The organism is Isoptericola sp. NPDC019571 (genome assembly GCF_044389385.1).
In the GTDB taxonomy this organism is placed as follows: Bacteria; Actinomycetota; Actinomycetes; order Actinomycetales; family Cellulomonadaceae; genus Isoptericola; species Isoptericola nanjingensis.
This window is the reverse complement of the sequence record NZ_JBIRXZ010000013.1, coordinates 1-54,987: the sequence shown is the minus strand read 5'-3', so window position 1 is coordinate 54,987 and position 54,987 is coordinate 1. Positions and strand designations below refer to the sequence as shown.

Below are 54,987 nucleotides of genomic sequence, written 5' to 3'. Positions count from 1 at the left end.
CACCCCCCCCCGCCCCCCCCCCCCCCCCCCGCCGGCCCCCCCCCCCCCCGGGGGCCCCCCCCCCCCCCGCTTCTCTATCTCGCGGCTCGGGGTTCTCTATCTCGCGGATCAGGTCGACAGGTGGAAGTGGTCGTCCTCCGGGGCGGAGTCCGGGCCGGCGCCCATGTCGACGATGTCGACGTCGCCCTCGCGGTCGGGCTCGCCCGGCGGCAGGCCGAGGAGGGCCTTCTCGTCCGGGCGGTGGCGCAGCACGTGCTCCACGTAGGACGCCGTGGCCTCGAGCATCGGGACGTCGCGCCCGGCCTGCTCGGAGATGAACCAGCGGTGGTCGAGGATCTCGTGGAACAGCTGCGCCGGCTCGAGCTTGCGGCGCAGCTCCCGCGGGACGGCGCGGATGGTCGGCTGGAAGACGTTCTGCGACCAGTCGTGCGCCACCATCTGCGGGTCGTCCTCCTGGCGGTCCGTGGCCGCCACGTAGGAGTCGAGGTCGTTGAGGAGCCGCCGGGCCTGGTTGTCCTGGACGTCCAGGCCGGTGAGGCGGAACAGGCGGCGTGAGTGGTGCCCGGCGTCGACCACCTGGGGCTGGATGCGGACGGTGGTGCCGTCGATGTCCGTGGTGATCGACAGCTCGCCGACGTCGAAGCCCAGGTCGTTGAGCCGGTCGATGCGCGCCGCGACCCGCCAGCGCTCGTCGGACCCGAACGACTCGACGCCCGTGAGCGCCTCCCACAGCTCCGTGTACCGGGAGACGAGGGCGTCGCCGATCGCGATGGCGTCGACCTCCTCGTCGAGCAGCTCGCCCGCCTCGAGGTCGAACAGCTCGCCGATGATGTTGGTGCGGGCGAGGTCGACGTCGTAGGAGCGCTGACCGGGGGTGAGCTCGCGGTGCAGGTCGCCGGTCTCGGCGTCGACGAGGTAGGCGGCGAACTGGTGCGCGTCGCGCCGGAACAGGGTGTTCGACAGGGACACGTCGCCCCAGTAGAAGCCGACCAGGTGGACCCGCACCAGCAGGACGGCCAGCGCGTCGATGAGGCGCGCCGCGGTGTCGGGGCGCAGCGCCTGGCTGAAGACGGCCCGGTAGGGGAGCGAGAACGCGAGGTGCTCCGTGACGAGCGCGGCCTCCAGCGGCTCGCCGTCGTCGTCCCGGCGGCCCGTCACCACGCCCACGGGGCGCACGGCCGGGATCTCGAGCTTGCGCAGCTGGCGCAGCAGGTCGTACTCGCGGAACGCGACCGCCTCGCTGATCTCCTTGATCGCGAGCACGCGTCCGTCGAGGCGGACGAACCGCACGACGTGCCGCGAGATACCGCGGGGGAGGGCGGCGAGCACGTCCGCGGGCCACTCGGCCAAAGGGGCGCGCCACGGCAGGTCGAGCAGCGCGGAGTCCGGCGTCGCCGAGGTGATCTGCAGCTGTTCCACGTCGCTCCAGGTGTCGTGCGGGAGGCCAGATGTCGCGCGGAGGGCGGATGGCCCGGCTCGTCAGGGTACGCGACGAGGGGCGGGCCCGGCATCGCCGGACCCGCCCCTCGGGCGGTGCACTGACTCAGTTGAGGCGGTTGCCCGTCGCGGCCGAGAAGAGGTGCGACTGGCCCGGCTTGATCGTCACGTGGATCGTGTCGCCCTTCATGGGGACGTTGCGCGGGTCGATGCGCACGATCACCTGGTTGTCGCCGGCACCCGAGCGGACCTCGGCCTCCTCGGCGGCGGGGCCGACGAGCGTGCCGTAGACGAAGGCGTCCGAGCCGAGCTCCTCGACGAGGTTGACGGCCACGGGCATCGCGTTGTCGGTGCCGTCCGAGACCACCTCGAGCGCCTCGGGGCGGAAGCCGATGGTGATCTTGCCGCCGTCGGCGTCGGTGAGCTGCTCCACGGTCGACCGCTCCAGCGGCACGCGGGCGGCGCCCACGTGGGCCACGCCGTTGTCGACCTTGAAGGTGGCGATGTTCATCGCCGGCGAGCCGATGAAGCCCGCGACGAAGACGTTGGCCGGGGTGTCGTACATCTCGCGCGGCGTGCCGACCTGCTGGAGGAGGCCGCCCTTGAGCACCGCGATGCGGTCGCCCATGGTGAGCGCCTCGGTCTGGTCGTGCGTCACGTAGACGGTCGTGACGCCGAGGCGGCGCTGCAGCGACGCGATCTGCGTACGGGTCTGGACGCGGAGCTTGGCGTCGAGGTTCGACAGCGGCTCGTCCATGAGGAACACCTGCGGCTGGCGCACGATCGCGCGGCCCATGGCGACGCGCTGGCGCTGACCACCGGAGAGCGCCTTCGGCTTGCGGTCGAGGTACTCGGTGAGGTCGAGGATCTTGGCGGCCTCCTCGACACGCTGGCGGATCTCGGCCTTGGGGGTGCCGGCGATCTTCAGCGCGAAGCCCATGTTGTCCGCCACCGACATGTGCGGGTACAGCGCGTAGTTCTGGAACACCATCGCGATGTCGCGGTCCTTCGGCTGGACGTCCGTGACGTCGCGGTCGCCGATGAGGATGCTGCCGCCGTTGACGTCCTCCAGGCCGGCGAGCATGCGCAGCGAGGTGGACTTGCCGCAGCCCGAGGGGCCGACCAGGACGAGGAACTCGCCGTCCTCGACGTGCAGGTTGAGCTGGTCGACGGCCGGGCGCTCCGTGCCCGGGTAGATGCGCGTCGCGTGGTCGAAGGTGACCGTAGCCATGGTTGCAATCCCTCCACCGGCAGGTACGTGCCGGACGATCCGTTGTGGGTGGGTGCCGTTGCTTTCACGCTGGCGTGTCGGCGGTGACACATTCTGTTGTCGTGCGCTCCGGGCCTCGGCCGGACGGCCTCGGATCGGTGCGCCGGGATGATCGTACATGCCCCGGGCGTGAGTTCTGACACAGCCCAGGTCAGGGCCTCGCGGCCGCTCGGAAAGAGTTGTCCGTCAGCCCTCGAGCGCGTCCGCGAGGCGCTCCAGGAGGGCGGCGAGGGCGTCCGCGTCCGCCACGCGCTCGGTCGCGAGCGTCGGCCCGGCACCCACCTTGACCCCCAGGTCGGCCGGCCCGAGCACCTCGAACGCCGCCTCGTCGGTGGTGTCGTCGCCGGCGTACAGCACGAGCCCGCGGAGCCGGTCGTCTCCCTCCTCCAGCTCCTCGCGCAGCCGCTCCACGGCGACCCCCTTGGACGTGGGGACGACGGCGATCTCGACCACGTCCTTGCCGTGCATCGCGTGCAGGCCGAGCCGGGCGGCCACCGCGTCGGCGTCGGCCGCGGCCGCGCGGGCGTCGTCCGGCCCGCTGAGCCGGGTGTGCAGGACGGCGGCGCTCGGCTTGTCCTGCACCCATGCGCCGCGCCGCCCGTCCACGGCGTCCTGCAGCCCCTCGCGCAACCGCTCCAGGGTGTCCGCCTGCGCCTCGGTGAGGCGCAGCGGCACGGCGTCGACCCCGTGGGCGGAGACCCGTCCGGTCTCCGCGCCGTGGCTTCCGACCAGGTACGTGCCCGCCGGTGCCGCCGACCGGGCGGCGAGGTCCGTGAGGTTGCGGCCCGAGACGAGGGCGAGGCGCAGCTCGTCGCCCCCGGGCGGCGCCGGCCGCGCCGCGAGCGCGGCGAGCCGGTCCACGGCCGCGCGGGCGGCCGGCGTCATCGTCGAGGCCGAGGGGTCGTCGACGAGGGGCGCGAGCGTCCCGTCGAAGTCGAGCGCGACGAGCCGCGCGACCCGCGGTGTCGCCTGGTCGGGCCGGCCGGCGAACGCGAGCACCGCGGCCACGGCCGCCTCGTCCCCGCCCGGCGCGGGCCCGCTCACCCGCCGTCCGGACTCCTGCTGCCCGGACTCCTGCTGCCCGGACTCCTGCTGCCCGGGCACCCGAGGCCCGTTCACCCGCGGCTCGACCGGGCCGGCACGGCGGTGAGCACGCCGAGGAACGTCTCGGACCACTTCGCGACGTCGTCGGCCATCACCTTGCGGCGCAGCCGGCGCATCCGCCGCCGCTGCTCGCGTGCGGGCATGTGCGCCGCCGCGACGATGGTGTCCTTCATCCCGTCGATGTCGTGCGGGTTGACCAGCAGCGGGCCGGGGGCCAGCTCGTCGGCGGCGCCGGTGAACTCGCTCAGCACCAGCACCCCCTGCTCGTCCGAGCGCGCCGCGATGTACTCCTTCGCCACGAGGTTCATGCCGTCGCGCAACGACGTGACGAGCATGACGTCGGCCGCGAGGTACAGGGCGGCCATCTCGTCGGGCGGGTAGGAGTGGTGGAGGTAGTGGATGGCGGAGTGTCCGAGCTCGCCGAACTCGCCGTTGATGCGGCCCACGAGCCCCTCGACGTGCTCGCGCAGGTCCTGGTAGGCCCCGACGTTCTCGCGGCTCGGGCTCGCGACCTGCACCAGCGTGCAGTGCTCGACGTCGAGCCGGCCGTCCTGCAGCAGCTCGCCGTACGCCTTGATGCGGTGCCGGATGCCCTTGGTGTAGTCCAGGCGGTCGACGCCCAGCATCATCACCTTCGGGTCGCCCAGGTCGGCGCGGATCTCCTTCGCGCGGGCCTGCACCTCGGGCTCGCGGGCGAGCGCGTCGAAGTGGTGGGAGTCGATCGAGATGGGGAACGCGGCGGCGCGCACGTGCCGGGCGGGGCGCCCGTCCTCCTCCGCGACCGTGATGATCGGCCCGCGCGTGGTGTGCTTCGTGAGCCGCCGGACCGAGCGCACGAAGTTCGAGGCGTCGCCGCCGCGCTGGAAGCCGATGAGGTCGGCGCCCAGCAGGCCCTCGACGATCTGCGTGCGCCACGGCAGCTGCTGGAACAGCTCCACCGCGGGGAACGGGATGTGGTCGAAGAACCCGATGCGCAGGTCGGGGCGCAGCTCGCGGAGCATCTTCGGCACCAGCTGGAGCTGGTAGTCGTGCACCCACACGACCGCGTTCTCCGCCGCCTGCGCGGCCGCGGCCTCGGCGAACCGGCGGTTGACGCGGCGGTAGGCGTCCCACCACTGCCGGTGGTAGGTCGGGGGCGAGATGACGTCGTGGTACAGCGGCCAGAGGGTGTCGTTGGAGAACCCCTCGTAGTACCGCTCGATCTCCGCCCTGCTGAGCGTGACGGGCACCAGCAGCATGTCGTCGGCCTCGAAGGGCTCGTGCTCGAGGTCGGGGGCGCCGGACCAGCCGACCCACGCGCCGTCCGCCTCCCGCATGACCGGCTCGAGGGCCGTGACGAGGCCGCCGGGGGAGCGGTGCCAGTCCACCTCGCCGTCGGCGTCGACGGTGAAGTCGACCGGGAGCCGGTTGGCGACGACGACGAGGTCGTACCCGTCGCCCTTCCGACGATGGCTGCTTGACGAACCTTTGCCTGTCAAGGGACCTCTCTCCACGGGTTCTGCCAGGAATCCATCAAGGACTCCGGAGGGCTGCGAAAGGACGACGTCCTCCCCGGACAGGGTACCGACGTGGCCACGCCCTCGCCCCGGCGCGGCGCGACGTCACCCGTTTCGTCCCGGCCGCAGCGGGACGCGCGAGCGCTCCCCGACCGGCCCGCGACCTGCGCACGACCCGGCGGTGACCTCTCGCGGACCCGCGCGGCACGGCGCGCCCCGGGAGGTCCGGCCCGATACGGTGTGCCCCATGGGTGAGGTCGACGCGATGCAGGTCCCGGGGCGCAACCCCGTGCCCGGCCCGCCGTCGGCCCCGCGCGGCGACGACGGCGGCGGCGGGCAGAACGGCAGCAGGCAGGACGGCACGGTGCGCGGCGGCACGTCGTCGGACCACCCGCCGCGCGTCTCCCGGACCCGGGACGGCGGCCTCGCCGAGGGCGCGGAGGTCGGCGGGTACACGGTCGTGCGGGCGCTCGGGAGCGGCGCGATGGGCGCCGTCTACGAGGCGGTCGACGGCGGCGGTGGCCGCGTGGCGCTCAAGGTGCTGCACGCGCACGTCGACGCCGACCCCGCCGGGCGCGAACGGCTCCGGCGCGAGGCCGCGGCGCTGCAGCGGCTGCGGCACCCCGCCGTCGCGCAGGTGCTCGACGCCGAGCTGGAGGGCCCGTACGCGTTCGTCGTGACGGAGCTGGTGGACGGCGTCACCCTTGAGGAGGAGGTGGACGAGCGCGGCCCGCTCGACGCCGCCGACGTCTTCTCCCTCGCCGACCAGCTCGCCGCCGCCCTCGAGGCCGTGCACGACGCGGGCGTGGTGCACCGCGACCTCAAGCCCTCGAACGTGATGATCACCGCGCAGGGCCCGGTGCTCATCGACTTCGGCATCGCGCAGGGGCCGGGCGACACCCGGACCACGTCCGCGGGGTTCGTCATGGGCACCCCCGGCTACATCGCGCCCGAGCTGCTCGACGGCGGCGCGCCCGTCGCGGAGACCGACTGGTGGAGCTGGGCCGCCCTGCTGTCGTTCGCCGCCACCGGCCGCTCGCCGTTCGGCGTCCGTCCCACCGAGCTGGTGCTGCGCCGCTCCCGGGAGGGGAGGCCGGACCTGCACGGCGTACCGCCCCGCACGGCGCGGGCGCTCGCGGGAGCGCTCCAGGCCGACCCGGCGCTCCGCTGGGGCCCCACCGAGGTGGCGCGCGCCCTGCGTCGGGACCTCGACGACGCCCTGGGCGGCGCGCCCGACCCCTGGGCCTCGCCGGACGCCACGCAGCGCATCGCGCAGTCCACCGAGTCGCAGGCGGCCGCGACCCAGCGGGTGGGGCTGCCGACGCAGGTCGTCGCGGCCGCCGCGGCCCCGGCGTCGTACCCCCCGACCGGTGCCGTCCCCGTCGCCCCTGGCGGTGGGCCGGGCACGCCGCCGCCCCCGCCGCCCGTCGCGCCGGACCGTCCCACCACGTCCGCCCCCGCCACGCCGGCCGACGCCGACGACCCCACGCAGACCATGACCGCCCTGGAGCGCGACCGGCTGCAGGCGCAGGACGGCGCCACGCGTGCCATCCCGGTCGGCGACGTCCGCTACAAGGGCTACGACCAGCTGGTCGAGGAGCTGCCGCCCGAGCCCCCCGGCCCGTACGTGCGTCCCGTGCACCGACGGCGCACCGGGACCGCCGTCGCCGTCGCGCTGCCGCTGGTCGCCCTCGCGGCCACCCGTCCGCTCATCGGGTTCGGCGCGCTCGTCGCGCTCGTCCTCGTGTGCCGCGCCGTCGCGACGTCGGGCGACCGGCTGCACTCGCGGCGCGAGCACAAGGGCGTCCGCCGCTCCGACGGCTTCGTCGGCACGCTGCTGTTCCCCTGGCACGCTCTCCTCGGCGTGCTCGGGTCGATCCCCGCGGTGCTGGTCGGCGCGTGCGCCGGGCTGCTGACGCTGCTGGCCGGTTGGTGGCTGTTCGGCGCGGGCCACCTCATCGTGCTGCCCCGCGACGACCTGGAGGCGCGCTCCCAGGGCGGGATGAACGAGGGCATCGTGTTCAACGGCGTCCTGGCGGGGGTGATGGTCGTCGCGCTCCTGGCCACGTGGTTCGGGCCGGCGGGCGGCACCGCGCGCGAGGGCGGCCGCATCATCCTCGGGAAGATCGCCCCGGGCCGCGTCGGCGCCGCCGTCGTCGTGACCGTCTGCCTGGTGCTGACGGTGATCCTCGTCGCACCCGTGCTCTCCGACCCGACGATCGAGTGGTGGCCCATCAGCGGGCCCCCCGATCTCCTCTGACTCCTCGCGCTCGCCGTCGGTCGGCCCGGCAGGACATTCCCGGCGAACGTCCAGGTGCCGCGGGTAGGCTTCGCCCCGTCCGGCGCTGCCGCGCCGCCCCGCCCTCCCGAGATCCTCGAGGACACGATGTCGACGAAGAACCCGAACATGACGAAGGCGCAGCGTCGTGACGCGGCGCGCGCCGAGGCGCTCGCCCTGCGCGAGAAGGAGCAGCAGCGCGACCGGCGCAACCGGATCATCACCCTGTCCGTGCTCGCCGTCGCGCTCGTCGCGCTCGGCGTCGTGGTCTGGATGATCCTGCAGCAGGGCGCGAAGAACAACGTCGAGGACGTCCCCCTGGCGGAGGTGACGATGCCCTCGACGGCGCAGGAGAACGGCGGCATCCCCGTCGGCGCCGACAACGCCGCGGGCACCGAGAACGCCGACGCGCCCGTCATCGACGTCTACCTCGACTACATGTGCCCCGTGTGCGGCCAGTTCGAGCAGACCAACGCCGGCGACATCGACGAGATGGTCGCGGCCGGCGACGCGACCGTCGTCTACCACCCCGTGTCGATCCTCGACCGGCTGTCCGCCGGCACCGACTACTCGACGCGCGCGGCCTCGGCCGCGGCCTACGTCGCCGACAAGGCCCCCGAGGCGTTCCCGGCGTTCCACGCGGCGCTGTTCACCAACCAGCCGGCCGAGAACACCGAGGGGCTGTCGGACGAGCAGCTCGCGTCGTACGCCGAGGAGGCGGGGGCGCCCGCCGACGTCGCGACCGCCATCGAGGACGGCACCGCCCGCCAGACGTTCGGCCAGTACGTCCACTCGGCGACGCAGGAGGCGACCTCCGACGAGGCGCTGCAGAACCCGCAGTCGGGCTCGTTCGGCACGCCGACCGTCCTCGTCGACGGCGAGGTCTTCGGCGACTGGGGCACCCAGGGCGCCCTGGGCCAGGCCGTCACCGCGGCCGCCGGCAGCTGACCGCCGCGCGGCACGGCCTACCCGCCCCGGTAGGCTGTGCCGCGCTCCCGCCGCCTTAGCTCAGCTGGTAGAGCTCCCGTCTTGTAAACGGAAGGTCGTCGGTTCGAATCCGACAGGCGGCTCCACTCCCGCGAGATAGAGAACCCCGAGCGCGAGATAGAGAAACCCTGGACGGGGCCGCAACCGGTTGCGGCCCCGTCCAGGGTTCTCTATCTCGCGCTCGGGGTTCTCTATCTCGCGGAGGGCGGGGGCCAGCCCGTGGGCTCGCCCCACTTCGGCGCGCGGCCGTCGCCGCTGGAGGTGTGCTTGATCCGGCGCTGCACCCAGGGGACGACGTGCGTGCGCGCCCACTGCGCGTTGGCGCGGGCCCGCTCGACGAACGCCTGCGGCGGCAGGGGGTCGAGCGCGACGGCGTAGTCGGGGTCGTCCGGCGCCTGGCCGAGGCCGACGAGCGCGGCGTCGGCGACGCGGCGGTGCCCCTCGGGGGTGAGGTGGATGCGGTCGTCGGCCCACATGCGCAGGTCGAACAGGGGGTCGAGTCCCCACAGGTCCAGCACGTGCGCGCCGTGCTTGCGCGCGATGGTCCAGATGTTCGCGTTGTACTGGCCCACGCGGCCGCGGGTCCAGCTCAGCCCGGCGCCCGCCTTGAAGCCCGTGCCGAGGAGGACGTCGGCGCCCGTCGCGCGGATCGTCGCCACGCCCTGCTCCAGGCGGGCCGAGAGCACGTCGATGTCGGCCTGCGGGCGCAGGATGTCGTTGCCGCCGCCGACGAACGACACCAGGTCGGGCTGCATCTCCAGCGCGACGTCGACCTGCTCGTCCAGGATGTGGCGCAGCAGCCGGCCGCGGATGGCGAGGTTCGCGTACTCCATCCCGGGCGCGCCGGCAGCGGTGCGGCGGGTGGACAGTGCGCCGGCGAGCCGGTCGGCCCAACCGCGCTGCTTCGCCGCCGACTCCGTGCCCGCCGGGGCCGGCGTGCCGTCGTCGTACGGGTACGGGTCCCACAGGCCCTCGCTGAACGAGTCGCCGATCGCGACGTAGCGCGTCCACGGGGGGACGGAGGAGGGGGCGGCGCGAGGGGTCGTGCCGTCAGGGGTCGGGGTGGAGTCCTGCGTGGTCACGTCCGCCATTGTGCTCCTCGCGCGGCGGTGGGCGCTCGGGGCGACGACGCCGGACCGGCCCCGGCGGTCCGAACGCCGTCAGGCGAGGCGCCAGTCCACCGGCGTCCCGCCCTGCTCCTCGAGCAGCGCGTTGACGCGGGAGAACGGGCGGGACCCGAAGAAGCCGCGGTACGCGGAGAGCGGGCTGGGGTGCGCGCTCTCGACGGTCGGGACGTCGCCCAGCCACGGCTTGAGCGACGCGGCGTCGCGGCCCCACAGGATCGCGACGAGCGGCCCTCCGCGGGCCACGAGCGCCTTGATCGCGGCCTCGGTGACCTGCTCCCACCCCTTGCCGCGGTGCGACGCCGGGGTGCCGGGCCGCACGGTGAGCACGCGGTTGAGCAGCATGACGCCCTGGTCGGCCCAGGGGCGCAGGTCGCCGTTCGACGGCGTCGGCACACCGACGTCCTCGGCGAGCTCGGAGTAGATGTTGACGAGCGACTTGGGCACGGGCCGCACCTGCGGCTGGACGGAGAACGACAGCCCCATGGGTGTCCGGGCGTGGGGTACGGGTCCTGCCCGACGACGAGCACGCGCACGTCGGCGAGGGGGCGTGAGAACGCGGCGAAGATGTGCGCACCGTCCGGCAGGTACGTGCGTCCCGCGGCGACCTCGGCGCGCAGGAAGTCGCCCATCGCGTGGATCTGCGGCTCGACGTCGGCCAGCGCGGCGGCCCAGTCGGGCGCCATGACCTGGTCGAGCGGCGGCCGCTCCTGCGTCGTCGTGCCGGGGCCGGTCGTCGTCGGGGTGTCCACGCCGCGACGCTAGCGCACCCCGCCCGCGAGTCGTCAGGGCCAAGGGCACGTTGCGATGGTCCTGGCCCGACAGGTCGCGGGATCGCGGCGCGCGGGGCGACGTCGTCGGGACCGGCGCGCGGACGCGCCATACTGGGACGCCATGAGCGAGATCCTGGTCCAGGAGGTCCAGCCGGACCCGGAGGCGTCGGGCACGACGGCGACCGAGTCGTCCGCGGCATCGGCCGCGACGTCGTCGGACGGCGACCTCTCCGACCGCGACCGCGAGATCCTCGCCTTCGAGCGGCAGTGGTGGAAGTACGCCGGGGCGAAGGAGCAGGCGGTGCGCGAGCTGTTCGGCCTGTCGGCGACGCGCTACTACCAGGTGCTGAACGCCCTCATCGACTCGCCGGCGGCGCTCGCCCACGACCCCATGCTCGTCAAGCGGCTGCGCCGGATGCGGTCCACGCGCCAGCGGGCTCGCTCCGCGCGGCGCCTCTCCGACGGTCAGGGCTGACGACGCGCCCGCGACCCGGGCGGACCGGCAGGCCAAGGGCTCGCTGAGAGCGGCCTGGACGGGCGGACGCCCGGAACGGCTACCCTGTCCGCCGTGAGCAAGAGCCATTACCCCTACCCGCCCGACGAGTTCGACGTCCGCGGGCCCGAGGGCACGCCGGTCGGTGTGCATCGTGAGCCGCGCAGCGGGTGGAGCTCGGTGTGGCCGTTCCTGCTGATCGTCGTCGTGTGCGGCGGGCTCGCGGTCGGCATCGTCTCCTTCCTGTCGGACGACGGCGACCCCGCGACGCCCCCTGCCGCCGAGCAGACCGCGGGCGCCGGCGCCGAGCCCGAGGCCTCCGCCTCCGCCGACGCCGAGGGTGAGGAGCCGCCGGCCGACGGCGAGGCGAGCGAGGACCCGGCCGACGAGGAGCCCGGCGACGACGCCTCCGACACGGCGACCGAGCTGCCCGGCGACCCGGCGGCCGCGAACCTCGAGGCGTCCGTCGTCGTCTACAACGACGGTGCGGGCCAGGGCCAGGCCGCGGCCGGTCAGGGCGTCCTCTCGAGCGACGGCGGGTTCGTCGACGTCGCGGCCACGGACGCGCCGGACACGCTGAAGGGCGTCTACGAGGAGACGACCGTCCTGTACGGCGCGGACCGCGCGGACACGGCCAGCGCCGTCGCCGAGGCGCTCGGCGTCGACCCGGCGAACGTGCAGGAGTCCGACGACGTCACGGCCAGCGAGCAGGCCGTCTGGGTGGTCCTCAAGTCGCCCGTGGGCTGACCGTCGTCGCACGTCAGGAATCTCGGATGCCGACATTCCGGACATCGGTGCTTCCCTTGCCGCGATCGCCGCTACTAGGCTCCCCCTCACCGTGGGGTGCCTGCCCTGCGGCCGAGTAGCACAAGGAGAGGTACATGGCCCAGGGCACCGTCAAGTGGTTCAACGCGGAGAAGGGGTTCGGGTTCATCACCCCGGCCGCAGGCGGGCAGGACCTGTTCGTCCACTACAGCGCCATCCAGACCGACGGGTACCGCACCCTGGACGAGGGCCAGGGCGTCGAGTTCGAGGTCGGCCAGGGGCAGAAGGGGCCGCAGGCCGAGCAGGTCCGCCCGCTCTGACCGCGCCGTAGGCCACGCCGTCGACCGTGACAGGCCGGCACCCAGGACGCAGGGACGCGTCCGGGGTGCCGGCCTTCGTCGTCCCCGGGTGGTGCACGCCCTCGGCGAACGTCTTGCACTCGCCACCCGAGAGTGCCAATAATGGCTTAGCACTCTCGGCCTGTGAGTGACAGCCGCCTCCCGGGGCGGCGTTCTCCTGGGCCGCGGGTGAAGCATTCGGGTCGTTCGGTGAGACCCTCCGCGTGCGCGTGACCTGAACGCCGCGGGGTGGGTCGTCCGTCGCGGGCGCCGGCCGGCCATCTCAGCCACCAGCGGAGGATCAGTCCCCATGGCCAAGATCATCGCGTTCGACGAGGAAGCTCGTCGGAGCATGGAGCGCGGGCTCAACCAGCTCGCCGACACCGTGAAGGTCACGCTCGGCCCCAAGGGCCGCAACGTCGTCCTGGACAAGAAGTGGGGCGCCCCCACGATCACCAACGACGGTGTCTCCATCGCCAAGGAGATCGACCTCGACGACCCGTACGAGAAGATCGGCGCGGAGCTCGTCAAGGAGGTCGCCAAGAAGACGGACGACGTCGCGGGTGACGGCACCACCACCGCCACCGTGCTCGCCCAGGCGCTCGTCAAGGAGGGCCTGCGGGTCGTCGCCGCCGGCGCCAACCCGATCGCCGTCAAGCGCGGCATCGAGAAGGCCGTCGAGGCCGTCACCGAGCAGCTGCTCAACGCCGCCGTCGACATCGAGACCAAGGAGCAGATCGCCGCCACCGCCGCGATCTCCGCCGGTGACCCCGCGATCGGCGAGCTCATCGCCGAGGCCCTCGACAAGGTGGGCAAGGAAGGCGTCATCACCGTCGAGGAGTCGAACACCTTCGGCCTCGAGCTCGAGCTCACCGAGGGCATGCGCTTCGACAAGGGCTTCCTCGCCCGCTACTTCGAGACGGACCCGGAGCGCCAGGAGGCCGTCCTCGAGGACCCGTACGTCCTGATCGTCGAGTCGAAGATCTCGAACGTCAAGGACATGCTGCCGGTGCTCGACCAGGTCATGAAGTCCGGCCGCTCGCTGCTGATCATCGCCGAGGACGTCGAGGGCGAGGCCCTGGCCACCCTCGTGCTGAACAAGATCCGCGGCACCTTCAAGTCCGTCGCCGTCAAGGCCCCGGGCTTCGGCGACCGCCGCAAGGCCATGCTGCAGGACATCGCGATCCTCACCGGCGGCCAGGTCATCACCGAGACGGTGGGCCTCAAGCTGGAGAACGCGACCCTCGACCTGCTGGGCCAGGCGCGCAAGGTCGTCGTGACCAAGGACGAGACCACGATCGTCGAGGGCTCGGGCGACGCCGAGCTCATCTCGGGCCGCGTCGCCCAGATCCGCTCCGAGATCGAGAAGTCGGACTCCGACTACGATCGCGAGAAGCTGCAGGAGCGCCTCGCCAAGCTGGCCGGCGGCGTCGCCGTCATCAAGGCCGGTGCGGCCACCGAGGTGGAGCTCAAGGAGCGCAAGCACCGCATCGAGGACGCCGTCCGCAACGCCAAGGCCGCGGTCGAGGAGGGCATCGTCGCCGGTGGTGGCGTGGCTCTCATCCAGGCGGGCGCCGCCGCGTTCCCGAAGCTGGAGCTCGAGGGTGACGAGGCGATCGGCGCGCAGATCGTCGCCGCGTCCGTCTCGGCCCCGCTGAAGCAGATCGCGATCAACGCCGGCCTCGAGGGCGGCGTCGTGGCGGAGAAGGTCAAGAACCTCCCCGCCGGCGAGGGCCTCAACGCCGCGACCGGCGTGTACGAGGACCTGCTGGCCGCGGGCGTCAACGACCCGGTCAAGGTCACGCGCTCCGCGCTGCAGAACGCCGCGTCGATCGCCGCGCTGTTCCTCACCACCGAGGCCGTCGTGGCCGACAAGCCGGAGCCGGCCTCGGCCGCGCCCGCCGGCGACGGTGGCATGGGCGGCATGGACTTCTGATCCGGAGTCCGGCCAGAGCCTGACGGTTCGACGACGGGCCCTCACCCTGCGGGGTGGGGGCCCGTCGTGCGTCCGGCGGTTGACACGGCGTCGTGGGTGCCCGGAGGATCCGGGTCGTGCACCGTGAACCTGGGGGCCGCTCATGATCGTCGCCCTGCACTCGGTCCTGCGGCCGGGCGCCGTCGACGACTACCGCGTCGAGCACGCCGCCATCCCCGCCGACCTCGACGCCGCGTTCGCCCGGGTGGGCATCCACGGGTGGACGATCTGGCGCTCGGGCGAGCGGCTCTTCCACGTCGTCGACTGCGACGACTTCGACGCCGCGATCGCCGCGCTCGACGACGACCCGGCCAACGTGGCCTGGCAGGCGTCGATCGGGCGCTGGGTCGAGGTGTTCCGCGATGCCGACGGCCAGGACGGGTTCGCGCCCCTGGCGCAGGTGTGGTCGCTCGCCGCCCAGCGCGCGGGGACCGCCGTGACGCCCGGACGCGGCTGAGGGCGCCCCGCACGACGCGGGACGCCCCCGTCCGGTTCAGCGGGCCGTGAAGAGCCGCGTGGCCTGGGCCTCGGCGTCCGCGTAGGTGCGCGACGCCGACGACAGGGCCGCCGTCACCGCGTCGAGCGCCGCCTCGACCTGGGTCTGCGTGGCCTGCCACTGACCCATGACTCCCGCGAACTGGGTGGCCGCGCCGCCGTGCCAGCTGGACTGCAGGTCCTGCAGGTGCCGCATCATCGCCCCCACCTCGGAGCGGATCGCCGCCACGGAACCGTTCACCGCCGCGCTCGCCTGCGCCACCCGCTCGCTGTCGACCTCGTACCGCACGTGTCCTCCTTCGTCGCCGTGCCCCCTGCGGGGTTGCCGACGACGACGTTACGGAGGGTGCGGCGCGCGCGGACGCCGTCGTCCACAGGCTGTGGAGAACCGGGCCGGGAGAGGGTCAGGAGGCCGGCTTCTCCTCGAGCAGGCGCCGCTCCTTGAGCAGCCGGTGCAGCTCGCCGTCGAGGTTCTGCCGGGCCGCCTCCTCCCACGCCGCACCCATCGGGCTGAAGTACAGCGACGGGCGCTGCAGCAGCTTGGTGAGCACGCGGACGCGGGCGTCGAGGTAGTCGGGCAGCGGGATGTGCGAGTACTCCGCCCGCACGTTCGCCATGTACGCCTTGTAGCGCTGCGGTTCGGCCGCCAGCATCGCGAGGTCGGCGTCGTTGAGCACCGCCGAGTCGACGTCGTCGGGCAGCGGCTTGTGCCGGTCGATCGAGTCGACGAGCCGCGCGGTGCGCTCCACCGCGGCGTCCGGCAGGCCCAGCTGGGTGAGCTGCGTGCGGGCGAGGTTGGCGCTCACCGTGGTCTGCTCGCCGCCCTGGTTCGCCTGGGCGACCTTGCGCGTCGCGTCGAACACCGCGCCGTGGTACCAGGCCGCGAGGCGCACCAGGTCGGGCTCGTGCGTCTCCTGGGACAGCTCGTCCACGCGGTGCAGGACGTCGGCCAGGTGGCGCAGGTTGTGGAAGTGCCGCTCCGGGGCGGACCACCGGTCGATGAGGTCCTCCCCGACGGAGCGGATCTCCGCGTCGTCGGCGGTCGCTCCCGCACCGTGACAGGTGCGGACGAACGCGGAGAGGAACCACTGGGGCGCGTCGGCGCTCATGACGCCCATCGCAATCAGACCTTCGGTCGTCGGACTCGGACTGTCCTCCTCCTCGTCAGACTACGACCGGGGGGCGACATCGCACCGCGGGCAGGGTGCCGGCCACGCCTGCTGGTCGGCATTCCGGTCAGGTGGAGGAGGACGACGCGCCATCGTAGCCGTCCGCCGACGGGAGAAGAACTCGCACCGTCATCCCGCCGCCGGGCGTCTCGCTCACCGACACGTGGCCCTGGTGCGCGCCGACGATCGCCGCGACGATCGCCATCCCCAGCCCGGAGCCGCCGGACTCCCGGTTCCGCGACGAGTCGGCGCGGTAGAAGCGCTCGAACACGCGGCTCGACTGCTCCGGCGTGATGCCCGGGCCGTGGTCGCGCACCTCGACGACGGCGCCGCCGTCTGGCGCCCGGCCCACCGCCAGCTCGGCCGGCGAGCCGGCCGGTGTGTGCCTCGCCACGTTCCCCACGAGGTTGGTCAGCACCTGGCGCAGGCGGTCACCGTCGCCGGTGACGACGACGCCGGACGGCGCGGGCGCGCCCGGGCCGAGCCCGGTCACCGTGACCTCGCGCGTCGGGTCGAGGGCGTGCAGGTCCTGGGCCGCGTCGCGGGCCATCGCCCCGAGGTCCACGGGCTCGTGGCGCATCGGCCGGCCCTCGTCGAGCCGGGCGAGCACCAGGAGGTCGTTGACCAGCGTGCTCATCCGGCGCGCCGAGTCCTCGATGCGCCCCATGGTGTCGTCCACCTTGGCGGGCGTGTCGAGCGCACCGAGCCGGTACAGCTCGCCGTAGCCCTTGACCGTCGCCAGCGGCGTGCGGAGCTCGTGGCTCGCGTCGGAGACGAACCGGCGCATGCGACGTTCCGACTCCTCCTGGGCGGAGAACGCGCGCTCGATCTGCGCCAGCATCGTGTTCAGCGACGCGGACAGCGAGCCCACCTCGGTCGACGTCGGGCGCTCGGGGACGCGCTGCGACAGGTCGCCCGCGGCGATCTCCGCCGCCGTCGCCTCGATCCGGCGCAGCGGTCGCAGCGACCGGTGCACCAGCAGGAAGGAGATCGCCCCGCCGAGGATGACGATGCCGAGCGCCGAGAACAGCAGCGAGCGCGTGAGGTAGGCGACCGTGTGCTGCACGTTCGCCAGGGGGTAGGCGACGTACGCGATCACCTGGTTCGTCGGGTCGGCGAGGGACGCGACCCGCCACTGCGTCGGCGTCGTGCCCCCCGACCCCTCGACGGTGAACGGCTCGCCGTGCCGGTCGTGGACCTCGCTGTACGTCTCGACCGGGATGTCCGGGGTGCCGTACTTCTCGATGTTGGGGGTCCAGCCGATCGGGTCGCTGCTGACCTCGCCGGTCGAGTCCCGGAAGATGACGACGTAGTCGGTGGGCGGGCCGGAGGTGGGGGACTCCGACTGCCGCAGGGTGAGGTTCGCGACCCCCTGGGCGGACTGCCGCAGCTGCTGGTCCACCTGGTCGACCAGGTACGTCGAGACGACGGTGCGCGTCACGACCGCCGCGAGGATGAGGCCGGCGGCCAGCACGAGCACCGTGATCACGACGAGGCGGGTGAGCAGCGGCAGCCGCTCCAGCCACGTCCAGCGCCCGGACCGGCCGGGCGGCGTCGCGGCGGGCGGGTCGGTCGTGGACCGCGGGTCGGCGGGAAGGGCCCGGCCGTCCGCCGTCGTGCCGGTCACCGGCGGGGTCGTCGCGTCCGCCGTCCCCGGCGCGCCCGGCGTGGGCGCGCTCATCGCGGCGCCTGGGGCGCCCGCAGCAGGTAGCCGACGCCGCGCTTGGTGTGGATGAGCGGCGGCAGCGTGAGGTCGTCGCCGTCGGGACCGGTGACGGTGAGGTTGTCGATCTTGCGGCGCAGGTACGAGATGTAGGACTCGACGATGTTCGCGTCGCCGCCCCAGTCGTACTGCCACACGTGGTCGAGGATCTGCGCCTTGGACAGCACGCGGCCGGCGTTGAGCATGAGGTAGCGCAGCAGCTTGAACTCGGTGGGGGACAGGTCGATCTCGACGCCGGCGCGGCGGACCTCGTGCGAGTCCTCGTCGAGCTCCAGGTCGCCGACGCGCAGGACGGCGTCGTCCTCGGGCTCGCCCGCGTGCGTCCGGCGGAGCACCGCGCGGATGCGCGCCACGACCTCCTCCAGGCTGAACGGCTTCGTGACGTAGTCGTCCCCGCCGACGGTGAGCCCCTGCACCTTGTCCTGCGTGTCGTCGCGGGCGGTGAGGAACAGCACGGGGGTGTGCCGGCCGGTGGAGCGCATGCGGCGGGTCACGGTGAAGCCGTCCATGTCGGGCAGCATCACGTCGAGCACGACGAGGTCGGGCTCGACGTCGCGGACGAGCTGCAGCGCCCCGTTCCCGTCACCGGCGGCGTGGACCTCGAACCCGGCGAAACGCAGGGACGTGGACAGCAGCTCGCGGATGTTGGGCTCGTCGTCCACGACGACGAGACGTGCCTCGGGTGCGCTCATGTCCTCAGTGTGCGACCGGGGTCTGAGCGTTGCCTGGGAAGGGGCTCGGACGGTGCTGGTGCCGTCAGGTCCAGCGCCAGACCTTCGCCGGGCGCCCGCGGCCACCGTGCGCCAGGCCGGCCTCCACGAGGCCGGGGAGCCGCGCCAGGTCGCGGTTCAGGTTGCCGCGGTGCACGCGACCCGTGAGCTGCTCCGTGATCGCGACGGCGTCGGTGGCGGTGAGCTCGGGCCCCGTCAGCGCGCGCGTGAGGCCCAGGTCGCGCCAGAGCATCCCGGCGACGAGCTCGCGGCTCGCCGCCAGGATCTGGTCGTGGTCGAACGCGAGGTGCGGGGCGTCGTCGACCGGGAACCACGGCCCGCCGGGCGCGGGCGCGCCGAAGGGGGACCACGCCGCCCACATGGCGACGGACAGGGACGGCCCGCGGGGGTCGCGGGTCGGCTCGTCGAACGTGCGCAGCTGGCCGAGCGCCCCCGGCGCCGTCGGCACGGCCACCTTGTCGAGGGCCCGGGCCGCGGCGTCCACGAGGCGCTCCCCGCTGTGCACGACGACCCCCGGGAGGGCGATCTCGCCGCGGTACGGGTCCTGCGGGCGCTCGGGGGCGGCGAAGAGGACGCGTCGCGCGGCCCGGTCGTAGGTCAGGGCGACCACGTCGACGGAGACGACGCTGAAGATGTCGGGCGGGGTCATGCTGATCATGCTGCCCTGCTCGCGGGCCCGTCCCCGACACGCGGCGAGCGGTCGGTGCGGCGCGGGCCGTCCGCCGTCAGGACGACGGGGGCCCCGACGGCGTCCTCGACGAGCCGGAGGACCGCGGCGGGGTCGTCGGGCAGCGGGGCGAGGTCGGGGAGGGCGCTCGCCGCCGCCGCGGTGAGCCGCTCGGCGCGGGCGAGGTCCGGGTGCGCGGCGAACGTGAGGGGCTGCCTGTCCCCGCCCCAGGAGCCGGCGACCTGGAGCGGGGTCCCCGCGGCCGCGGCGGCGGCGATCGCGTCGAGATGGCTGACGGCGACCCCGTCGACGCGCCCCGCGACCCGCGAGGCGTAGCGCAGGGCGGGCAGGTCGAGGTGCCCCGTGCGCCACCCGCCCTGGTAGCGGCCCTCCCGGTTGTCCGGCTCGGGCAGGACCAGGCCGGCGTCCTCGGTCGGCATGGGGCCCGCGCCGTGCCGCGTCGAGTAGGTCCGGGTCAGCCCGAGCACGAACGGGCGGTGGCCGGCGGCCTCGAGCTCGCGGACCAGGTGGCGGGGCGTCACCGTCGACCAGGTGGTGTGCGGGTGGAAGCCGTGCCACTCGTCGAGGAGCAGGCCCTGGCTGCCCTCGAAGAGCACCGTGCCGGCGCCGAGCGCGTCCCCGAGCCGGCGGTCGATGTCGTCGGTGATCTCGACGTCGCCGGCGATCGCGCACAGCAGCGACGCCATCTCCGACACGGACGGGTGCGCCACGTCCCCGTCGTCGACCGACTCGAGCAGGGGGGCGGCGTACCGGGCGAGCGCGTCGAGCGCGGCGACCGTGCGACGCCGGTCGCGCAGGGTCGCGAGCGTCGGGGCGGGCCCGGGCGGTGCGGCGGCCGGAGCGGTGAAGTTCCCGACGGCGTCGCCGGCCCGCGCGCGGGCGCGCACGGCGAGGTCGTAGGCCACGGTCTCGCCGATGCCGAGGCCCGTCGAGCCGTGCCGGCCCGCGCCGCGCGCGAGCTCCCGCGCCCGGTTCATGGCCGCGTGGACCGGCGTCGTGACGAGGCACCGGGCGTCGGCGACGACCAGGCCGAGGGGGTCGTGGACGCCCTGACCCTCGAGCGCGTGCGCCTCGGCCGCGAGCAGCACCGGGTCGACGAGCATCGGCGCGCGCAGCACGGTGCGCACGTCCAGGAAGGTGCCCGACCCGAACTGCCGGAACGTGTGGTGCCGGGCGCCGTGCCGGACGTTGTGGGCGGCCTGGCCGCCGCCGGACCACCGCACCACGGCCACGGCGTCGGGCGTGCCGGCCGCGAGGTGGTCGACCGTGGCTCCCTTCGACTCGTCGCCGTACCCGAGTCCCACGACGACGATCGCCTGCCGTGGTGCCGTGGTCAGCATCATGGGGTCCTCCCTAGAGGTCGGCGGGCAGGAGGCCGCCGGTGGCGGCGTCGCGGCCGGTCGTGGCGAGGCCGGCCAGGGCCTTGCCGACCGCGGCGGCCCCGGTCGACCCGATCGTGCCCAGGTCGGCCAGGCCCTCGTCGAGCGTGATGGCGTCCTCCATCATGCCGACCGTCAGCGCGATGAGGTCGCACACCGCGTCGGGGTCGTCGAGCTTGAGGAACCGCTCGCCGAGGAGGTCGCGCCAGTGCTCCTCGAGCCACGGGGCGTCGTAGTAGGCGGTGAGGTTCGGGACCACGAAGTAGACGTGGAACTTCTCCTCCAGCCGGCGGTACACCTCGCGCACGTCGAGGTCGCGGAACGCCCGGTCGCCGACGAACTTCCGGATCGAGCTCGCGAAGAGCCGGTCCTTGTTGGCCTCGTCCCCGATGAGGAAGCAGTAGCCCTTGCGGCCGCGCCTCTCGAGCGAGTCCAGCCGGGCCCGCGTCGCGAGGAAGTGGGCGGCCAGGGCGTAGCCCTCCTTGCCGTCGCCGCCGCCCCCGCGCTCGAGGTAGATGTCCCGGAGCTGGGCGTCGATGCGGTTGTCCGACTCGAACTGCCCGACCTGGAGGGGCACGGCGTCGAACACGTCGTCCCCGATCGCGCCGACGAGGATCTGCGGGTCCTGTGCGTACCCGCCGCGCGTGAGGAGGCCGAGGAGGTCGGGCAGCCGCCGCTGGAGGGTCATGGGGACCTGCCCCATCGAGCCGGTGACGTCGAACAGGACCGCGATCGGGGTCGAGCGCGGGTGCTCGGCGCTGTCGCGGGCCTCGCGGGCCGTCGCGCCGAACGCGTCGAGGTCGGGGGCCGCGGTGCGCTGGTCGCGCGGCACGCCCCGCATCCTCGTGGTGTAGCCGAAGTCGTCCTGGCCGCGCGCCCTGCGCGCGGCCGCGGCGGCGGTGTAGGTGCTGGTGTCCCACTGTCCTGCGCCCATGAGGGGTTCCTTTCGTCGGGGCCGGTCGGCCCGTGGTCTACGCCGCGCCCGGGAGGGCGAACGGGCGGTATCGCCGCGCGCCGTACAGGTGGCGCAGCAGGAGGTCGTACTCGGTCCGACGGCGACCTGCGTGGAGCGACGCCGAGGCCCGGACCCAGGCGCGCTGGCGGGCCGCGTCGGGGCGGTCGTCGAGCAGCGCGTCGAACAGGGCGGCGAGCCCTGCGTCGGAGGTCGTCGCGCCCCAGCCCGTCAGGACGACGCCGTGCCGGGCCGGGTGCACGAGGACGGTGTCGACGTCCAGGGCCGCCGGCTCTCCCGCGAGGTCGAGGGCCAGGAGGACGCGGCGGGCCATCCACGCCCAGTCGCGGCCGTCGAGGCCGCCCGGGAAGGCCGTGCGGACCTCGCGCAGGGTGTGCAGCCCGTCGGGCAGCCGGGCCGCGACCCAGGCCCGGTCGGCCGTGGTGCCGCCGTCGACCGGGGTGGGGGCGAACGCGGCGGCGCCCGCCGTGGCGAGCGCCCGGGCCGCCGCCCGGAGCCGGTCGGTGCCCCGGTTCTCGGTGCGGCTGAGCATGACGCGGACCAGCGGGTCGTCGGTCGCGTACGTGCTGATCAGGTCGGCGCGGTGGAGGCGGTCGCGCAGCCGGTAGGTGTCGTGCCGGCCGACGACGTGCGGTGCCGCCGGGCCGGCCGTGCGCGCCGGGGCACCGAGCCGCCACTGCTCGTACAGGTCGTTGAGCCGCGCCGTCGCCCGCTGCGCGACGTCGGGGGCGACGCCGTGGCCGACCGCCACGTCGGGGTGGACGAGGGCGACGAGGCGGCGGTAGGTCCGGCGGGCCCGGCGCGCGGCGGTGGCCTCCGCCGGTGCGCCGGCGAACAGGTCCGCCGCCGTCCGCGCGGCGGTGATGTCGGCGACGGCCTGGGCCGGGGTTCCTGCGTCCATGTTTTTACTCTAGACGAGTAATAAGACTCGCTGCAAGGGGTGGCGCCGTTCTCCGCGTCGCGGTGTCGGCGGTGGGGCCCATGATGAGCGGGTGCGGATCACGGGGGAGCAGCGCCGGCGGCGCCTGGTCGGACGACAGCTGGCGCTGGGCGTGGGCCGGCCCGGGTCACCGGCGGTGACGACGCCGGAGGACGTCACGCGGAGGTTGGTCGCGCTGCACGCGACGGACGCGCCGAGCGTGCACCTCGCGGTCCTCGCGCGGGTGCCCGGGCTCGGACTCGACGACGTGCGCGACGCTCTCTTCGAGCGGCGCAGCCTCGTCAAGGTGCTGGGCATGCGGCGCACGATGTTCGTCGTGCCGCGCGACCTGGTGCCGGTGGTGCACGCGGCGGCGTCGGCCCCGGTCGCGTCGCGGCTGCGGGCGCGGCTGCTCAAGGAGCTCGCGACGCTGCCCACGGACCCGGCCGTCGACGACCCCGAGGCGCTGGTCGCGGCCGCCGAGGCGCAGGTGCACGCCGCCCTCGCCGCCGGTCCGCTCGACGGCGCCGAGCTCTCGAGGGCGGCGCCGCTCCTGCGCACCGCCTTCCTGCCCACCACGGACAAGGCGTGGGACGTGCGCCGCACCATGACGTCGCCGCTGCTGTCCCTGCTGTCGGCCGAGGGCTCCGTGGTGCGCGGCGAGCCGCGCGGGGCGTGGTCGTCGCCGCGGCACGTGTGGTCGCCGATGACCGACTGGTTCCCCGACGGGATCCCCGCGATGGACGAGGAGGCGGCCCGGGTGGAGCTCGCCCGGGCGTGGCTCGAGGTGTTCGGGCCCGCCACCGTGGCGGACCTCAAGTGGTGGACCGGCTGGAACCTCGGGCAGGCGCGCCGCGCCGTCGCCGCCCTCGACGTGCGCGAGGTCGAGGTGGAGGTCGGCCCGCCGGGAGAGGACGCCGTCGTCGCCGACGGCGTCATGCTGCGCGACACCGACCTGGACGCCGACCTCGACCCCGCGCTGGACGACGTCGTGGACGGTCACGCCGCGCTGCTGCCCACCCTCGACCCCACCACCATGGGCTGGACCGCCCGCGACTGGTACCTGGGCCCGCACCGCGAGCGGATCTTCGACAGCGCCGGCAACGCGGGCGCGACGGTGTGGTGGCAGGGGCGGATCGTCGGGCTGTGGATCGTGCGACCGGGCGGCGACGTCGCCTGGCGCCTGCTCGAGGACGTCGGGGCGGACGGCGAGGCCGCCGTCGCCGCCGAGGCGGAGCGGCTGCGCGCCGTCCTGGGCGGGAGCACGTTCACCCCCGGCTACACGACCCCGCTGTACCGGGAGCTGCTCGCCGCCGACTGAGCCGGCCCACGACGCGTCAGAGGTAGCGCAGCGGGTCGAACTCGTCGAGCGGGATGATCCGCACGCGCGGCAGCGGGGCGGTGAACGCGTCGGCGTCGCCCTCGAGGTCGAACATCTGCAGCCCGCGCTCGGAGAGCTGCGCGAACTGCCCGTTGACGAACTCGCGGAACGCCAGCAGCCCCACGCGACGGTCGTCGTCGAGCAGCGCCTCGATCTGCGGCAGGAAGTCGCCGTCGTGGCTCGCGAGCAGGACGTCGCCGTCCCGGTCCGCCAGCGCCTCCAGCGTGCGCTGGATACCGACGTCGACGACCTTCTCCGTGCCGGACGACGCCAGCGGGATCGGCTTGTAGCCCATCGCGAGCAGCGCCTGCACGAACGCCATCGGCATCTGCCCGCTGCTGGCGTTGAGGAAGAACAGCGGGACGACGTCCTGGTCCCACAGCTTCTGCGCGAACGTCGAGATGCGGTCCCAGCGGGGACGCTCCTCGGGGTTCGGCCTCCGGTTCAGCACGTTCATGCCCAGCGTGGCGTCGATGTTCTCGCCGTCCACCAGGAGATAGGTGCGGCGGCCCGCGGGCTCGGCGGGGGTGGACGCGCTCGCAGGGGCCGGCGCGGAGAAGGCGGGAGACATGCCTCTCAGAGTATCCGTGTCGGCCGCCGGGGCGGTGCGCGGCCCGGCGAGGCAGCCTGGGAACTACCTCGCCGGGACTCGTACCACCTGGCCGGACTCGTCCTCCCTCGCGGGTCAGGCCGGGTCGGACGGGGAGATCTGCGGCGCCGGCGCGTTGCCGGCCTTGAGGGCCGCGAGCCGGGCCTCGAGCTCGATGTCCGCGTCGGAGGCCTCCAGCTCCGCGAACTGGGAGTCGAGGGACGCCGCGGCGACCTCCGCCTGGCCCATCGCCATGGCCTCCTCGCGGCGCACGGTCTCCTCGTAGCGGGCCAGCTCGCTGGTCGGGTCGAGCACGTTGATGGAGCTGATCGCGCCCTGCACGGTCTGCTGCGCCTGGGCGGCCTTCTGACGGGCGACGAGCTGGTCGCGCTTGGACTTCAGCTCGCCCAGCTTGTCCTTCATCGCGGCGAGGCCCGTCTTGAGCTTCTCGACCGTGACGCGCTGCTGCTCGATCATCGGCTGCGCCGTCTTGACCTCGGACTCGGCGTCGAGCTGCTTGCGCAGCGCCACCTTGGCCAGGCTGTCGAACTTGTCGGCGTCGGCGGTGTTGCCGGCGGTCCGGTACTCGTCGGCCTTGCGCGACGCGGCGAGCGCCTTGGTGCCCCACTCGCTGGCGGCCTGGACGTCCTCGTTGTAGTCCTGCTCGGCGAGACGCAGGTTGCCGATGGTCTGGGCGATGGCCTGCTCAGCCTCGGCGATGTTGTTCGTGTAGTCGCGGACGAGCTGGTCCAGCATCTTCTGCGGGTCCTCGGCGCGGTCGAGCAGCGCGTTGATGTTCGCCTTCGCGAGCTGGCTGATGCGCCCGAGGATGCTCTGCTTCTGCGTCATGGTCGTGCTTCCTTCCGTCGCCCTGCTGAGATGGTGTGCCGTCGTCGTGTGCCTGCCAGAACGTGCGCCGTGCCGGACCGGTTCCGGCCCGGGCCACGGGGGTCAGAAGCGGCCGCCGCGCGACCTCCCGCCGCGCCCGCCGGCACTGCTGCGCCGGCCGCCGCCGAAGCCGCCGCCGCCCCGGCCGCCGCCGAACCCCCCGTTGCCGCCCCGGCGCCGGCCGCCGCCGTACCCTCCGCCGAACCCGCCGCTGATGCCGCCGCCGGACCCGCGCAGCACGGAGTCGAGCAGGATCCCGCCCAGCACCATGCCGCCGACGTTCGGCCCGCCCTGCCCGCCCTGGTTCGCGCCCCACGACGAGGTGTCCTGCTCCGCGAGCTGCGTCGCCTGCTGCGCGTACCGATCGGCCCGCTGGGCGCGCTCGAGGGCCGCCGTCGGGTCCTGCGACTGGAGCGCCTGGGCCTCGGCGACGAGCCGCGCCGCCTCGGCCAGACGGGTCCGGGCCTCGGGCCCGACGGCACCACGACGCGTCGCGACGTAGTCCTGCGTGGCACGCACCTGCGAGTCCACGCGACCGAGCGTGTCGCGCAGGAAGGCGCGGGCGCGCGCGTCCGCCTCCGCCTTCTCGCGGGCCGGGGCGAGGGCGGCGTCCAGCGCGGCCTCGGCCGCGGTGAGCCGGCGCAGCGCGGCGAGCGGGTCGCCGCCCGAGCGCGCGTCGCGCGCCTGGGTCATCGCGGCCTCGGCCTCGGCGAGCGCCGCGGCCACGGCCGCCCGGTCCGCCTGGCCGTCGGCCGCGCCGCCGGCGGGCGCGAGGCGGGCGGCGTCGGTCACGTCCTGGCCGATCGACGCGAGGCCCTTGTCCAGGTCGGCGCCGGCGGTGGCGAGCTGCGCACCCGCCTGGTCGACGGCGTCGAGCAGCGTCGCGGCCTGGCCGAGCGCGTTCTGCGCCGCCCGCAGGTGCGCGACGGCGGCGGAGCGGGTGCGGCCGGTGAGCGCGGCGCGGCCCGACGCGACGGCGTCGCGGGCGTGCGCCACGAGAGCGGTCGCCTGGTCCGGGTTGCCGCGGACCGACGCCAGCGCCGACGTCGGGTACGACGCCGCGAGCCCGTCGAGCGTCTCGCGCGCCACGGGCACGCGCGCCTCGATCTCGCCGGCGCGCTGCTCGGCCTCGTCCAGCAGCTCCGGGGCGCGCTGCTGGAGGGAGCGCAGCTCGTCGAAGGCGTCCGTCTGCGCGTCCAGCGACGCGCCCGCGTGCTCGGTCAGCTCGAGGATGCCGGCGAGCAGCTGGCGGCGGCGCGGCTCGCTGTCCGGCACGTCGTCGTCGAGCTCCTGGCGCAGATGGAAGGCCTGCGCGACGTCGGCCTTCGCGGCCTCCAGAGCCGCGGAGAAGTCCTGCGTGGCCTCGAGCCCGAACTCGGCCTGCGCGAAGCCGAGCTCCTGCTCGGACGTGCGGACCGCGTCGTCGATCTCGACGAGAGCAGCGCCCACCCGACGCTCGAGCTCCTCCGTCGGCACGGCCGACACGTCGCCCGGCCCCGCCGGGGCGGTGGCGACCTGGTTCTTGCGGCGCGACCGGACCCAGAGCCAGCCTCCGACCCCGCCGGCCACGACGAGGCCGCCCACCGCGGCCGCCACGCCCCAGCCGCCGCCGGACGACGTCGTGCCGCCGGTGCGGATCGTGTCCGCGGCGGCGATCGCGGCGCCGGCCCAGTCGTCGTCGCGCAGGTGGTCCTCGGCGACCTGCTCCACCTGGTCGAGCTGCGCGTCCGAGAGACCGTTGTTGGTGTCCACCGACAGCCCGTACGCGCGGCCCTCGGTGGCGACGGCGAGCAGCAGGTCGTTCACCCCGAGGCCCGCGTCCGTCGCGGTGCGGTTCGCCCAGTCGCGGCCGTCCGTGCCGTCGAACGACTCCACGTAGACGACGAACAGCTGGTACGGCGTCTCGTCCGCGAGCTGGTCGAGCGAGGTCTGCACCCGCGCCTCGTCGCCGTCGTCGAGCACCCCCGACTGGTCGGTGATCTCGCTGTCGAGCTGGGTCAGGGGAGGGACGGCGGAGGCGCTGGGCGCGAGGACGGCGGCGCCGGCGAGGGCCAGCAGCAGGGCCAGCACGCACGCACCGGCGGCCGCTGCGGCGCGGCGCGGCGCAGCGGGGACGACACGGGGATTCACGACCCGATCGTGTCGCGCGCGGGCATCCGACGCAATTGCGGCACCGACGGCGGGCGGACGCCCGCACGCCGAGTCGTCCCTGGCTACCTCGCGGCGTCGGGAGCCTCGAGGTCCTCCGCGTCGACGATGCGGTACGCGTACCCCTGCTCGGCGAGGAACCGCTGCCGGTGGGCGGCGAAGTCCTGGTCCACGGTGTCGCGGGCGACGACGGCGTAGAAGTGCGCCGTCCGGCCGTCGGCCTTGGGCCGCATGACACGCCCCAGCCGCTGCGCCTCCTCCTGGCGCGACCCGAACGACCCGGACACCTGGATCGCGACCGACGCCTCCGGCAGGTCGATGGAGAAGTTCGCGACCTTCGACACCACGAGCCGGCTGATCTCGCCCTCCCGGAAGGCGGCGAACAGCTTCTGCCGCTCGCGGACCGTCGTCGCGCCGGTGATGAGCGGCGCGTCGAGGTGCGCGCTGAGCTCCTCGAGCTGGTCCAGGTACTGGCCGATGACGAGCACCTGGTCGTCCGGGTGCTGCGCCACGATCCGCTCCACGACGCGGTTCTTGCCCGGCGCGCACGCGGCGAGGCGGTACTTGTCCTCCGGCTCGGCCGTCGCGTACACCATCCGCTCGTGCTCGGGCAGCGTGAGACGCACCTCGACGCAGTCGGCGGGCGCGATGTACCCCTGCGCCTCGATGTCCTTCCACGGGGCGTCGTAGCGCTTGGGCCCGATGAGGCTGAACACCTCGTCCTCACGGCCGTCCTCGCGCACCAGCGTGGCGGTGAGGCCGAGGCGGCGGCGCGCCTGCAGGTCCGCCGTCATGCGGAAGATCGGCGCGGGCAGCAGGTGCACCTCGTCGTAGAGGATGAGGCCCCAGTCGCGGGCGTCGAGCAGCTCGAGATGGCTGTACACGCCCTTCCGCTTGGTCGTGAGCACCTGGTAGGTCGCGATCGTGACGGGCTTGATCTCCTTGCGGGAGCCCGAGTACTCGCCGATCTCGTCCTCGGTGAGGGTGGTGCGGCGCACCAGCTCGTCGCGCCACTGCCGGGCGCTGACGGTGTTGGTCACGAGGATGAGCGTCGTGGTGCCGGACTTCGCCATCGCGCCCGCGCCGACGATCGTCTTGCCGGCGCCGCAGGGCAGCACGACGACGCCGGAGCCGCCGTGCCAGAAGCCGTCCACCGCCTGCGCCTGGTAGGGGCGCATCTCCCAGGCCTTCGGCTCCTCGTGCGGGGTGCGCGGGTGGGTGGGGGAGGCGAGCGCGATCTCGTGCTTCTCGCCGTCGACGTACCCGGCCAGGTCCTCCGCGGGCCAGCCCAGCTTCACCAGGACCTGCTTGAGGTGGCCGCGCTCGGAGGGGTGCACGACGACGGTCTCGTCGTCGATGCGGTCGCCCACCAGGCCGGCGGTGCGCCTGGACTTGAGCACCTCGGCGAGCACCGCGCGGTCGCTGGCCTCGAGGACCAGCCCGTGCGTGGGGTGGGTGGCGAGCGTCAGCCGCCCGTACCTCCCCATCGTCTCCGCGACGTCGATGAGCAGCGCGTGCGGCACCGGGTAGCGCGAGTACTCGATGAGGGTGTTCACGACCTGCTCCGCGTCGTGCCCCGCGGCGCGCGCGTTCCACAGTCCCAGGCTGGTGAGCCGGTACGTGTGCACGTGCTCCGGCGCGCGCTCCAGCTCCGCGAACGGCGCGATGGCGCGGCGCGCGTCGTCGGCGCGCGGGTGGTCCACCTCCAGCAGGATGGACTTGTCGCTCTGCACGATGAGCGGGCCGTCGGTCATGCGGCTCCTTCCGGGGGGGATCGGGGGGATCCAGGGTCTCAACGCCGTGGGCGGGCGCGCTTGTTCCGTGCGGCCGTCGGGCGAGGTCAGCCGTCCACCGGCTCCACGCCGGCGATGCGGTGCACGGCGACGGTGAGCTCCGCCTCGCGCGCCGGGTCCAGCGCGCGCAGCCGGCCGCCGTCGAGCCGCAGCGGCTTGAGCGCGCGCCGCTCCATCGTGCCCGACGCGCCCACCATCTCGATCCACACGACGCGTCCGTCGCGCAGCGCGTCGTGCAGGGTGGCGAGCGCGTCGCCGGGCTCGGTGGTGCGGGGTCGGCCGCTCGTCGCGGCGCCCCGGCCGCCGTTCGCGGGCTCCCGCGGGGTCGCGGCGCCGCCTCCCGACGGCGTCCCCGCCGCGCGGTGCGTGGCGGCCAGCCGGTCCACCGCCGTCTCGTCGCCGGCGTCGGCGGCACGCAGGCGGGCGACGAGGTGAGCGCGGGCGTCGTCCGACGTCGCCTCCGGCTCGGCGGCGGGGCCGCGGCGCGGGTCGCGCGGGGTGCGGTCCGGGCGCGGCGGGCGGCGCAGGCGCGCGCTGAGCACGTGGCCGTCGGGGCCCTCGACGGCGGACAGCAGGCCGCGGGCGCGCAGCGCGTCGTGCAGCTCGGCGGCGGGGACGGCCGCGGCCAGGACCGTCGGGGCGAGGCGCACCAGGCCCAGGTGCGCGAGCCGAGGGTCCGCCGCGAGCCCGGCGAGGACCGTCGGGTCGGCTGCGCGCACGTACGACCCGGCCGCCCCCACCCGCAGCGACTCGTGCCGCCGCGCCGTGTCCCGCACCAGGTACTCCAGCGGCTGCGGCACGGGCACCCGCGAGCGGTGCGCCAGCGCGTCGAGCAGCTCGTCCGCCGTCGTGCCGTGGTCCAGCGCGCGCGTCACCGACGACGGCGAGAAGCGCACCGTCGTCGCCGCCCCGCGCGACTCGACGTCGGCCGACCGCTCCAGCAGGAGGGCCAGGGCCTGCGACGGCCGGCCCGGCACGATGCCGGTGAGGTCGCCCTGCAGCAGCACCTCGTCCACCTCCGGAGGCAGCGCCGCGCGCAGCGCCCCCTCGAGGCCGTCGTCAGACGCGCGGTCCGCCCCGGCGGGCCGTGCGTCCGACAGGTGGGCGAGGAGGGCGGAGCCCGGGCCGGACAGCGCCCCCGCACCGGTCGCGCCGAGCAGCGCGGCCTCCGTCAGCAGGCCGGCGACCGCCTGCTCCGGCGGCACGGTGCGCGGCGCGTGCCAGCGCAGCACCGTCATGACGGCGTCGACGTCGAGCGCCGTGCCGGGCCGCGCGGCCAGGACCTGGAGCACCTGACGGCGCAGCCGCGGGACCCAGCCGCGGTGCAGGTCGGGGGACAGCGGCGCCCGCAGGCTGCCCTTCTCGTCGCGCGAGCCCACCAGCCACGGCGTGCGCCGCGAGCCCGCCCACGCCGCGGCGAGCAGCGCCCAGCGCTCGGCGTCGTCCATCACCTCCCAGCGGTCGGCGACGGTCGTGGGCCGGTACGACGGCGGCGCCTCGCCGTCGTCGGCCACCACGCCCGCGGCGGCGGCCACCTCGACGACGAACGCCGTGTCCGCCTCGTCCGCGCCGAGGGCCTGGGCCGTGCGGCGCAGGTCGCGCACGCCGAGGCCGCCGCTGCGCAGCACCGCCGGGGCCGTGTCGTCCCACGCGGCGACCAGGAGGTCCACCCGGCGCACCAGCTCCAGCGCGGCGCTCGCGGCCTCGGCGTCGACGGCGGGCTCCGGCACGGTGCGCCCGTCCGGCCGGGGCGGCGCGAGCTCGGGGGAACGGTGCGTGCGCCCGCCGCGCAGCGCCAGCCCGACGTCGCGCGGCAGCGTCACGTGCCGGGCGTCCGTGCGCAGCAGCAGCCGCGCGTCGACCAGGGCGTCCACCGCGGCCCGCGCCGGCGTGCCCGGCGCCGGGACGAGGCCGATCGGTGGGCCCCAGGTCAGCGCGTCCAGCACCTCGCGCCCGCCGCGGGGCAGGTCGGGGAGGGTGACGTCGCGCGCGTCCCCGTCCGCCGGGGCCCCGGGTCCCCCGACCGCCGGGCGTCGGCGCTCGTCGGGGCGGGCCGGGCCGAGGCCGGCGGGGTGCGGGCCGAGGACGTCGTCCAGCCCGGGTGCAGGGCGCAGGTCCGGGCGCCCGGGCTCGCCCGCGTCCCAGAGGAGCGCCGCGGTCAGCGCGTCGGCGAGCGAACGCTCGACGGTGGATCCGTCGTCGGGTCCTCGGTGACCGTTCCGGGCGGTCGCGGCGTCGTCCGCGCCGACCGCGCGCCGCACGTCGTCGGGGGTCACCGGGCCGTTCCCGGCGAGCGCGACCACCGCCTCCAGCGCCTGCAGGGTGCGCGCGTCCGCGTGCGCCAGCGCCCGCTCGAGGGCCGTGCGGCTGGACGCGCGGGCCGCCAGGGAGCGCAGCGTGGACGGCGACGGGGTGGCCAGGTCCGGCCGCGCGCGCAGCAGCGCGAGCAGCTCGGCGTCGTCGCGTGCGCGGATCGCCTCGGTGAAGGTACGGGGCGCGTCCGTGGTGCCGGCGCCGTCCGCGACGTCGGCCTCCGCCGTGCCCCGGGGCGACGTGCTGGCCATCTGATCGATGCTACGCGCCGCCACCTCGCTGCCGAACAGGTAGTCGTGCACCGAGTTCGGCGTCAGGACGTGCGCAGGTGCATGGTCGGCGAGAGATCAGAGTCCCGCGGTGCGGCGGCAGACCTCGTCCCACGGGGTGGACTCGAGGCCCCAGCGGTCCCGGGCGGCGGAGTCGTCGAGGACGTACGGGCGCTCCCACTGGTAGACGAGCTGGCGCACCTCGCGCATGAAGGGGGAGACGGCGGCGACGGCGGCGAGCGCCGGCCCGCGCAGCGAGCGGGGGAGGACGGGCGGGTGCCCGGCGGCGGCGAGCACGTCGGTCAGGGCCTGCGCCTGGGTGCGCGGCGCGTTGCTCGGCACGTGCCAGGTGCGGCCGTGCGCGCCCGGGTCCTCGGCTGCCGCGACGAGCGTGCGCGCGACGTCGCCCACGTCCGTGAACGTGTGCGGCAGGTCCGTGCGGCCCATCATCGTGACGCGCTTCCCGGCCAGCGCGGCCGGGAGGACGCGCGAGACGTGCCCGTTGCCGCCGACGCCGGGGCCCATGTAGTCGGACGCGCGGACCTCGACGGTGCCGCGCAGCCGGCCCTCCTCGAACGCGCGGCGGGCGTCGGCCCACATCCGGGTACGCAGGACGCCCTTGTGGTCGGTGGCGGCGTCGGGCAGGTCCTCGGTCATCGGCCCGTCGACCGGGCCGTACGGGTAGAGGTTGCCCGTGATCGCGTAGACGGCGCCCGAGCGTTCGGCGGCGGTGAGGAACGAGGCCGCGAGCGGCGGCCAGGCGCGCTCCCACTGCGTGTAGTCGCCGGGGTTGGCGCAGTTGTACAGGACGTCGGCGCAGTCGGCCGCGCGGCTCAGGGCGTCGGCGTCGGAGGCGTCGAGGGCGGCGTGCGCGACGCCGGCGACCCCGGTGTCGCGGCCGGTGCGGGTGACGACGGTGACGTCGGAGCCGCGCTCGGCGAGCAGGACGGCGACGTGCCGACCCACGGGCCCGGCGCCGACGATCAGGTGACGGTCGGTCATGACCGGTGCTCCAATCCGAGAGCGGTGCTCTCTGTCGGGACGAGCATGGCACTGCCGACACCTCCTGGCAAGAGCGATGCTCTTGTTTGTGGCCGCTGCTCTCGCGTGCCAGGCTGAGGCGCATGGCCGACGCCCCCCGCACCGCACGCGCCCTCGCCCGCGAGGCGCTCACCCGCGAGATCCGCAGCGCCGCCCGCGCCCGCCTCGCGACCGACGGCCCGGCCGCCCTGTCCCTGCGCGCCGTCGCGCGCGACGTCGGGATGGTCTCCTCCGCCGTCTACCGCTACTTCCCCAGCCGCGACGCGCTGCTCACCGCCCTGATCGTCGAGTGCTACGACGAGCTCGGCGCCGCCGTCGAGGACGCCGACGCCGCCGTGGCCGACCGCGACGCCGCCGCCGCCCGCTGGCTCGCCGCCTGCCGCGCGCTGCGGGCGTGGGCCGTGGCGCACCCCGCGGAGCTCGGGCTGCTGTACGGCACGCCGGTGCCCGGGTACGCCGCGCCGCGCGACACCGTCGACCCCGCCACCCGCGTCGTCCGCGTGCTGGTGACGGTCGTGGCGAGCGCCCACGCGGCCGGCGCGACCCCGTCGCCCGCCCCGGACGGCACCCCCGACGCGACCGCCGTCGTGGACCCGGCGCGGCAGTTCGTCGCCGCGCGCGGCATCGTCGAGGACGCGCCCACCGAGCTGGTCGTCCGCACGCTCATGGCCTGGACCACGCTGTTCGGCACCGTGTCGTTCGAGATCTTCGGGCACCTCGTCGGCTCCGTCACCGACCCGGAGGCGTGGTTCGACGCCGTCGCCCTCCGCCTGGCCGCCGACCTCGGCATCCGCTGAGGACCCGGGGCCCGGGCCGCGGACCCGGACCGATGCGGCACCCTGCCGCACCGGCCGGTAGCCTGAGCGTCTGGCCGTGTGCCGGGCGCTCGCCCGTGCACCGGCCGGATCCGGCTCCGCGCACCGGCGCGGGGCCGTAGTCGACGACGAGCACGAAGAGGTTCAGGTGCCCACCGGCAAGGTCAAGTGGTACGACGCGGAGCGCGGGTTCGGCTTCATCGCCAGCGAGGACGGTGGGGAGATCTTCCTGCACGCGTCCGCGCTGCCCTCGGACGTCGAGAGCGTCAAGCCCGGCGCCCGCGTCGAGTTCGGTGTGGCCGACGGCCGCCGCGGCCCGTCCGCGCTGTCCGTGAAGCTCCTGGACCCGGCGCCGTCCGTGGCCAAGGCCAAGCGCAAGGCGCCGTCCGAGATGGCCGGCATCGTCGAGGACCTCATCAAGGTGCTCGACCGCGTGGGCGACCAGCTGAAGCGGGGGAAGTACCCGGACGCCGCGGCGGGCAAGCGCGTCGCCACGCTGCTGCGCGCCGTCGCCGACGACCTCGACTCCTGACGCTCCGGCCGACGACCACGCCCGAGACGAGGGCCCGAGACGAGGACATGACGAGCACGAAGAGGACGACGACATGGTGACCGCTGCCGCTGACGCCCCCGCACGCACGACGCGGGTCAGCTCCCGCGCGCGCAAGGACGCCGTGCTGCTGGGCGCGGTCGACCTGGCGCGCGAGGCCGCGCAGGAGGGCGCGACGTCGCCGTCGGACGTCGGCGAGCACCTGGGCACGGTCGCCGAGGGCGAGCGCCTCATGTCGCACCGGTTCGCCGCGACCATGCCGGGCTACCGGGGCTGGCACTGGACGGTGACGCTGGCGCGCGTGCCGCGCGGCAAGGTCGCCACCGTGTGCGAGGTGGAGCTGCTGCCCGGCGACGACGCCCTGCTCGCCCCGGCCTGGCTCCCGTGGTCGGAGCGGCTGCGCCCGGGCGACGTCGGCCCCGGCGACACGCTGCCGTTCAAGGCCGACGACCCGCGCCTCGAGCCCGGCTGGAAGGCCACCGGCGACGAGGAGCTCGACTCCGTCGCGATCGACGAGCTCGCCCTCGCGCGCGAGCGCGTGCTGTCCCCGCAGGGTCGCGACGAGGCCGCCGAGCGCTGGTACCGCGGATCGCGCGGCCCGACGGCGCCGGGTGCGGTCGCCTCGCCGGCGGAGTGCACGACGTGCGGCTTCCTCGTGCCGCTGCAGGGCCCGCTCGGCCAGCTCTTCGGCGTCTGCGCCAACGCGTGGTCGCCCGACGACGGCAAGGTCGTGTCGCTGGACCACGGCTGCGGCGCGCACTCGGAGACCGACGCCCCGCACCCGCCGAGCGACTGGCCGGCCGACGCGCCGCTCATCGACGAGCTCCGGGTGGAGGCCGTGACGGTCGGGCGGCGCACGCCCCGGGCGTCCGCCGCCGGCGAGGCCGAGGGCGCGGACGAGACCGCCGGCACGACCGACGCCGCGGAGGCGGACGCCGCTCCCGAGCGCCCCGACGCCGAGTGACGGGCGACGTCTTCGGGACCGTCGCGCTGCGGCACGCGGTCACGGAGGCGTGGCTCGGGTCGGGCACGCGCTTCCGGGAGGACGCGAACGCGGAGGAGGACCACGCGCGGGGCTACTACCGCGGCCGCGTGGTGACCGAGCTCGCGCAGAACGCCGCGGACGCGGCCGCGCGGGAGGGTCTCCCCGGGCGGCTGCTGCTGCGCCTCACCGAGCTCGCCGACGACCCGCGGGGCGTCGCCGTCCTCGCCGCCGCCAACACCGGCGCCCCGCTGACCGCGGACGGCGTCGCGTCGCTCGCGTCGCTGCGCGCGTCGGCGAAGTCGGCCCCGTCGGTCGAGCCCGCCCAGGCCCCGACGGTGACCTCCGCGGAGGTGGGCCGCTTCGGCGTCGGCTTCGCGGCGGTGCGCGCGGTCTCCGACGAGGCCACGGTGCGCTCCACCTCCGGCGGTGTGCGGTTCTCCCTGGTGGCGACGCGCGAGCTGCTCGACGACGTCGCCCCGCAGGGCTCGGCCCTGCGCGACGCCGTCGCCGGGCGCGGCGAGGACCTGCCGGTGCTGCGCCTGCCGTTCCCGGCGCCGGCCCTGGGTGACGCGCCCGACGGGGCCGACGACGAGTGGGGCGGGTTCGCCACCGTCGTCGAGCTGGTGCTGCGCGACGACGCCGCGGTCGCGTCCGTGCGCGCCCAGCTCGACGCCGTCGACGACGCGCTGCTGCTGGCGCTGGCCGCCCTCGCCTCGGTCACCGTCGAGCGCTGTGAGCGGGCGGTTGGCCCCGATTCGGGCCCGGAACAGGGCCAGACGCCCGCTCACAGCGACGGCGGGGACGGGGCGACGACGTCGCGGGTGCTTGCCGACGTCGACGACCGGTGGGAGGTGCTGCGCCGGTCGGGAGAGGTGCCCGACGACGAGACGGCGGACCTGCCGCTCGAGCAGCGGCGCCCGCGCTGGTCCGTCGCGTGGGCGGTGCGACGGGACGACGCCGGCACGTTCGGTGACGGCGTGGAGGCGGACGCCGGCGCCGTGCTGCACGCGCCCACCCCGACGGACGTGCCGCTCACGTTCCCGGCGCTGCTGGTCGCGTCCTTCCCGGTGGACCCGGGACGCCGGCGCGTGCTCCCGGGGCCGTTGACCGACCGCCTCACGGCCGAGGCCGGGCGCGCGTACGCCGACCTGCTGGCCCGCCTGGCGCCCGAGCGGGGCGCGGACGTGCTCGACCTCGTGCCCGGCGGGATGCCGGCCGGCGACCTCGACGCCGCCGTCCGCGACGCCGCCCTCGACGCGCTGCGGTCGGCGCCCCTGCTCCCGGCGCCCCCCGACACGACGTCGCCCACCGAGGAGACGGGGCCCGTCGCGGCCCGGGTCGCCCCCGCCGACGCGACGGTGCTCGTGGGTGCGGCGGGCGACGACCCGCGGCTCGTCGGCGTGCTGGCCGGCGTCGTGCCCGGACTGGTGGCGCTCACGACGTCGCAGCAGGGCGTCGCGCGGCGGCTGGGCGCGACGCCCACGACGCTCGCCGACGTCGTCGCCGACCTGCCCGGCGGCCTGCCCGCCGCGCGCTGGTACGCGCTGTGCGACGCGCTCGAGCCGTACGCCGCCGACCCGGGGGTGCTGGAGGCGCTGGCCGGCGCGCGGGTGCCGCTCGCGGACGGGCGGACGGCGTCCGGGGTGCGCGGCACGGTCGTGCTGCCGGAGGACGACGACGACCCCGCGCTCGCCGCCGTCGCCCGGACGCTCGGCGTGCGCGTCGTGCACCCGGACGCGGCGCACCCGCTGCTGGTCCGGGCGGGCGCGTCGTCCACCAGCCCGCGCGCGCTCCTGGACGACCCGGGGGTGCGGGCGCTCGCGCTGGCGGCGTCGGAGGCGCTGCTCGACGGCGCGGACGAGGTGCCGGAGACCGGCGCGGTCGCGGCGCCCACTCTCGTCGGGCCGGTGGACGAGGGGCCGCGCGAGGTGGTGCAGAACGTGCTCGCACTCGCCCGTCTGGCGCACGCGGGCGGCGGGCACGACTTCCCGTTCTGGCTCGGCGAGCTGCCGGTGCCGACGGAGGACGGCTGGCGCCCCGCGCGCGAGGCGGTGCTGCCCGGCTCGTGGGCGGCCGCGGCGATGCCGGGGCTCGCGCCCGTCACGCGCGCCGCCGTCGCGTACTACCCCGCGCCGCTGCTCGTCGCGCTGGGGGTGCGGGCCGACGTCGACACCTACCGGGTGGCCGACGTGCTCACGCCCGACCCCGCGGACCCCGAGCCCGAGCACGGTCCCGACGACCCGGCCGGCTGGCTGTCCGGCTGGGAGGACTACCTGCGGTTCCTCGCCGACCGTGTCGGCCCCGGGGTCGACGTCGGGGACGTGGAGGCGGTCGCGGACCTCGACGCGGTGGGCGACCCCGACGACGACCCGGGCGACGACCCCGACGGCACGGACGAGGGCGATCCGTGGGGGCCGGTGCTCGCCGCGCTCGTCGCGGACCCGGACGCGCGCCGCGCGCTCGTCACCCCCGTGGCCGGGGCCCCGTCGTACACGGCGTGGTGGCTGCGCGACCGGCTCGGCGGCCCGTTCGCGGCGCACGACGGCGTGCCGCTGCTGCCGCCCGCGCCGCCCGCCGTCGCGGCGCTCGACCCCGAGGCCCGGCGCGCGCTGGGCGTGGTCGACGGGCTCGACCGGCTCGACCCGCTGGACTGGCCGGCCGCGCTGGACCGGCTGCCCGACGTCGGCACCTCCGTGCCGCTGTCCACCGCGCTCGGCGTGTGGCGCGGCCTCGCGGGCCTCGCGGTGCGGCTCGCGCCCTCCGCCCGCGCGGCCGCCCTCGACCCGCTGCCCGACCGGCTGCCCACGCTCGACGCGAGCGACGTCGTCGTGCGCCGGGCCGACGACGTCGAGGTGGCCGGCACGGCGCGCTGGGCCGTGCTGGGCGCGGTGCTGCCCGTGCCCGAGGCGGAGGTCGCGGCCGTCGCCGACCTGCTCGACCTGCCGGTCGTGGGGGAGGACGGGCTGCCCGCCCCCGACGGGCCGGGCCGCGAGCGGGAGCTCGACGAGCGCGTCGCCGCCCTGGACCCGCGGCTGCCCGCGGTGTGGTTCGAGCACGGCCGGCTGTCCGTGGCCGGCAGCCCCGTGCCGTGGTGGGTGGACGCCGAGGGGCGCGCGCACGCCACCGACCGGGCCGGGCTCGCCGCCGCGCTCGCCGACGTCCTCGGCCGGCCGGACCGCTGCGCGCTGCTGGCGACCGTGCTCGCCGCGCCGGAGCGTGCCGCAGAGCTGTGGGTCACGACCGCCTGGGGCTGAGGCTCCTCGTCAGTCCTCGCCGCGGTACTCGCCGCGGTGCCTGCGCTCCCACAGCAGGCCGGCGCCGCCGAGGAGGATGCCGGCCACGCAGGTGATCACGGCCTCCTCCGTCGCGTTCCCGAGGGCGTACACGACCACCGTCGCGACGAGCGCGACCGCCCACAGGCCGATGCCGCCGAGCAGCACGCGCCGCAGGTCCACGCGCAGCGGCGGCGGACCGGGACGGCGCTCCTCGGGATGGGTGAGCAGGCGGACGAGCGAGGGCACCCGCCCATCCTATGTCTCGGCCGCCAGGACCGTGGCCCGCGGCGGCAGTCGTCCGGGGCACCCCGACCATGACGCGACGGCGCGGTTGAAGTGCGGGTGAAAGCGCAGGTCAGCGGGTGAAAACGGCGTCGGGTGAAAGGCGGGGTGAAAGGCCGCCGGAAGGCTCTCCGAAAGCCCCGCGACGCTCCTACCTTGGTGACGCCACCGCACACGGGTGCGGTGCTCGACCCGGGAGAGGAGGCCACCGTGATCACCGTCTCGGACATCGGCCAGCCGCTCCGGTCGCGCACCGCCGCGCTGCGGGCCGCGCGCCTCAAGGAGGTGCGGGACTCGTTCCGCGCCGGGTCGTGGCAGACCTCCTACCGCCGCCGCCTGGTGCGCACGGACGTCGTCGTGGTGGTCGCCGCGGCAGTGACCGCGGCCGTCGTGCGGGGCGTCGTGGTGCACGACCACATCACTCCGTGGGTGCTCGGCGACCAGCTGCTGTCCGTCGTCGTGCTGGTGACCGCCTGGCTCGGCAGCCTGTGGGCCGCCCGTGCCTACGACGTGCGGGTGTTCGCGTCCGGGCCGGCCGAGTACCAGCGCGTGTTCGACGCGTCGTGGCGGCTCGTGGCCCCGCTCGCGCTGCTCGCGCTGCTGCTCGCCCGCCCAGGCATCTCCTTGTTCCTGCTCGTCGCGGTACCCACCGGTGTCGTCGCGCTCCTGCTCGGGCGGTGGCTGTGCCGCGAGTGGCTGCACCGGCGGCGGCGCGAGGGCGGCTGCGTCACCCTCGTCCTCGCGGTGGGGCTGCGGGACCAGGTCGAGCGGCTCGTGCACGAGCTCAACGACCGCCCTTCCGGCTATCGGATCGTCGGGGTGTGCGTGCCGACGTCCGACGACATCCGGCCGGGCGAGGAGATCCTCGGCGTCCCCGTCCTCGGGGACCTGCGCACCGCGGGCACGATGGCGGCCCAGGTGGGCGCCGACTGCGTGGCGGTCAGCGGGTCCGACGCGATCACCGCGGACGTCGTGCGGCGCCTCGGGTGGGAGCTCGAGCCCGTCGGCGTGGACCTCATGCTCACCGCCGAGCTGGCCGACGTCGCGGGGCCGCGCATCACCGTCACCCCCGAGCAGTCGGTGTCCCTGCTGCACGTCGACGCCCCGCGCTTCACCGGGCCGCGGTACGTGCTCAAGTCGGTCGTGGACTGGACGGGGGCCGCGCTCATCACGCTGCTCCTGCTGCCCCTGATGGCGGTGGTCGCCCTCGCCGTGCGGGTCACCAGCCGCGGGCCCGTGCTGTTCCGCCAGGACCGGGTGGGACGCGACGGCCACACCTTCGAGATGCTGAAGTTCCGCAGCATGCGGCAGGGCGCGGACCGCGAGCACACCGTGCTGAGCGGGCCCAGCGACGGCGACGGCGTCCTCTTCAAGCTGCACGACGATCCCCGCGTCACCGCCGTCGGGCGGGTGCTGCGCCGGTTGTCGCTCGACGAGCTGCCGCAGCTGTTCAACGTGCTCGCCGGGCAGATGTCGCTCGTCGGACCGCGGCCGCCGCTGCCCGACGAGGTGTCGAGGTACGAGACCCGCGTGCGCCGGCGGCTGCGCGTCAAGCCCGGCCTGACCGGGCTGTGGCAGGTGGGCGGGCGGTCCGACCTGTCGTGGGAGGAAGGCGTGCGGCTCGACGTCTTCTACGCGGAGAACTGGACCGTCTTCGGCGACCTGCTCATCCTTGCCCGGACCGCGAAAGCCGTGGTCACCGGGCGGGGGGCGTACTGACAGGGCGTCGCCTCGCCCCGAGTCGCCGATGTGAAATCCGCGTCACCACGCGGTTTCCGTGCAGGAGTCCTTCACAGGATCTGGCACGATTCTGCCCATGGCGAACCAGACCACCGCGCCGCCGCAGGGCGAGCTGAGCGCGATCGACCGCTTCTTCAAGATCACCGAGCGAGGCTCCACCATCGGCGCGGAGATCCGCGGCGGTCTGGTGACGTTCTTCGCGATGAGCTACATCATCGTGCTCAACCCGCTGATCATCGGCACGGTGCCCGACGGCACCGGGCAGGTGCTGGGCGGCGGCACCGAGGCCACGCCGGAGTCGCTCGGCATGGTCGCCGCGGCCACGGCGCTGATCGCCGGAGTCGCGACGCTCCTCATGGGCGTCTTCGCGAACTACCCGCTCGGCCTGGCCGCCGGCCTCGGCCTCAACGCCGTCGTCGCCTACTCGATCGCCAGCATCGAGAACGTCACCTGGGCCGACGCCATGGGCCTCGTGGTGATCGAGGGCATCATCATCCTGATCCTCGTGCTCACCGGGTTCCGCGAGGCCGTGTTCAACGCCGTGCCCGTGGAGCTCAAGACGGCGATCAGCGTCGGCATCGGCATGTTCATCGCGCTGGTCGGCCTCGTCAACGCCGGCTTCGTCGTGCCCGGCGAGGGCACGATCGTCGCACTCGGCAACCTCGGCACGTGGCCGATGCTCGTGTTCATCGTCGGCCTCGTGCTCACCATCGTCCTGTTCGTGCGCAAGGTGCGCGGCGCCATGCTGGTCGCGATCGTCACGGCGACGGCGCTCGCCGTCGTGCTGGAGAACACGCTCCACATCGGTGCCAAGAGCGCGGAGAACCCGGACGGCTTCAACCTCAACGCGCCCACGTTCTCGGGCGTGGTCACGACGCCGGACCTCGGCCTGATCGGTCAGTTCTCCCTGCTGGGCTCGTTCCAGAACATCGCGGCCGTGTCCGTGGTCCTCATCGTCTTCTCGCTGCTCATCGCGGACTTCTTCGACACGATGGGCACCATGGTCGCCGTCGGCGCCGAGGGCAAGCTGCTCGACAAGGACGGCAACCCGCCGCGCACGCGCGCCATCCTCGTGGCCGACTCGCTCGCCGCCGTCCTGGGCGGCGTCGGCAGCACGTCGTCCAACACCGCGTACGTGGAGTCGACGACGGGCGTCGGCGCCGGCGCGCGCACGGGCTTCGCCGCCGTCGTCACCGGCGTCCTGTTCCTGCTCGCGACGTTCATGTCGCCCGTCGTCGCGCTGGTGCCCTACGAGGCCGCCGCGCCCGCCCTCGTCTTCGTGGGCTACCTGATGATGGCGCAGGTCGCGGGCATCTCGTGGCGCAACGTCGAGATCGCCATCCCGGCGTTCCTCACGATCATCATCATGCCGTTCACGTACTCCATCGCCGACGGCATCGGCGCCGGCTTCATCGCCTTCGTGATCATCAAGCTCGCGCTCGGCAAGGTGCGCCAGATCCACGCGCTCATGTGGGTCGCCGCGGCCATGTTCCTCGTCTACTTCACGCTCGAGCCGATCCAGACCGCACTCGGCCTCGGCGGCTGACGACAGCGGCCCTGCACGGCCCCGGGCCGGTCCTCGCGACCGGTCCGGGGCCGTCGTGCCGTCCGAGACGCGCAGGTCTCGGCCTCGTCCGTCGTCGTGCCGCGACCTAGAGTGAGCGCGGGGCACCCTCGGGTACCTCGTCATCCCACGGGTGCCTCGACGAAGGGCAGCGAACGTGCAGGTCTCGGTGATCGGTCTGGGCTATCTCGGTGCGGTGCACGCGGCGAGCCTGGCCCACCTCGGGCACGACGTCGTGGGGGTCGACGTCGACGCCGCACGGGTGGACGCGCTGGCCGCGGGCAAGGCCCCGTTCTTCGAGCCGGGGCTGGACGACCTGTTGTCGCAGGTCACGGCCACAAAACGGCTGACGGTCTCGACCGACATGGCGGCCGTCGCGGGCTCGAAGGTGCACTTCGTGTGCGTCGGGACGCCGCAGCGGAAGGACAGCCCCGCGGCGGACCTCGCCTTCGTCGACGCCGCGGTCGGTGAGCTGGTCGAACACCTCGGGACGGGTGAGATCGTGGTGGGCAAGTCCACCGTCCCCGTGGGCACCGCGCAGCGACTCGCGGGCGTCGTCGCGGCGGCGCAGCCTGGGGCGGTGCTCGCCTGGAACCCGGAGTTCCTGCGCGAGGGTTTCGCCGTCCAGGACACCCTGCGGCCCGACCGCCTCGTCTACGGCGTGCCCGACGGCGCGGCGGGGGAGCGGGCCGTGGCCGCGCTCGACGCCGTCTTCGCCGGACCGCTCGCCGCGGGCGTGCCACGCATCGTCACGGACTACCCGACGGCCGAGCTGGTGAAGGTGGCTGCCAACTCGTTCCTCGCCACCAAGATCTCCTTCATCAACGCCATGGCGGAGCTGTGCGAGGTGGCGGGGGGTGACGTCGCGCGCCTCGCGGACGCGATCGGCCACGACGTGCGCATCGGGCGGCGCTTCCTCAACGCCGGCCTCGGCTTCGGCGGGGGCTGTCTGCCCAAGGACATCCGTGCGTTCCGTGCCCGCGCCGACGAGCTCGGCGCGGGCGACGCGGTCGCCTTCCTGGGCGAGGTGGACGCCATCAACGTGCGGCGCCGCACCCGCATGGTCGACCTGGCGTCCGAGGTGCTGGGCGGGATGGTCGACGGCGCGGAGGTCACGGTGCTCGGGGCCGCGTTCAAGCCCGACAGCGACGACGTCCGCGACTCGCCCGCCCTCGACGTCGCGACCCGCCTGTCCGAGCTGGGCGCGGTCGTCACGGTCCACGACCCGCAGGCCATCGACAACGCCCGCGCCAAGCAGCCGCACCTCCACTACGAGCGTGACATGGAGGCCGCGCTCGCCGGCGCGGACGCCGTCCTCCTGCTCACGGAGTGGAAGCAGTACCGCGACCTCGACCCGGAGCGGGTGGGGACGCTCGTCGCGCAGCGCACGATCCTCGACGGACGGAACGCCCTGGACCGCGCCGCGTGGACCGGCAGCGGCTGGCAGTATCGTGCTCTCGGCCGGCGCTGAGCCGGTCGTCCCTCCACGGATGGGTTCAGGTCTCATGCGCGTTCTGGTCACCGGCGGCGCCGGGTTCATCGGGGCGAACTTCGTCCAGCAGACGGTGTCGGAGCGTCCGGACGCCGTGGTGACGGTGCTGGACGCGTTGACGTACGCCGGGGACCGGTCGTCGTTGGACCCCGTCGCGGACCGGGTGAGCTTCGTGCAGGGGTCGATCACCGACGCGGAGCTGGTGGACGGCCTGGTCGCGGACGCGGACGTCGTCGTGCACTTCGCCGCGGAGTCGCACAACGACAACTCGCTGACGGACCCGTCGCCGTTCGTGCAGACCAACGTGGTGGGCACGTTCACCCTGCTGGAGGCGGTGCGCCGCCACGGGGTGCGGTACCACCACATCTCGACGGACGAGGTGTACGGCGACCTGCCGCTGGAGGGCGACGAGAAGTTCACGCCGGCGACGCCGTACAACCCCTCGAGCCCGTACTCGTCGACGAAGGCCGGCTCCGACCTGCTGGTGCGCGCCTGGGTGCGCTCGTTCGGCATCGAGGCGACGATCTCGAACTGCTCGAACAACTACGGCCCGTACCAGCACGTGGAGAAGTTCATCCCGCGGCAGGTCACCAACCTCATCGACGGGATCCGGCCCCGCCTGTACGGGGCGGGGCTGAACGTGCGCGACTGGATCCACGTCCACGACCACAACACCGCCGTGTGGGCGATCATCGACCGCGGCCGCGTCGGGGAGACGTACCTCATCGGCGCCGACGGCGAGACGAACAACCTCGAGGTGGTCCGCACCCTGAACGAGCTGTTCGGGCGCGACGCGGACGACTTCGACCACGTCGCCGACCGGCCCGGGCACGACCTGCGCTACGCCATCGACGCCACGAAGCTGCGCACCGAGCTCGGCTGGACCCCGCAGTTCACCGACTTCCGCTCCGGCCTGGCCGCGACGGTCGCCTGGTACCGGGCGAACGAGGTCTGGTGGCGCCCCGCCAAGGCGGCCGTGGAGGCGAAGTACGCCCGCAGCGGCCAGTAGGGGCCGCGCGGCGTCAGGCGCGCAGCGACGCGAGGTAGTGCTGGACTTCGTCGAGGGTGGGCAGCAGACCCTGGGCCCTCGCCTCGGCGAGGCGAGGGGCGGCGGTGTCCTTGTCGGACAGCTGAGCCACGAGGGGCGACCCGTCGCGCGCCGTCGTGGGCCACTCGATGCCGACCTCGGGGTCCAGGGGGTGGATGCCGTGCTCGTGGCCGGGGTCGTAGCCGGCGGAGCACAGGTAGAGCACGGTCGAGTCGTCCTCCAGGGACATGAACGCGTGCCCGAGACCCTCGCCCAGGTAGATGGCGCGGCGGTCGACGTCGTCGAGCAGGACGGAGTCCCACCGCCCGAAGGTGGGCGAGCCGACGCGGACGTCGACGACGACGTCGAGGACGGCGCCCTTCGCGCAGGTGACGTACTTCGCCTGGCCGGGCGGGACGTCGGCGAAGTGGATGCCGCGCAGCACGCCGGCGGCGGACACCGAGGCGTTGGCCTGCTGCAGGTCGAGCGGGTGGCCGACGGCGTCCGCGAACGGCCCGGCCTTGAACCACTCGAGGAAGACGCCGCGAGGGTCGCCGTGCTGCTGCGGGACGATCTCGTACGCGCCGGGGACGGCCAGCTCGCGGATCTGCACGGGGCGCTCCTTCGCGGGTCTCGGCCGGGTGTCGAGGATGGGGTGGCCCGTAGGATCCTATGGTGACCGAGACCACGACGGTGCCGCCAGCCACCCCCGCGTCCCGACGCTGGCTGGTCGTCGGCGCCGCGGGCATGCTGGGCACCGACCTGCTGGCTCGCCTCCGGGACGGCGGCGCGGACGTCGTCGGGCTGGGCCGGGCAGACCTCGACGTCACGGACGCCGACGCCGTCCTGGCCGCGGTGCGCGGGTCCGACGTCGTGGTCAACTGCGCGGCGTGGACGGCGGTCGACGACGCCGAGGCCCACGAGGACGACGCGTTCCGCGTCAACGCGACCGGGGCGGCGCACCTCGCGCGGGCCGCGCACCAGGAGGGTGCACGCCTCGTGCAGGTGTCCACCGACTACGTGTTCGACGGCGCCGCGACCGCGCCCTACGCCGAGGATGCGCCGCTCGCGCCGGTGTCGGCGTACGGGCGCACCAAGGCCGCGGGGGAGTGGGCCGTGCGCGCGGAGGCGCCGGACCACCTGACCGTGCGCACGGCCTGGCTGTACGGGGCGCACGGGGGCTGCTTCCCCAAGACGATGGCGCGCCTGGGGGCCGAGAACGACCGCCTCGCGGTCGTGGACGACCAGGTCGGCCAACCCACCTGGACCCGTGACCTGGCCGACCTGATCGTCCGGCTCGTCGAGGCGGACGCCCCGGCGGGGACGTACCACGGCACGGCGTCGGGCCGGACGTCGTGGTTCGGGTTCACCCGCCGCATCCTCGCGTCCGCGGGCCTGACGACCCCGCTGGAGCCCACGACGTCCGACGCGTTCGTCCGCCCCGCACCGCGGCCGGGGTTCTCCGTGCTCGGCCACGGCGCCCTGGCGGCCGCCGGCGTCGCGCCCATCGGCGACTGGGCGGAGCGCTGGGACGCCGCCGCGGCCGAGGTGCTGGCCTGAGCCCGTCCGGTCGTCGGCGGGCTACTGCTCGAGCAACCCGAGCAGATACGTGCCGTAGCCGGACTTGGTGAGCTTCTCGGCGCGCTCGCGAAGCTCGTCGTCCGACAGGAAGCCGCGCCGCCACGCGACCTCCTCGGGCGCGCCCACCTTGAGCCCCTGGCGGCGCTCGATCGTGCGGACGAAGTCGGACGCCTCCAGCAGGGAGTCGAACGTGCCGGTGTCGAGCCAGGCGGTGCCGCGCGGCAGCACCTCCACGTGCAGGTCCCCGCGCTCGAGGTAGGCGCGGTTGACGTCGGTGATCTCGTACTCGCCGCGCGGCGACGGTTCCAGGCCCTTGGCGATCTCGACCACGTCGTTGTCGTAGAAGTAGAGGCCGGGCACGGCGTAGCTCGACTTCGGCTGCGCCGGCTTCTCCTCCAGCGACACGGCGCGCCCGTCGGCGTCGAACTCGACCACGCCGTACGCCGTCGGGTCCGCGACCCGGTAGGCGAACACGGCGCCGCCGTCGACGGACGTGTACTTCTGCAGCTGGTCGCCCAGCCCCTGCCCGTAGAAGATGTTGTCGCCGAGCACCAGCGCCGCGGCGTCCGACCCGATGAACTCCTCGCCCAGCACGAACGCCTGCGCCAGCCCGTTCGGCACCTGCTGCACCGAGTAGGAGATCGAGATGCCGAACTGCGACCCGTCGCCCAGCAGCCGACGGAACTGCTCGGCGTCGTGCGGCGTCGTGATCACCAGCACGTCGCGGATGCCCGCGAGCAGGAGCGTCGACAGCGGGTAGTAGATCATCGGCTTGTCGAAGACCGGCACGAGCTGCTTGCTGATCCCCAAGGTGATCGGGTGCAGCCGGGTGCCGCTGCCGCCGGCCAGGATGATCCCACGCATCGTCCCTCTGTTCCTCTGTCGCTCGTGCCCAGGAATGAGTCGGTGTGTCCTCCGTGCCGTGCGTCACGACGGACGGGTCGGACCATCGTCGCGCATGTTCCGGGCATCGGCCATGACCCGAACCGCCGCAGCTGCTCCAGGGTCTCCACGAGGACACCTCCTTGCGTGCGGCGCAGACCTGGCGCCCAGGCCGTGGGACGCGTCACTCCCCGGGCTGGGAATAGAACGATTCGATAGTCTGTTGCCACGGTCGACGACACCCCGAGGAGAAGGAGATCCGTGGCCCCCGCGAGCGACGAACAAGCCGGGGAGCTCGACCGATGAGCGCCACCTTCTCCTCCCTCAGGTACACGAACTACCGCATCTGGTTCGCAGCCGCCCTCGTCGCCAACGTCGGCACGTGGATGCAGCGCATCGCCCAGGACTGGATCGTCCTCACCGACCTCAGCGACGACTCCGGCATCGCCGTCGGCCTCACCACGGCCCTCCAGTTCGTGCCGTTCCTCCTGCTGTCCCCGTGGGCGGGCGTGCTCGCCGACCGGCTGCCGCGCCGTCGTCTCCTCATGGCCACCCAGGGCGGGATGGGCGTGCTGGCCCTCGCGCTGGGCGTCCTCGTGCTGTCCGGGCGGGCGGAGCTGTGGCACGTCTACGTCTTCGCGCTCCTGCTCGGCGTCGTGTCCGCGCTGGACAACCCCGCGCGACAGACCTTCGTCGCCGACATGGTGCCGGCCTCCAAGCTGCCCAACGCCGTCGGCCTGAACAGCGCGTCGTTCAACGCCGCGCGCCTCATCGGGCCGGGCGTCGCCGGGCTGCTCATCGCCGCCGTCGGCGCCGGCTGGGTGTTCATGATCAACGGCGTCACCTTCGGGGCGACGATCGCGGCCCTGGCCCTCATGCGGGTCCGGGAGCTGCGGCCGCAGGCGGCGGCGCCGCGCGCCAAGGGGCAGATCCGCGAGGGCGTGCGCTACGTGCGCCAGCGGTCCGACATCGTCGTGATCATGGTCGTGATGTTCGTCGTCTCGACGTTCGGCCTGAACTTCCAGCTCACCTCGGCGCTCATGGCGCGCGTCGAGTTCGGCCGCGGGGCGAGCGAGTACGGCATCCTCGGCTCGGTGCTGGCGATCGGCTCCCTCGCGGGGGCGCTGCTCGCCGCCCGCCGGGACCGCCCGCGGGTGCGCCTGGTGATCGGCTCGGCGTTCGCCTTCGCGGTCACGACGGCGGTGCTCGGGCTCATGCCGACCTACTCGTCGTTCGTGCTGGCGTGCATCCCCGTGGGGCTGGCGTCGCTCACGATGATGACGGCGGCCAACAGCGCGCTGCAGGTCTCGACCGACCCCGTGATGCGCGGCCGGGTGATGGCGCTCTACATCATGATCTTCCAGGGCGCGACGCCGATCGGGTCGCCGATCGTCGGCTGGATCGGCGAGGCGTGGGGCCCTCGCTGGTCGATCCTCGTGGGCTCGATCGCCACGTTCCTCGTCGCCGCCGGCGCGACCGTCTGGGCGGTGCGGCGCTGGCACCTGCGGGTGCGCTACCGGGTGCTGTCCCGGCCCCACCTCGAGGTCGTCTACCTCGACCGCGAGGTGCTCGACGGCGTCACCACGCGCGACGGTGTGCGGCGCGAGCTGAGCCGCGCCGACGCCGAGCGGGTGCCGACGACGGCCTGACCCGCTCGGACGGCGCCCGGACGACCGCTCAGTGCCGGTGCGCGGCCGGCTCGTGGCGGGAGGAGCGACGCGGCGGCGGGGTGATCCCGTGGGCACGCCGCTGCATCCGCGCCTCGAACTCCTGCTGGTCGTGCATCTCCTCCTCGTTCGGCCACATCAGGACGACGAAGATGAGCGCGACCGTGAGCGCCGCGATCCCGAGGATGAGCGGGCCGAGCAGGTCGATGGCGGTGGTGCCGGTCGTCGGCACCCCCGGCGTCCCGGTGATCGTCAGCGCGGCCATGCCGGTGTAGTGCATGCCGCTGACGGCGACGCCCATGATGAGGGCCGCACCGAGTGTCGCGGCGCGTCCGCGCACGTTCACGCTGAGCCAGAGGGCCGCCGTCGCCGCGACGATCGCGATGAGCACCGACAGGCCCACCACCGGCAGCGAGAACTCCATGTGGCCGGTCATGCGCATGGCGGCGATGCCCATGTAGTGCATCGCGGCCACGCCGAGCCCGGCGACGATGCCGCCGGAGACCAGCCACAGGGGCCGGTCGCCCGCGAAGCCGACGAGGAACAGCCCGAGCGCGACGACGACCACGGCCACGAGGGCGCTGAGGATCGTCTGCGGCACGTCGTAGTTGATCGGCATGTCCGTGACCGTGAAGCCGAGCATGGCGATGAAGTGCATGACCCAGACGCCCGTGCCGCCGATCGCGACGGAGGCCACCAGCAGCCATGCCGCGCGCGTCGTCGTGTCCGTCGCGGCGCGGGCGCGCGCCGTCGCGGACAAGCCGGTCGCCGCGCCGAGGCATGACGCGACGTACGCGAGCAGCGGGGTGATCAGCCCGTAGGTGAAATGGTGCATCTCCGGCATGCGGGGTCTCCCGGATACATCGCCTGTCTGTGACGAGGCGGCACGTTATCAGCCCGTGACCTGGTGGGTGAAAAACGTCCGCTGACCGGGGGCGATGCAAGGCGTGTCCGGGTGGGGCCGCCGGCGGAAGCGTCAGCCGAGGTGCGCCACCACGTGGTCGACGCACGCCGTGAGGGCACGGACGTCGTCGGGTTCGACGGCGGGGAAGACGCCCACGCGCAGCTGGTTGCGGCCGAGCTTGCGGTACGGGAACACGTCCACGACGCCGTTCTCCCGCAGGACGCGCACGACGGCGGTGGCGTCGATCGCGTCGTCCAGGTCGATCGTCGCCACGACCGTGGACCGCTCGGCCGGGTCGGCGACGAAAGGCGTCGCCCAGTCGCGCGCGTCCGCCCAGTCGTAGAGCACGCCGGCGGACTCTGCCGTGCGCGCGCTCGACCACGCGAGGCCGCCCTGCTCCAGGAGCCACTCGACCTGCTCGGCGAGCAGCACCAGCGTCGCGACCGCCGGCGTGTTCAGCGTCTGATCGAGGCGAGAGTTCGCGAGCGCGGTCGTCAGCGACAGGAACTCCGGCACCCACCGCCCGGTGGCCGTCCCGGCGGACGCCTCCACGCGCTCGGCGCGCTCGACCGCGGCGGGCGAGCAGGCGGCGAGCCACAGGCCGCCGTCGGCCGCGAAGACCTTCTGCGGGCCGAAGTAGTAGACGTCGGTGTCGGCGACGTCGACGGGCAGCGCGCCCGCGCCCGACGTCGCGTCCACGAGCAGCAGGGCCCCGTCGGCGCGCGCGCCGGGCACCTGGCGCACCGGCGCCATCGCCCCCGTGGAGGTCTCGTTGTGCGGCGTCGCGTACACGTCGACGCCGTCGACCGGCGTGAGGTGCGCCACGGTGCCGGGCTCGGCCGACACCACGTCCGGGTCGGCGAGGAAGGGCGCGCGCGTCGTCGCCGCGGCGAACTTCCCGCCGAACTCCCCGAACACGGCGTGCTGCGCGCGGCGCTCGACGAGGCACGCGGCGGCGACCTCCCAGAACGCCGACGAGCCGCCGTTCCCGAGCGCCACCTCGTACCCGTCGGGCAGGGCGAACAGCTCGCCGAGGCCTGCGCGGACGCGCCGCACGAGGTCCTTCACCGCCGGCTGCCGGTGCGACGTCCCCAGCACCGGGGCCGCCGGGTCGCCCGCCGCGGCCAGCGCGGCCACCTGGGTGGGGCGCACCTTGGACGGCCCGGAACCGAACCTGCCGTCGGACGGGAGCAGCGACGCGGGGATGACCACGCTCGGGTGGCTCGAACGGCTCGGGTGGCTCGACGCAGCGGGCATGGTGTCTCCGGTTCCGGGCGAGTGGGAGCGGTCGTGGGTGGGGCAGGGCAGGATGTCTCGTCGGGAGCGCGCACGACGGCGCCGCGCGACCCGTCCTGCGCCCACGCGTGCGAATAGACTAGGCCGCGCCGAAAGACGGGAGTGGACGTGACCGACCTGATCGACACCACCGAGATGTACCTCAAGACGATCTACGAGCTCGGTGAGGAGGGCATCCCGCCGCTCCGCGCCCGCATCGCGGAGCGACTGGGGCACTCCGGGCCGACGGTGTCGCAGACGGTGGCGCGCATGGAACGCGACGGTCTCGTCGTCGTGACGGGCGACCGGCACCTGGAGCTCACCGAGGCCGGGCAGGCCAAGGCGACCCGCGTGATGCGCAAGCACCGCCTCGCCGAGCGGCTCCTCACCGACGTCATCAAGCTCGACTGGGAGCACGTGCACACCGAGGCGTGCCGCTGGGAGCACGTGATGAGCGACCTCGTCGAGAAGCGGCTCGTCACCCTGCTCGACCACCCCCACGTCGACCCGTACGGCAACCCGATCCCGGGGCTGTCCGAGCTGGGGGAGCAGTACCAGGACGTGCCGTTCCTGGAGGGCGTGCAGTCCCTGCCGGGCGTGCTCGAGGCGCGCCGGGCGAAGGGCCTGACGGACGGCGACGGCGTCGAGCTGGTGCTCCAGCGGATCGCCGAGCCGCTCCAGGTGGACATCGAGCTGCTGGCGCGTCTCGCCGAGTCCGGCCTCGTGCCGGGCGCGCAGATCGTCGCGCGCACCGCGGGCGAGGACGTCGCGGTGGAGGTCGAGGGGTCCGGCATCGTGCTCGACCTGCCCGAGGAGCTGGCGAAGCACCTGTTCGTCGCGAGCCGCTGACCTGCGGTCCGGCTCCTGCTCCGGGCCGGCACGCCACATCGTGACCGCAGCGTGACATCGCCCGGGGTTGTCCGGTACGGTCGGGGCGCTCGCCGGAGTTCATCCTGCGGGCGCTCGACCGGACCGCCGAACCCTGCCACCGGCCGAGCTCCACGGACATCCGCACGGCAGGAGCGGGGGACCCACTTCGGGCGTCGGAGACGACGTCCTCGGGGTGAAGCCGGACGGGCCCGGTCACGGGAACGGACGGCCGGGTGTTTCTCCCACCCGAACCCGACAGCTGACCTCGCAGGCGACAGGAGAGGTAGACACGTGAGCGCACGCACGAACCACGGCCGGCACCGCGCCGCCCGTCGTCCGATCGCCCTCGCCCCGTCCGGCGCCGCAGGCCGCCGTGTGGCCGTGGCCGCCGCCGCCGGTGGCCTCCTGGTCTCGACCTTCGCCAGCGCGGGTGCCGCGCAGGCCGCCCCGGTCGACACCGACGCCGCCAAGAAGCTCAGCACCGTCGACCTCGGTGCCCTGACCGACCAGGCCCGCGAGGCCCTCGAGGCCGCGCCGGTCGTCACCGTCGACGCCAAGGCCAAGGTCGACGTCGAGAAGGTCACCGCCAAGATCGCGGCCGAGGCCGAGATCACCCCGGCGCCCGAGCCCGAGCCGGAGCCCGTCGTCGAGCAGGTCGCCGACACGTCGTCCACCGACGACGCGTCCCGGTCCTCGGAGACGGCGTCCCGCTCCGACGAGCGCGAGGCCGTCGAGGCGCCGGCGTCCGCCAACGGCTCCGCGATCGTTTCCATCGCGATGCGCTACGTGGGCGTCCCGTACGTCTCCGGCGGCAGCAGCCCGTCCGGCTTCGACTGCTCCGGCCTCACCCAGTACGTCTACGCGCAGGTCGGCATCAACCTGCCGCGCACCTCGTCCGCCCAGCGCAACGCCGGTACCGTCGTCTCCGCCTCCGAGGCGAAGCCGGGCGACCTGGTCTGGACCCCGGGTCACGTCGCGATCTACGCCGGCGACGGCATGCAGATCGACGCCCCGAAGCCGGGCGACGTCGTCAAGTACCGCGCCATCTGGCAGTCGAACCCCACCTTCATCCGCGTCGGCTGAGTCCGTCCGACACGCTCCCGGAGCCCCGTCGCGCCCTGTGCGCGGCGGGGCTCCGTCGTGCGCGGGTAACCGGTTCGACCTGGGTGGATGTGACCTACGGCACGGTGTCCACAGGTGCTGTGACCGAAACGTGACATCGACTCCCGGGTCCGCTACGGTGTCAACCACTCGGCGGGTGATCCGCCGGGTCTCGACCGGAACGCCGAGCCCTGCAGCCGGTCGGGGACCTTGACCGCACGCAGGGGCGGGGGACCCAATTTCGGGCGCTGTTCCACGGCGTCCTTGGGGTGAAGTCGCACGGACCTGGTCCGTGAGGCCGGGTGTTTCTCCCACCCGAACCCGACAGCTGACCTCGTAGGCGACAGGAGAGGGAACACGTGAACGCACGTACCACGCGCGCCCGGCACCGTGCCGCGCGCCGTCCGCTCGGCGGGCTGGTCCAGAGCGTCAGCTCCTCGGTGACCGGTCGTCGGGCCGTCGTCGCCGCAGCTGCCGGCGGCCTGCTCGTCTCGACCTTCGCCAGCGCGAGCGCCGCCCAGGCGGCCCCGGTCGACACCGACTCGGCGAAGAAGCTCAGCACCGTCGACCTGGGTGCCCTGAGCGACCAGGCCCGCGAGGCGCTCGAGGCCGCCCCGGTCGTCACGGTCGAGGCCAAGGCCAAGGTCGACGTCGAGACCATCAGCAAGAAGGCGATCTCCAAGTCGGAGATCACCCCGGCCCCCGAGCCGGAGCCCGAGCCCGAGCCGGTCGTCGAGGAGGAGAGCACCGAGCGCTCCACCCAGACCGTCTCCCGCACCGCGGAGCGCACCGAGGCGCCGGCGGCAGCCGAGACCTCGTCCAGCTCGTCGCTCGGCCAGCAGGCCGTCTCGATCGCGATGCGCTACATCGGGACGCCCTACGTCGTCGGCGGCGCCAGCCCGTCCGGCTTCGACTGCTCGGGTCTCACGTCCTACGTCTACGGCCAGCTCGGCATCGACCTGCCCCGGACCTCGTCCGACCAGCGCTACGCCGGCACGGAGATCCCCTTCTCCGAGCTGCAGCCGGGCGACCTCATCTGGAGCCCGGGCCACATCGGCATCTACGCGGGCGACGGGATGGTCGTCGAGGCCTCCCGCCCGATCAACTGGGAGACCGGCTACCACAAGATGTGGCAGTCCGAGTCGGAGGCCGTCGCCCTGCGCGTGTTCTGACGCCACGCGGCCAGCCGCACCCGGACCTCGTCGACCCTCGTGCTCCCGAGCACGGGGGTCGACGTGTCTGGGCGCCGCTTTGCTGTGCCTTGCGCCATCCTTTCGCTACGCTTGAACCAGGCGCCCTCGACGACGAGGGTGAGCTCCTCGCCAGCGGACAGGAGGCGCGAGATGACACGGCCTGAGGTCGTCCTGGTAGGTGTCGACGGGTCTGCAGCCAGCCTGCACGCCCTCGACTGGGCTGCCGCGTACGCGCGGCGTGTGGGATGGGGGCTGCACGTCGTCTGTTCCTACTCGTTGCCGTCGTTCACGGCCGCGTCGCTCGACGGCGGGTACGCCGCCCTGGACGACACCGCGATCCAGGAGGGCGCCAAGGCGGTCCTCGCCGAGGCGGAGGAGCGCGTCGCCGCCAGCGGGGTCCCGGTGACGGGCACCGTGGCGACGGGAGACGCCGCCGGCGTGCTCGTCGAGATGTCGCGCGAGCACGCGCTCGCCGTCGTCGGTACCCGGGGCAAGGGCGGGTTCACCGAGCGGTTGCTCGGCACCGTCTCGTCGGCCCTGCCGGCGCACGCGCACTGCCCCACGGTGGTGGTGCCCTACCGCGGCGACGGCGGCGGCAGCACCGACGCCGCGGAGCGTCGCGACGGCGACGCGGTGCACGAGGTGCGCCGCATCGTCGTGGGTGTCGACGGGTCGCCGTCGGCCGAGGTCGCGCTGAAGCACGCCGTCGCGCAGGCGAGGGCTTGGGACGCGGAGCTCGTCGCCGTCGCCGGCGTGCCGCTCGGGGGCGGGGCGGGGATCCTGGCCTGGCTGCCGTCGCAGATCGACCACGAGACCGTCCTTGCCGACGTCAAGGCCGGCCTCGACGTGACCGTGGACCGAGCCCAGGCTGCGAACCCGGGCGTGACGATCAAGCGGCACGTGCTCGACGGCACGGGCGCCGAGCTGCTCACCGAGTTCTCCACGGGCGCCGACCTCGTCGTGGTCGGCTCCCGCGGACGCGGGGGCTTCCGCGGTCTGCTGCTCGGGTCCACCAGCCAGGCGGTGCTGCACCACTCCGCCTGCCCGGTGCTGGTCGTGACGCGCAAGTGCGACGAGGAGCTCGACCAGGACGGCACGGACTCCGCCTCCGCCGCCTGACGCTGTGAGCGGGGGGGGGGGGGCCCGGGGGGGGGCCCCCCCGGGGGCCCCCCCCCCCCCCCCCCCCCCCCCCGGGGGCCCCCCGCGGGGGGGCCCCCCCCCCCCCCCCCCCGCCGCGCCCCCCCC

At 74.5% G+C, this 54,987-nt stretch carries 47 protein-coding genes, 1 tRNA gene, 1 pseudogene and 2 riboswitches; of the genes and pseudogenes, 24 read left to right on the top strand and 25 right to left on the bottom strand.

Going from position 1 to position 54,987, the window contains the following annotated elements:
* Positions 1 to 108: 108 nt before the first annotated feature.
* The 4 genes from ACH443_RS19295 to ACH443_RS19280 form a co-directional block, all read right to left on the bottom strand.
* Positions 109 to 1,419 carry a DUF4032 domain-containing protein gene (locus ACH443_RS19295; protein ID WP_430558045.1) on the bottom strand — a complete coding sequence of 437 codons (1,311 nt, stop codon included), beginning with the start codon at positions 1,417 to 1,419 and terminating at the stop codon, positions 109 to 111.
* 124 nt (positions 1,420 to 1,543) lie between these two features.
* Entirely contained in the window at positions 1,544 to 2,668 is a 1,125-nt protein-coding gene (locus ACH443_RS19290; protein ID WP_429764299.1) for an ABC transporter ATP-binding protein, read from the bottom strand.
* Between the two features lie 225 nt (positions 2,669 to 2,893).
* Complete coding sequence (gene otsB, locus ACH443_RS19285) at positions 2,894 to 3,811, bottom strand: trehalose-phosphatase (RefSeq protein ID WP_430591218.1); 918 nt, start codon at positions 3,809 to 3,811, stop codon at positions 2,894 to 2,896.
* Positions 3,812 to 3,822: 11 nt separating this feature from the next.
* A complete protein-coding gene (locus tag ACH443_RS19280; RefSeq protein WP_429764301.1) occupies positions 3,823 to 5,289 on the bottom strand; it encodes an alpha,alpha-trehalose-phosphate synthase (UDP-forming) in 1,467 nt (488 codons plus the stop codon).
* Positions 5,290 to 5,554: 265 nt separating this feature from the next.
* On the opposite strand from ACH443_RS19280, the gene ACH443_RS19275 reads away from it, so the two are divergent.
* The 3 genes from ACH443_RS19275 to ACH443_RS19265 all read left to right on the top strand — a co-directional run bounded on the left by ACH443_RS19275 (position 5,555) and on the right by ACH443_RS19265 (position 8,658).
* The gene (locus tag ACH443_RS19275; protein ID WP_429764302.1) at positions 5,555 to 7,567 is read left to right on the top strand and encodes a serine/threonine-protein kinase; all 2,013 of its coding nucleotides are present in this window, start codon (positions 5,555 to 5,557) and stop codon (positions 7,565 to 7,567) included.
* Positions 7,568 to 7,714: 147 nt separating this feature from the next.
* Complete coding sequence (locus ACH443_RS19270; RefSeq protein ID WP_430591217.1) at positions 7,715 to 8,533, top strand: DsbA family protein; 819 nt, start codon at positions 7,715 to 7,717, stop codon at positions 8,531 to 8,533.
* 49 nt (positions 8,534 to 8,582) lie between these two features.
* Positions 8,583 to 8,658: transfer RNA gene (locus ACH443_RS19265), tRNA-Thr, on the top strand.
* 105 nt (positions 8,659 to 8,763) lie between these two features.
* Here the strand turns inward: ACH443_RS19265 and ACH443_RS19260 are convergent.
* Entirely contained in the window at positions 8,764 to 9,663 is a 900-nt protein-coding gene (locus ACH443_RS19260; RefSeq protein WP_430557975.1) for an SGNH/GDSL hydrolase family protein, read from the bottom strand.
* A gap of 69 nt (positions 9,664 to 9,732) precedes the next feature.
* Positions 9,733 to 10,337 (bottom strand): annotated as a pseudogene (locus ACH443_RS19255) (uracil-DNA glycosylase).
* Here ACH443_RS19255 and ACH443_RS19250 point away from each other — a divergent pair.
* The 6 genes from ACH443_RS19250 to ACH443_RS19225 all read left to right on the top strand — a co-directional run bounded on the left by ACH443_RS19250 (position 10,264) and on the right by ACH443_RS19225 (position 14,497).
* Complete coding sequence (locus tag ACH443_RS19250) at positions 10,264 to 10,461, top strand: hypothetical protein (RefSeq protein WP_430591242.1); 198 nt, start codon at positions 10,264 to 10,266, stop codon at positions 10,459 to 10,461. The pseudogene ACH443_RS19255 and the gene ACH443_RS19250 sit on opposite strands and share 74 nt — an antisense overlap.
* 129 nt (positions 10,462 to 10,590) lie before the next feature.
* A complete protein-coding gene (locus ACH443_RS19245) occupies positions 10,591 to 10,944 on the top strand; it encodes a DUF3263 domain-containing protein (RefSeq protein WP_429764305.1) in 354 nt (117 codons plus the stop codon).
* A gap of 93 nt (positions 10,945 to 11,037) precedes the next feature.
* Positions 11,038 to 11,709, top strand: coding sequence for a LytR C-terminal domain-containing protein (locus ACH443_RS19240; RefSeq protein WP_430557976.1), 672 nt, complete (start codon positions 11,038 to 11,040; stop codon positions 11,707 to 11,709).
* A 134-nt stretch (positions 11,710 to 11,843) separates the two neighbouring features.
* Positions 11,844 to 12,047, top strand: coding sequence for a cold-shock protein (locus tag ACH443_RS19235; RefSeq protein ID WP_429764307.1), 204 nt, complete (start codon positions 11,844 to 11,846; stop codon positions 12,045 to 12,047).
* Positions 12,048 to 12,375: 328 nt separating this feature from the next.
* Entirely contained in the window at positions 12,376 to 14,001 is a 1,626-nt protein-coding gene (gene groL / locus ACH443_RS19230; protein ID WP_429764308.1) for a chaperonin GroEL, read from the top strand.
* Between the two features lie 142 nt (positions 14,002 to 14,143).
* On the top strand, positions 14,144 to 14,497 hold the full coding sequence (locus ACH443_RS19225; RefSeq protein ID WP_430591216.1) for an L-rhamnose mutarotase: 354 nt from the start codon (positions 14,144 to 14,146) through the stop codon (positions 14,495 to 14,497).
* A 36-nt stretch (positions 14,498 to 14,533) separates the two neighbouring features.
* On the opposite strand, the gene ACH443_RS19220 is transcribed toward ACH443_RS19225, so the two are convergent.
* The 8 genes from ACH443_RS19220 to ACH443_RS19185 form a co-directional block, all read right to left on the bottom strand.
* Positions 14,534 to 14,824: a WXG100 family type VII secretion target gene (locus ACH443_RS19220; protein ID WP_429764310.1), complete on the bottom strand. Its 291-nt coding sequence runs from the start codon at positions 14,822 to 14,824 to the stop codon at positions 14,534 to 14,536.
* 115 nt (positions 14,825 to 14,939) lie between these two features.
* On the bottom strand, positions 14,940 to 15,644 hold the full coding sequence (locus ACH443_RS19215) for an HD domain-containing protein (RefSeq protein WP_429764311.1): 705 nt from the start codon (positions 15,642 to 15,644) through the stop codon (positions 14,940 to 14,942).
* 127 nt (positions 15,645 to 15,771) lie between these two features.
* Positions 15,772 to 17,385, bottom strand: coding sequence for a sensor histidine kinase (locus ACH443_RS19210; protein WP_430591215.1), 1,614 nt, complete (start codon positions 17,383 to 17,385; stop codon positions 15,772 to 15,774).
* The gene (locus ACH443_RS19205) at positions 17,382 to 18,119 is read right to left on the bottom strand and encodes a response regulator transcription factor (protein ID WP_429764313.1); all 738 of its coding nucleotides are present in this window, start codon (positions 18,117 to 18,119) and stop codon (positions 17,382 to 17,384) included. Before ACH443_RS19205 ends, ACH443_RS19210 begins: the two co-directional genes overlap by 4 nt.
* A 64-nt stretch (positions 18,120 to 18,183) precedes the next feature.
* Positions 18,184 to 18,816 (bottom strand): NUDIX hydrolase, encoded by a 633-nt coding sequence (locus tag ACH443_RS19200; RefSeq protein ID WP_429764314.1) that lies wholly within the window; start codon positions 18,814 to 18,816, stop codon positions 18,184 to 18,186.
* A complete protein-coding gene (locus ACH443_RS19195) occupies positions 18,813 to 20,189 on the bottom strand; it encodes an adenylosuccinate synthetase (protein WP_430591214.1) in 1,377 nt (458 codons plus the stop codon). The genes ACH443_RS19200 and ACH443_RS19195 overlap by 4 nt, the downstream gene beginning before the upstream one ends.
* 10 nt (positions 20,190 to 20,199) lie before the next feature.
* A complete protein-coding gene (locus ACH443_RS19190) occupies positions 20,200 to 21,159 on the bottom strand; it encodes a hypothetical protein (protein WP_430591213.1) in 960 nt (319 codons plus the stop codon).
* Positions 21,160 to 21,196: 37 nt separating this feature from the next.
* Positions 21,197 to 22,099 carry a hypothetical protein gene (locus ACH443_RS19185; protein WP_430591212.1) on the bottom strand — a complete coding sequence of 301 codons (903 nt, stop codon included), beginning with the start codon at positions 22,097 to 22,099 and terminating at the stop codon, positions 21,197 to 21,199.
* A gap of 91 nt (positions 22,100 to 22,190) precedes the next feature.
* On the opposite strand from ACH443_RS19185, the gene ACH443_RS19180 reads away from it, so the two are divergent.
* Positions 22,191 to 23,438, top strand: coding sequence for a winged helix DNA-binding domain-containing protein (locus tag ACH443_RS19180; RefSeq protein WP_430591211.1), 1,248 nt, complete (start codon positions 22,191 to 22,193; stop codon positions 23,436 to 23,438).
* Positions 23,439 to 23,454: 16 nt separating this feature from the next.
* Here ACH443_RS19180 and ACH443_RS19175 read toward each other — a convergent pair whose 3' ends face one another.
* The 6 genes from ACH443_RS19175 to ACH443_RS19150 form a co-directional block, all read right to left on the bottom strand.
* Positions 23,455 to 24,069, bottom strand: a complete 615-nt coding sequence (locus ACH443_RS19175) for an NYN domain-containing protein (protein ID WP_429764319.1) — start codon at positions 24,067 to 24,069, stop codon at positions 23,455 to 23,457.
* Between the two features lie 114 nt (positions 24,070 to 24,183).
* Positions 24,184 to 24,936, bottom strand: coding sequence for a PspA/IM30 family protein (locus ACH443_RS19170; RefSeq protein WP_429764320.1), 753 nt, complete (start codon positions 24,934 to 24,936; stop codon positions 24,184 to 24,186).
* Between the two features lie 102 nt (positions 24,937 to 25,038).
* Positions 25,039 to 27,105, bottom strand: a complete 2,067-nt coding sequence (locus tag ACH443_RS19165; protein WP_430591210.1) for a TPM domain-containing protein — start codon at positions 27,103 to 27,105, stop codon at positions 25,039 to 25,041.
* An 83-nt stretch (positions 27,106 to 27,188) separates the two neighbouring features.
* On the bottom strand, positions 27,189 to 28,877 hold the full coding sequence (locus ACH443_RS19160; RefSeq protein WP_429764322.1) for a DNA repair helicase XPB: 1,689 nt from the start codon (positions 28,875 to 28,877) through the stop codon (positions 27,189 to 27,191).
* A gap of 86 nt (positions 28,878 to 28,963) precedes the next feature.
* Positions 28,964 to 31,480 (bottom strand): helicase-associated domain-containing protein, encoded by a 2,517-nt coding sequence (locus ACH443_RS19155; RefSeq protein WP_430591209.1) that lies wholly within the window; start codon positions 31,478 to 31,480, stop codon positions 28,964 to 28,966.
* 96 nt (positions 31,481 to 31,576) lie between these two features.
* Positions 31,577 to 32,500, bottom strand: coding sequence for an NAD-dependent epimerase/dehydratase family protein (locus ACH443_RS19150; RefSeq protein WP_430591208.1), 924 nt, complete (start codon positions 32,498 to 32,500; stop codon positions 31,577 to 31,579).
* A gap of 122 nt (positions 32,501 to 32,622) precedes the next feature.
* On the opposite strand from ACH443_RS19150, the gene ACH443_RS19145 reads away from it, so the two are divergent.
* From ACH443_RS19145 to ACH443_RS19130, 4 genes are all read left to right on the top strand, one after another.
* Positions 32,623 to 33,336, top strand: a complete 714-nt coding sequence (locus ACH443_RS19145) for a TetR/AcrR family transcriptional regulator (protein WP_430591207.1) — start codon at positions 32,623 to 32,625, stop codon at positions 33,334 to 33,336.
* A 166-nt stretch (positions 33,337 to 33,502) separates the two neighbouring features.
* Complete coding sequence (locus ACH443_RS19140; RefSeq protein WP_429764326.1) at positions 33,503 to 33,886, top strand: cold-shock protein; 384 nt, start codon at positions 33,503 to 33,505, stop codon at positions 33,884 to 33,886.
* 73 nt (positions 33,887 to 33,959) lie between these two features.
* Positions 33,960 to 34,868, top strand: coding sequence for a DUF3027 domain-containing protein (locus ACH443_RS19135; protein ID WP_429764327.1), 909 nt, complete (start codon positions 33,960 to 33,962; stop codon positions 34,866 to 34,868).
* Positions 34,865 to 38,143: a sacsin N-terminal ATP-binding-like domain-containing protein gene (locus ACH443_RS19130; RefSeq protein WP_430591206.1), complete on the top strand. Its 3,279-nt coding sequence runs from the start codon at positions 34,865 to 34,867 to the stop codon at positions 38,141 to 38,143. Before ACH443_RS19135 ends, ACH443_RS19130 begins: the two co-directional genes overlap by 4 nt.
* A 9-nt stretch (positions 38,144 to 38,152) precedes the next feature.
* On the opposite strand, the gene ACH443_RS19125 is transcribed toward ACH443_RS19130, so the two are convergent.
* A complete protein-coding gene (locus ACH443_RS19125) occupies positions 38,153 to 38,410 on the bottom strand; it encodes a DUF2530 domain-containing protein (protein WP_429764329.1) in 258 nt (85 codons plus the stop codon).
* Between the two features lie 246 nt (positions 38,411 to 38,656).
* On the opposite strand from ACH443_RS19125, the gene ACH443_RS19120 reads away from it, so the two are divergent.
* From ACH443_RS19120 to rfbB, 4 genes are all read left to right on the top strand, one after another.
* Positions 38,657 to 40,165, top strand: a complete 1,509-nt coding sequence (locus ACH443_RS19120) for a sugar transferase (protein WP_429764330.1) — start codon at positions 38,657 to 38,659, stop codon at positions 40,163 to 40,165.
* 97 nt (positions 40,166 to 40,262) lie between these two features.
* On the top strand, positions 40,263 to 41,732 hold the full coding sequence (locus tag ACH443_RS19115; RefSeq protein ID WP_430591205.1) for an NCS2 family permease: 1,470 nt from the start codon (positions 40,263 to 40,265) through the stop codon (positions 41,730 to 41,732).
* Positions 41,733 to 41,907: 175 nt separating this feature from the next.
* A complete protein-coding gene (locus ACH443_RS19110; protein ID WP_430591204.1) occupies positions 41,908 to 43,221 on the top strand; it encodes a UDP-glucose dehydrogenase family protein in 1,314 nt (437 codons plus the stop codon).
* A 34-nt stretch (positions 43,222 to 43,255) separates the two neighbouring features.
* Positions 43,256 to 44,251, top strand: a complete 996-nt coding sequence (gene rfbB / locus ACH443_RS19105) for a dTDP-glucose 4,6-dehydratase (RefSeq protein WP_430556598.1) — start codon at positions 43,256 to 43,258, stop codon at positions 44,249 to 44,251.
* Between the two features lie 13 nt (positions 44,252 to 44,264).
* On the opposite strand, the gene ACH443_RS19100 is transcribed toward rfbB, so the two are convergent.
* Positions 44,265 to 44,882, bottom strand: a complete 618-nt coding sequence (locus tag ACH443_RS19100; protein WP_430591203.1) for a dTDP-4-dehydrorhamnose 3,5-epimerase family protein — start codon at positions 44,880 to 44,882, stop codon at positions 44,265 to 44,267.
* Between the two features lie 59 nt (positions 44,883 to 44,941).
* Between ACH443_RS19100 and rfbD the strand changes: the two genes are divergently transcribed.
* Positions 44,942 to 45,829 (top strand): dTDP-4-dehydrorhamnose reductase, encoded by an 888-nt coding sequence (gene rfbD / locus ACH443_RS19095; RefSeq protein ID WP_430591202.1) that lies wholly within the window; start codon positions 44,942 to 44,944, stop codon positions 45,827 to 45,829.
* A 21-nt stretch (positions 45,830 to 45,850) separates the two neighbouring features.
* Here rfbD and rfbA read toward each other — a convergent pair whose 3' ends face one another.
* Complete coding sequence (gene rfbA / locus ACH443_RS19090) at positions 45,851 to 46,714, bottom strand: glucose-1-phosphate thymidylyltransferase RfbA (protein ID WP_430591201.1); 864 nt, start codon at positions 46,712 to 46,714, stop codon at positions 45,851 to 45,853.
* Positions 46,715 to 47,034: 320 nt separating this feature from the next.
* Here rfbA and ACH443_RS19085 point away from each other — a divergent pair, with 320 nt between their 5' ends.
* Complete coding sequence (locus tag ACH443_RS19085; RefSeq protein WP_429764352.1) at positions 47,035 to 48,381, top strand: MFS transporter; 1,347 nt, start codon at positions 47,035 to 47,037, stop codon at positions 48,379 to 48,381.
* Positions 48,382 to 48,409: 28 nt separating this feature from the next.
* Here the strand turns inward: ACH443_RS19085 and ACH443_RS19080 are convergent, their stop codons facing one another.
* The gene (locus ACH443_RS19080; protein WP_430591200.1) at positions 48,410 to 49,243 is read right to left on the bottom strand and encodes an MHYT domain-containing protein; all 834 of its coding nucleotides are present in this window, start codon (positions 49,241 to 49,243) and stop codon (positions 48,410 to 48,412) included.
* Positions 49,244 to 49,375: 132 nt separating this feature from the next.
* Positions 49,376 to 50,560, bottom strand: coding sequence for a phosphoserine transaminase (gene serC, locus ACH443_RS19075; protein WP_430591199.1), 1,185 nt, complete (start codon positions 50,558 to 50,560; stop codon positions 49,376 to 49,378).
* 147 nt (positions 50,561 to 50,707) lie between these two features.
* Here serC and ACH443_RS19070 point away from each other — a divergent pair, with 147 nt between their 5' ends.
* The 4 genes from ACH443_RS19070 (at position 50,708) to ACH443_RS19055 (ending at position 54,861) form a co-directional block, all read left to right on the top strand.
* On the top strand, positions 50,708 to 51,427 hold the full coding sequence (locus tag ACH443_RS19070) for a metal-dependent transcriptional regulator (protein ID WP_430556589.1): 720 nt from the start codon (positions 50,708 to 50,710) through the stop codon (positions 51,425 to 51,427).
* A 131-nt stretch (positions 51,428 to 51,558) separates the two neighbouring features.
* A riboswitch (cyclic di-AMP (ydaO/yuaA leader) is annotated at positions 51,559 to 51,736 on the top strand.
* 3 nt (positions 51,737 to 51,739) lie between these two features.
* Positions 51,740 to 52,531: a C40 family peptidase gene (locus tag ACH443_RS19065; RefSeq protein WP_429764356.1), complete on the top strand. Its 792-nt coding sequence runs from the start codon at positions 51,740 to 51,742 to the stop codon at positions 52,529 to 52,531.
* A gap of 190 nt (positions 52,532 to 52,721) precedes the next feature.
* Positions 52,722 to 52,908: riboswitch (cyclic di-AMP (ydaO/yuaA leader) on the top strand.
* Positions 52,909 to 53,721, top strand: coding sequence for a C40 family peptidase (locus tag ACH443_RS19060; protein ID WP_429764357.1), 813 nt, complete (start codon positions 52,909 to 52,911; stop codon positions 53,719 to 53,721).
* A 171-nt stretch (positions 53,722 to 53,892) separates the two neighbouring features.
* On the top strand, positions 53,893 to 54,861 hold the full coding sequence (locus ACH443_RS19055; protein WP_430556588.1) for a universal stress protein: 969 nt from the start codon (positions 53,893 to 53,895) through the stop codon (positions 54,859 to 54,861).
* Positions 54,862 to 54,987 lie beyond the last annotated feature (126 nt).

Excerpts from the sequence above, each read along its gene's own strand:
- ACH443_RS19290 (WP_429764299.1), bottom strand. The coding sequence starts at position 2,668 with ATGGCTACGGTCACCTTCGACCACGCGACGCGCATCTACCCGGGCACG.
- ACH443_RS19275 (WP_429764302.1), top strand. The coding sequence starts at position 5,555 with ATGGGTGAGGTCGACGCGATGCAGGTCCCGGGGCGCAACCCCGTGCCC.
- ACH443_RS19270 (WP_430591217.1), top strand. The coding sequence starts at position 7,715 with ATGACGAAGGCGCAGCGTCGTGACGCGGCGCGCGCCGAGGCGCTCGCC.
- ACH443_RS19260 (WP_430557975.1), bottom strand. The coding sequence starts at position 9,663 with ATGGCGGACGTGACCACGCAGGACTCCACCCCGACCCCTGACGGCACG.
- ACH443_RS19250 (WP_430591242.1), top strand. The coding sequence starts at position 10,264 with ATGTGCGCACCGTCCGGCAGGTACGTGCGTCCCGCGGCGACCTCGGCG.
- ACH443_RS19245 (WP_429764305.1), top strand. The coding sequence starts at position 10,591 with ATGAGCGAGATCCTGGTCCAGGAGGTCCAGCCGGACCCGGAGGCGTCG.
- ACH443_RS19235 (WP_429764307.1), top strand. The coding sequence starts at position 11,844 with ATGGCCCAGGGCACCGTCAAGTGGTTCAACGCGGAGAAGGGGTTCGGG.
- groL (WP_429764308.1), top strand. The coding sequence starts at position 12,376 with ATGGCCAAGATCATCGCGTTCGACGAGGAAGCTCGTCGGAGCATGGAG.
- ACH443_RS19225 (WP_430591216.1), top strand. The coding sequence starts at position 14,144 with ATGATCGTCGCCCTGCACTCGGTCCTGCGGCCGGGCGCCGTCGACGAC.
- ACH443_RS19215 (WP_429764311.1), bottom strand. The coding sequence starts at position 15,644 with ATGAGCGCCGACGCGCCCCAGTGGTTCCTCTCCGCGTTCGTCCGCACC.
- ACH443_RS19210 (WP_430591215.1), bottom strand. The coding sequence starts at position 17,385 with ATGAGCGCGCCCACGCCGGGCGCGCCGGGGACGGCGGACGCGACGACC.
- ACH443_RS19205 (WP_429764313.1), bottom strand. The coding sequence starts at position 18,119 with ATGAGCGCACCCGAGGCACGTCTCGTCGTCGTGGACGACGAGCCCAAC.
- ACH443_RS19200 (WP_429764314.1), bottom strand. The coding sequence starts at position 18,816 with ATGATCAGCATGACCCCGCCCGACATCTTCAGCGTCGTCTCCGTCGAC.
- ACH443_RS19195 (WP_430591214.1), bottom strand. The coding sequence starts at position 20,189 with ATGATGCTGACCACGGCACCACGGCAGGCGATCGTCGTCGTGGGACTC.
- ACH443_RS19190 (WP_430591213.1), bottom strand. The coding sequence starts at position 21,159 with ATGGGCGCAGGACAGTGGGACACCAGCACCTACACCGCCGCCGCGGCC.
- ACH443_RS19185 (WP_430591212.1), bottom strand. The coding sequence starts at position 22,099 with ATGGACGCAGGAACCCCGGCCCAGGCCGTCGCCGACATCACCGCCGCG.
- ACH443_RS19175 (WP_429764319.1), bottom strand. The coding sequence starts at position 24,069 with ATGTCTCCCGCCTTCTCCGCGCCGGCCCCTGCGAGCGCGTCCACCCCC.
- ACH443_RS19170 (WP_429764320.1), bottom strand. The coding sequence starts at position 24,936 with ATGACGCAGAAGCAGAGCATCCTCGGGCGCATCAGCCAGCTCGCGAAG.
- ACH443_RS19160 (WP_429764322.1), bottom strand. The coding sequence starts at position 28,877 with ATGACCGACGGCCCGCTCATCGTGCAGAGCGACAAGTCCATCCTGCTG.
- ACH443_RS19155 (WP_430591209.1), bottom strand. The coding sequence starts at position 31,480 with ATGGCCAGCACGTCGCCCCGGGGCACGGCGGAGGCCGACGTCGCGGAC.
- ACH443_RS19150 (WP_430591208.1), bottom strand. The coding sequence starts at position 32,500 with ATGACCGACCGTCACCTGATCGTCGGCGCCGGGCCCGTGGGTCGGCAC.
- ACH443_RS19145 (WP_430591207.1), top strand. The coding sequence starts at position 32,623 with ATGGCCGACGCCCCCCGCACCGCACGCGCCCTCGCCCGCGAGGCGCTC.
- ACH443_RS19135 (WP_429764327.1), top strand. The coding sequence starts at position 33,960 with ATGGTGACCGCTGCCGCTGACGCCCCCGCACGCACGACGCGGGTCAGC.
- ACH443_RS19115 (WP_430591205.1), top strand. The coding sequence starts at position 40,263 with ATGGCGAACCAGACCACCGCGCCGCCGCAGGGCGAGCTGAGCGCGATC.
- rfbB (WP_430556598.1), top strand. The coding sequence starts at position 43,256 with ATGCGCGTTCTGGTCACCGGCGGCGCCGGGTTCATCGGGGCGAACTTC.
- rfbD (WP_430591202.1), top strand. The coding sequence starts at position 44,942 with ATGGTGACCGAGACCACGACGGTGCCGCCAGCCACCCCCGCGTCCCGA.
- rfbA (WP_430591201.1), bottom strand. The coding sequence starts at position 46,714 with ATGCGTGGGATCATCCTGGCCGGCGGCAGCGGCACCCGGCTGCACCCG.
- ACH443_RS19085 (WP_429764352.1), top strand. The coding sequence starts at position 47,035 with ATGAGCGCCACCTTCTCCTCCCTCAGGTACACGAACTACCGCATCTGG.
- ACH443_RS19080 (WP_430591200.1), bottom strand. The coding sequence starts at position 49,243 with ATGCCGGAGATGCACCATTTCACCTACGGGCTGATCACCCCGCTGCTC.
- serC (WP_430591199.1), bottom strand. The coding sequence starts at position 50,560 with ATGCCCGCTGCGTCGAGCCACCCGAGCCGTTCGAGCCACCCGAGCGTG.
- ACH443_RS19055 (WP_430556588.1), top strand. The coding sequence starts at position 53,893 with ATGACACGGCCTGAGGTCGTCCTGGTAGGTGTCGACGGGTCTGCAGCC.